Source organism: Paracoccus sp. P2, assembly GCF_046335115.1.
GTDB lineage: Bacteria > Pseudomonadota > Alphaproteobacteria > Rhodobacterales > Rhodobacteraceae > Paracoccus > Paracoccus pantotrophus.
In genome coordinates, this window is the sequence record NZ_JBGOSN010000004.1 from 1 (window position 1) to 55,685 (window position 55,685).

The 55,685-nt window shown below is 65.6% G+C and carries 57 protein-coding genes (1 of these 57 running past the window's edge); 42 read left to right on the forward strand and 15 right to left on the reverse strand.

Annotated elements, in window-relative coordinates:
* Positions 1–80: 80 nt before the first annotated feature.
* Together ACDP63_RS03480 and ACDP63_RS03485 are read right to left on the reverse strand one after the other, a co-directional pair.
* Complete coding sequence (locus ACDP63_RS03480; RefSeq protein ID WP_409927691.1) at positions 81–317, reverse strand: hypothetical protein; 237 nt, start codon at positions 315–317, stop codon at positions 81–83.
* Positions 318–326: 9 nt separating this feature from the next.
* The gene (locus tag ACDP63_RS03485; protein ID WP_255471297.1) at positions 327–1,043 is read right to left on the reverse strand and encodes an SOS response-associated peptidase; all 717 of its coding nucleotides are present in this window, start codon (positions 1,041–1,043) and stop codon (positions 327–329) included.
* 250 nt (positions 1,044–1,293) lie between these two features.
* On the opposite strand from ACDP63_RS03485, the gene ACDP63_RS03490 reads away from it, so the two are divergent.
* Genes ACDP63_RS03490 through ACDP63_RS03500 form a run of 3 tightly spaced genes read left to right on the forward strand, consistent with a single transcriptional unit; the run spans position 1,294 to position 6,624 of the window.
* Positions 1,294–1,917 (forward strand): ImuA family protein, encoded by a 624-nt coding sequence (locus ACDP63_RS03490; RefSeq protein WP_409927692.1) that lies wholly within the window; start codon positions 1,294–1,296, stop codon positions 1,915–1,917.
* A complete protein-coding gene (locus ACDP63_RS03495) occupies positions 1,832–3,355 on the forward strand; it encodes a Y-family DNA polymerase (RefSeq protein ID WP_143794789.1) in 1,524 nt (507 codons plus the stop codon). Before ACDP63_RS03490 ends, ACDP63_RS03495 begins: the two co-directional genes overlap by 86 nt.
* Positions 3,352–6,624 (forward strand): error-prone DNA polymerase, encoded by a 3,273-nt coding sequence (locus tag ACDP63_RS03500; RefSeq protein ID WP_409927693.1) that lies wholly within the window; start codon positions 3,352–3,354, stop codon positions 6,622–6,624. The genes ACDP63_RS03495 and ACDP63_RS03500 overlap by 4 nt, the downstream gene beginning before the upstream one ends.
* Before the next feature lie 163 nt (positions 6,625–6,787).
* Here the strand turns inward: ACDP63_RS03500 and ACDP63_RS03505 are convergent, their stop codons facing one another.
* On the reverse strand, positions 6,788–10,090 hold the full coding sequence (locus tag ACDP63_RS03505) for a DEAD/DEAH box helicase (protein WP_152367883.1): 3,303 nt from the start codon (positions 10,088–10,090) through the stop codon (positions 6,788–6,790).
* Positions 10,075–10,989 carry a hypothetical protein gene (locus ACDP63_RS03510; RefSeq protein WP_058098282.1) on the reverse strand — a complete coding sequence of 305 codons (915 nt, stop codon included), beginning with the start codon at positions 10,987–10,989 and terminating at the stop codon, positions 10,075–10,077. The genes ACDP63_RS03505 and ACDP63_RS03510 overlap by 16 nt, the downstream gene beginning before the upstream one ends.
* A 480-nt stretch (positions 10,990–11,469) precedes the next feature.
* Between ACDP63_RS03510 and ACDP63_RS03515 the strand changes: the two genes are divergently transcribed.
* From ACDP63_RS03515 to ACDP63_RS03575, 13 genes are all read left to right on the forward strand, one after another.
* Positions 11,470–12,426 carry an ArdC family protein gene (locus tag ACDP63_RS03515; protein ID WP_152367882.1) on the forward strand — a complete coding sequence of 319 codons (957 nt, stop codon included), beginning with the start codon at positions 11,470–11,472 and terminating at the stop codon, positions 12,424–12,426.
* Positions 12,423–12,818 carry a DUF2958 domain-containing protein gene (locus tag ACDP63_RS03520; protein ID WP_039194750.1) on the forward strand — a complete coding sequence of 132 codons (396 nt, stop codon included), beginning with the start codon at positions 12,423–12,425 and terminating at the stop codon, positions 12,816–12,818. Before ACDP63_RS03515 ends, ACDP63_RS03520 begins: the two co-directional genes overlap by 4 nt.
* A gap of 123 nt (positions 12,819–12,941) precedes the next feature.
* On the forward strand, positions 12,942–15,092 hold the full coding sequence (locus tag ACDP63_RS03525; protein WP_409927694.1) for a chromosome partitioning protein ParB: 2,151 nt from the start codon (positions 12,942–12,944) through the stop codon (positions 15,090–15,092).
* 98 nt (positions 15,093–15,190) lie between these two features.
* Positions 15,191–15,667: a hypothetical protein gene (locus tag ACDP63_RS03530; RefSeq protein ID WP_012092595.1), complete on the forward strand. Its 477-nt coding sequence runs from the start codon at positions 15,191–15,193 to the stop codon at positions 15,665–15,667.
* A gap of 71 nt (positions 15,668–15,738) precedes the next feature.
* A complete protein-coding gene (locus ACDP63_RS03535) occupies positions 15,739–16,005 on the forward strand; it encodes a DUF6117 family protein (protein ID WP_012092596.1) in 267 nt (88 codons plus the stop codon).
* Entirely contained in the window at positions 16,002–16,298 is a 297-nt protein-coding gene (locus ACDP63_RS03540; RefSeq protein ID WP_012092597.1) for a hypothetical protein, read from the forward strand. The genes ACDP63_RS03535 and ACDP63_RS03540 overlap by 4 nt, the downstream gene beginning before the upstream one ends.
* Before the next feature lie 424 nt (positions 16,299–16,722).
* Positions 16,723–16,887, forward strand: coding sequence for a hypothetical protein (locus ACDP63_RS03545; protein ID WP_166507195.1), 165 nt, complete (start codon positions 16,723–16,725; stop codon positions 16,885–16,887).
* Between the two features lie 210 nt (positions 16,888–17,097).
* Entirely contained in the window at positions 17,098–17,586 is a 489-nt protein-coding gene (locus tag ACDP63_RS03550; RefSeq protein WP_012092608.1) for a DUF6878 family protein, read from the forward strand.
* Between the two features lie 10 nt (positions 17,587–17,596).
* Positions 17,597–17,977 carry a DUF6915 family protein gene (locus tag ACDP63_RS03555; protein ID WP_012092609.1) on the forward strand — a complete coding sequence of 127 codons (381 nt, stop codon included), beginning with the start codon at positions 17,597–17,599 and terminating at the stop codon, positions 17,975–17,977.
* 39 nt (positions 17,978–18,016) lie between these two features.
* Positions 18,017–18,385 carry a thermonuclease family protein gene (locus tag ACDP63_RS03560; RefSeq protein ID WP_012092610.1) on the forward strand — a complete coding sequence of 123 codons (369 nt, stop codon included), beginning with the start codon at positions 18,017–18,019 and terminating at the stop codon, positions 18,383–18,385.
* A 131-nt stretch (positions 18,386–18,516) separates the two neighbouring features.
* A complete protein-coding gene (locus ACDP63_RS03565) occupies positions 18,517–19,074 on the forward strand; it encodes a hypothetical protein (protein WP_039194755.1) in 558 nt (185 codons plus the stop codon).
* A 66-nt stretch (positions 19,075–19,140) separates the two neighbouring features.
* Complete coding sequence (locus ACDP63_RS03570) at positions 19,141–19,557, forward strand: hypothetical protein (protein WP_074970577.1); 417 nt, start codon at positions 19,141–19,143, stop codon at positions 19,555–19,557.
* On the forward strand, positions 19,550–20,194 hold the full coding sequence (locus tag ACDP63_RS03575; RefSeq protein ID WP_088233766.1) for an antitoxin of toxin-antitoxin stability system: 645 nt from the start codon (positions 19,550–19,552) through the stop codon (positions 20,192–20,194). The genes ACDP63_RS03570 and ACDP63_RS03575 overlap by 8 nt, the downstream gene beginning before the upstream one ends.
* Before the next feature lie 17 nt (positions 20,195–20,211).
* On the opposite strand, the gene ACDP63_RS03580 is transcribed toward ACDP63_RS03575, so the two are convergent.
* Entirely contained in the window at positions 20,212–20,595 is a 384-nt protein-coding gene (locus tag ACDP63_RS03580) for a type II toxin-antitoxin system VapC family toxin (RefSeq protein ID WP_058098141.1), read from the reverse strand.
* Entirely contained in the window at positions 20,592–20,849 is a 258-nt protein-coding gene (locus ACDP63_RS03585; RefSeq protein WP_058098140.1) for a type II toxin-antitoxin system Phd/YefM family antitoxin, read from the reverse strand. The genes ACDP63_RS03580 and ACDP63_RS03585 overlap by 4 nt, the downstream gene beginning before the upstream one ends.
* A 160-nt stretch (positions 20,850–21,009) precedes the next feature.
* On the opposite strand from ACDP63_RS03585, the gene ACDP63_RS03590 reads away from it, so the two are divergent.
* The 11 genes from ACDP63_RS03590 to ACDP63_RS03640 all read left to right on the forward strand — a co-directional run bounded on the left by ACDP63_RS03590 (position 21,010) and on the right by ACDP63_RS03640 (position 32,200).
* Positions 21,010–21,432 (forward strand): antirestriction protein, encoded by a 423-nt coding sequence (locus ACDP63_RS03590; protein WP_074970573.1) that lies wholly within the window; start codon positions 21,010–21,012, stop codon positions 21,430–21,432.
* Positions 21,433–21,590: 158 nt separating this feature from the next.
* On the forward strand, positions 21,591–25,940 hold the full coding sequence (locus ACDP63_RS03595; RefSeq protein ID WP_409927695.1) for a strawberry notch-like NTP hydrolase domain-containing protein: 4,350 nt from the start codon (positions 21,591–21,593) through the stop codon (positions 25,938–25,940).
* Positions 25,940–26,983 carry a toprim domain-containing protein gene (locus ACDP63_RS03600; RefSeq protein ID WP_058099097.1) on the forward strand — a complete coding sequence of 348 codons (1,044 nt, stop codon included), beginning with the start codon at positions 25,940–25,942 and terminating at the stop codon, positions 26,981–26,983. The genes ACDP63_RS03595 and ACDP63_RS03600 overlap by 1 nt, the downstream gene beginning before the upstream one ends.
* 374 nt (positions 26,984–27,357) lie before the next feature.
* On the forward strand, positions 27,358–28,293 hold the full coding sequence (locus ACDP63_RS03605) for a DUF2493 domain-containing protein (protein ID WP_152367880.1): 936 nt from the start codon (positions 27,358–27,360) through the stop codon (positions 28,291–28,293).
* Between the two features lie 160 nt (positions 28,294–28,453).
* Entirely contained in the window at positions 28,454–28,870 is a 417-nt protein-coding gene (locus ACDP63_RS03610) for a hypothetical protein (protein WP_409927696.1), read from the forward strand.
* Positions 28,871–29,574: 704 nt separating this feature from the next.
* Positions 29,575–29,976 carry a single-stranded DNA-binding protein gene (locus ACDP63_RS03615; protein WP_058099094.1) on the forward strand — a complete coding sequence of 134 codons (402 nt, stop codon included), beginning with the start codon at positions 29,575–29,577 and terminating at the stop codon, positions 29,974–29,976.
* 232 nt (positions 29,977–30,208) lie between these two features.
* Positions 30,209–30,460 carry a hypothetical protein gene (locus tag ACDP63_RS03620; protein ID WP_149766090.1) on the forward strand — a complete coding sequence of 84 codons (252 nt, stop codon included), beginning with the start codon at positions 30,209–30,211 and terminating at the stop codon, positions 30,458–30,460.
* A gap of 93 nt (positions 30,461–30,553) precedes the next feature.
* Complete coding sequence (locus ACDP63_RS03625) at positions 30,554–30,832, forward strand: DNA -binding domain-containing protein (RefSeq protein WP_149766129.1); 279 nt, start codon at positions 30,554–30,556, stop codon at positions 30,830–30,832.
* A 112-nt stretch (positions 30,833–30,944) separates the two neighbouring features.
* Entirely contained in the window at positions 30,945–31,253 is a 309-nt protein-coding gene (locus ACDP63_RS03630; RefSeq protein ID WP_149766091.1) for a transcriptional regulator domain-containing protein, read from the forward strand.
* Positions 31,210–31,716, forward strand: a complete 507-nt coding sequence (locus ACDP63_RS03635; protein WP_409927697.1) for a DUF2285 domain-containing protein — start codon at positions 31,210–31,212, stop codon at positions 31,714–31,716. The genes ACDP63_RS03630 and ACDP63_RS03635 overlap by 44 nt, the downstream gene beginning before the upstream one ends.
* 373 nt (positions 31,717–32,089) lie before the next feature.
* A complete protein-coding gene (locus ACDP63_RS03640) occupies positions 32,090–32,200 on the forward strand; it encodes a DUF6127 family protein (protein WP_223191438.1) in 111 nt (36 codons plus the stop codon).
* Positions 32,201–32,227: 27 nt separating this feature from the next.
* Here ACDP63_RS03640 and cueR read toward each other — a convergent pair whose 3' ends face one another.
* Together cueR and ACDP63_RS03650 are read right to left on the reverse strand one after the other, a co-directional pair.
* Positions 32,228–32,677, reverse strand: a complete 450-nt coding sequence (cueR, locus tag ACDP63_RS03645; protein WP_058099091.1) for a Cu(I)-responsive transcriptional regulator — start codon at positions 32,675–32,677, stop codon at positions 32,228–32,230.
* Between the two features lie 155 nt (positions 32,678–32,832).
* Complete coding sequence (locus ACDP63_RS03650; protein WP_082658172.1) at positions 32,833–35,394, reverse strand: heavy metal translocating P-type ATPase; 2,562 nt, start codon at positions 35,392–35,394, stop codon at positions 32,833–32,835.
* Between the two features lie 160 nt (positions 35,395–35,554).
* On the opposite strand from ACDP63_RS03650, the gene ACDP63_RS03655 reads away from it, so the two are divergent.
* Together ACDP63_RS03655 and ACDP63_RS03660 are read left to right on the forward strand one after the other, a co-directional pair.
* On the forward strand, positions 35,555–35,761 hold the full coding sequence (locus ACDP63_RS03655) for a heavy-metal-associated domain-containing protein (protein WP_058099090.1): 207 nt from the start codon (positions 35,555–35,557) through the stop codon (positions 35,759–35,761).
* Complete coding sequence (locus ACDP63_RS03660; protein WP_058099089.1) at positions 35,761–36,165, forward strand: DUF305 domain-containing protein; 405 nt, start codon at positions 35,761–35,763, stop codon at positions 36,163–36,165. The genes ACDP63_RS03655 and ACDP63_RS03660 overlap by 1 nt, the downstream gene beginning before the upstream one ends.
* Positions 36,166–36,291: 126 nt before the next feature.
* On the opposite strand, the gene ACDP63_RS03665 is transcribed toward ACDP63_RS03660, so the two are convergent.
* The 7 genes from ACDP63_RS03665 to ACDP63_RS03695 all read right to left on the reverse strand — a co-directional run bounded on the left by ACDP63_RS03665 (position 36,292) and on the right by ACDP63_RS03695 (position 44,650).
* On the reverse strand, positions 36,292–37,839 hold the full coding sequence (locus ACDP63_RS03665) for a DUF305 domain-containing protein (RefSeq protein WP_058099088.1): 1,548 nt from the start codon (positions 37,837–37,839) through the stop codon (positions 36,292–36,294).
* 131 nt (positions 37,840–37,970) lie between these two features.
* Complete coding sequence (locus ACDP63_RS03670) at positions 37,971–38,381, reverse strand: hypothetical protein (protein ID WP_058099087.1); 411 nt, start codon at positions 38,379–38,381, stop codon at positions 37,971–37,973.
* 164 nt (positions 38,382–38,545) lie between these two features.
* On the reverse strand, positions 38,546–39,031 hold the full coding sequence (locus tag ACDP63_RS03675; RefSeq protein ID WP_058099086.1) for a DUF411 domain-containing protein: 486 nt from the start codon (positions 39,029–39,031) through the stop codon (positions 38,546–38,548).
* Between the two features lie 120 nt (positions 39,032–39,151).
* On the reverse strand, positions 39,152–41,557 hold the full coding sequence (locus tag ACDP63_RS03680) for a heavy metal translocating P-type ATPase (RefSeq protein ID WP_088233771.1): 2,406 nt from the start codon (positions 41,555–41,557) through the stop codon (positions 39,152–39,154).
* 101 nt (positions 41,558–41,658) lie between these two features.
* Positions 41,659–42,630, reverse strand: a complete 972-nt coding sequence (locus ACDP63_RS03685; protein ID WP_088233772.1) for a cation diffusion facilitator family transporter — start codon at positions 42,628–42,630, stop codon at positions 41,659–41,661.
* Between the two features lie 57 nt (positions 42,631–42,687).
* On the reverse strand, positions 42,688–44,196 hold the full coding sequence (locus ACDP63_RS03690; RefSeq protein ID WP_058099084.1) for a multicopper oxidase family protein: 1,509 nt from the start codon (positions 44,194–44,196) through the stop codon (positions 42,688–42,690).
* A gap of 73 nt (positions 44,197–44,269) precedes the next feature.
* Entirely contained in the window at positions 44,270–44,650 is a 381-nt protein-coding gene (locus ACDP63_RS03695) for a hypothetical protein (protein ID WP_233141200.1), read from the reverse strand.
* Between the two features lie 94 nt (positions 44,651–44,744).
* On the opposite strand from ACDP63_RS03695, the gene ACDP63_RS03700 reads away from it, so the two are divergent.
* The 13 genes from ACDP63_RS03700 to ACDP63_RS03760 all read left to right on the forward strand — a co-directional run.
* Positions 44,745–45,206, forward strand: coding sequence for a c-type cytochrome (locus tag ACDP63_RS03700; protein ID WP_082658174.1), 462 nt, complete (start codon positions 44,745–44,747; stop codon positions 45,204–45,206).
* A 206-nt stretch (positions 45,207–45,412) separates the two neighbouring features.
* Positions 45,413–46,690 carry a hypothetical protein gene (locus ACDP63_RS03705; protein ID WP_152367869.1) on the forward strand — a complete coding sequence of 426 codons (1,278 nt, stop codon included), beginning with the start codon at positions 45,413–45,415 and terminating at the stop codon, positions 46,688–46,690.
* A gap of 538 nt (positions 46,691–47,228) precedes the next feature.
* The gene (locus tag ACDP63_RS03710; protein WP_012092626.1) at positions 47,229–47,510 is read left to right on the forward strand and encodes a helix-turn-helix transcriptional regulator; all 282 of its coding nucleotides are present in this window, start codon (positions 47,229–47,231) and stop codon (positions 47,508–47,510) included.
* An 18-nt stretch (positions 47,511–47,528) separates the two neighbouring features.
* Positions 47,529–48,704, forward strand: coding sequence for a replication initiator protein A (locus tag ACDP63_RS03715; protein ID WP_152367868.1), 1,176 nt, complete (start codon positions 47,529–47,531; stop codon positions 48,702–48,704).
* Complete coding sequence (gene parA / locus ACDP63_RS03720; protein WP_058096760.1) at positions 48,701–49,354, forward strand: ParA family partition ATPase; 654 nt, start codon at positions 48,701–48,703, stop codon at positions 49,352–49,354. The genes ACDP63_RS03715 and parA overlap by 4 nt, the downstream gene beginning before the upstream one ends.
* Complete coding sequence (locus ACDP63_RS03725) at positions 49,351–50,094, forward strand: DNA-methyltransferase (RefSeq protein WP_058096761.1); 744 nt, start codon at positions 49,351–49,353, stop codon at positions 50,092–50,094. Before parA ends, ACDP63_RS03725 begins: the two co-directional genes overlap by 4 nt.
* Positions 50,091–50,345 (forward strand): hypothetical protein, encoded by a 255-nt coding sequence (locus ACDP63_RS03730; protein WP_152367867.1) that lies wholly within the window; start codon positions 50,091–50,093, stop codon positions 50,343–50,345. The genes ACDP63_RS03725 and ACDP63_RS03730 overlap by 4 nt, the downstream gene beginning before the upstream one ends.
* On the forward strand, positions 50,342–50,827 hold the full coding sequence (locus ACDP63_RS03735; RefSeq protein WP_152367866.1) for a DUF2840 domain-containing protein: 486 nt from the start codon (positions 50,342–50,344) through the stop codon (positions 50,825–50,827). The genes ACDP63_RS03730 and ACDP63_RS03735 overlap by 4 nt, the downstream gene beginning before the upstream one ends.
* A complete protein-coding gene (locus tag ACDP63_RS03740) occupies positions 50,824–51,369 on the forward strand; it encodes a S26 family signal peptidase (protein ID WP_058096764.1) in 546 nt (181 codons plus the stop codon). Before ACDP63_RS03735 ends, ACDP63_RS03740 begins: the two co-directional genes overlap by 4 nt.
* A gap of 67 nt (positions 51,370–51,436) precedes the next feature.
* Entirely contained in the window at positions 51,437–51,772 is a 336-nt protein-coding gene (locus tag ACDP63_RS03745) for a DUF736 domain-containing protein (protein ID WP_058096765.1), read from the forward strand.
* Between the two features lie 2 nt (positions 51,773–51,774).
* The gene (locus ACDP63_RS03750; protein WP_088233775.1) at positions 51,775–52,539 is read left to right on the forward strand and encodes a lytic transglycosylase domain-containing protein; all 765 of its coding nucleotides are present in this window, start codon (positions 51,775–51,777) and stop codon (positions 52,537–52,539) included.
* Between the two features lie 243 nt (positions 52,540–52,782).
* Entirely contained in the window at positions 52,783–54,537 is a 1,755-nt protein-coding gene (locus ACDP63_RS03755) for a relaxase/mobilization nuclease domain-containing protein (RefSeq protein ID WP_058099078.1), read from the forward strand.
* A 25-nt stretch (positions 54,538–54,562) separates the two neighbouring features.
* A protein-coding gene (locus tag ACDP63_RS03760) for a conjugal transfer protein TraG (protein WP_152367865.1) crosses the window boundary here: on the forward strand, positions 54,563–55,685 show its 5' portion. 863 nt of this gene lie beyond the right edge of the window; 1,123 of the gene's 1,986 nt are visible here — the first part of the coding sequence; its start codon is at positions 54,563–54,565; the stop codon falls past the right edge of the window.

The window sequence follows — 55,685 nt, forward strand, 5'->3', positions numbered from 1 at the left end:
GCGCTGTATGGAGGCTACACCGCATCGGGCCAGCTACCCGTGCTGACCAAGCGGGGTCATTATTGGGCGCCGAAAGGGGGTCAAAGTTGCGTGCCGATTGACAGGTCGCGCAACTTCGAGAGGGCACGTACCGCCGCTTGACATCTCGAACTCGACCGAAGCTGCGCTAGGTTAGGAGCGACCGGCTTGCCCCGCAACTCCGGCTTGTCGCGCTGCTCGGCCGAGGCATAGAACGCATCCATATCCACATGGATGATCTTGCCGATATTCCTGTCTGGCTCGGCGGCCTCCCCGATCTGTTCTCCCGATCCCGACATGCTTCGTCGTCAACCTGTCGGAGTTGCCGGTTTTTCGATACCTTCCAGCCGATCGGCGGGCAAAGGTCGTTGCAGGGCCTTCGCCTCGCGCCAGTCGGCCGTCAGCCAGACCTCCACCTCGTCGGAATTGGTCAGGATCACTGGCATTGCCTTGGGATGGATCGGCTTCACCACTTCGTTGGCATCAGTGGTGAGGAAAGCGAAGAGTTCATGTTCGCCCGGTCTCGGCGTGCGGTTCGATCCGCGCGTCCCTTCCCATCGGGTCCAGATCCCGGCGAAGAAGAACAGGGGCTGCGCCTGGTCGAGCGCGAACCAGTAGAGTGGTTTGCGCTTCGTCACCGGATCAGGCACCTGCCCGTATTCCGAGAACGCCGTCGCCGGGACGACGCAACGGTGCTCAACCCCGAGCCACTGTTGCCAGTGCCGTATCCAGGTCTTGCGAACATTGGTGACGCCGGTGTCAGGCGCGTCCGGGGTCTTCAGATGCTCGACCGGCGTGGGCATTCCCCATGTAAGGCGAGCAAGCTCCAGCCCGCCATCGGTTTTGCGCACGACCGGCGCGGGCCGGTCGGGATAGACGTCGAGGATCGGTTCCAGATTGCCGATACTGTCGTGGGTGAGCGCCACGAAATCCCGGATCGCCTGCTGGTTGGTGGTCAGATTGTAGAGATTGCACAAACCCGCTTCTCCGATTTTGCGGCCATCATACGCCAGAAGTTCCGGCAAGGCTTCCGATCACATCTTACGAGACTCAGATTGACTCCCGCCGCGCACTAGAACAAACAAAGAACATAACGACAGGATTTGCCCTTGAGAAGATCCGGAGCCTGCCTTCCAGATGCACGAGCTCGCCATCAGTCCAGCCATTGCGGCCCTTCGTGTGCGAATCGCGCAGCTTGAAGGTGATGGCGCTCGCGCGCGGGAAGTGCTGCCCTTCGGCGTTCCGTCTCTGGACCGCAAACTGCCCGGTGGTGGGTTGGCTCTTGGCTGTCTGCATGAGGTTGCGGGCGGCGGCAACGGCGCCGTGGACGGCGCGGCGGCGGCCTGTTTCGTGGCCGGGATCGCCGCGCGGACCCAAGGCAAGGTGCTGTGGTGCGTCGCCCAGCAGGATCTGTTCGCGCCGGGCCTGGAACAGGCCGGCCTGCCGCCCGATCGCGTCATCCATGTCGAGGCCGGCGATGACAAGTCGGTCCTGGCCTGCATGGAGGAAGGCCTGCGGCACGGTGGGCTGGGCGCGGTGGTCGCCGATATTGCCCGGCTGCCGATGACCGCCTCGCGGCGGCTGCACCTGGCCGCCAAGGAAAGCGGCACCATCGGCCTCGCCCTGCGCCGCTGGCGGCGGCAGGCCGAGGCCAGCGATTTCGGCCAGCCGACGGCGGCGATGACCCGCTGGCGGATCTCGGTGCTGCCGTCCCGGCCTTTGCCCGTGCCCGGCGTCGGTCGCGCGCGCTGGCTGATCGAACTGATCCGGGCGCGGGCGGGAGAATCCCTCGATATCGAACTGGAGGCGTGCGATGGCTCGGGTCATCTCGGTCTTCCTGCCAACATGGCCGACAGACCGGCTGCGGCGGAAGGCCGGCGACACAGCGCCGCCAGTTGAGGTGCCGCTCATCATTGCAGGACGTGATCGTAACCGCCGTATCGTGACGGCGGTCGACGCGACCGCGCAGGCGCTCGGCCTGCGGGTCGGCATGCCCGTCACCAAGGCGCAGGCGCTGGTGCCGGGACTGGTGATTGAACCCGCCGACCCAAAAGCCGATGCCGAAAGCTTGGAGCGCCTCGCGCTCTGGGTGTTGCAACGGATCGCGCCGATTGTGGCGGTCGATCCGCCGGACGGGATCGTGATCGACTCTACCGGCGCGGATCATCTGCATGGCGGCGATGCGGCGATGCTCGATGCGCTGATCGGGCGGCTCACCTTGTCGGGTGTGTCTGCACGGGCCGCCATTGCCGACACCTGGGGCGCGGCCCATGCGCTGGCGCGCTATGGGTCCAATCCGGTGCTGATCGCCATGCCGGGGGCCAGCATCGACATGCTCGCGCCGCTGCCGCTGGAGGCTCTACGGCTGTCGCCCGCGATCCCGGCTGGCCTGCGCGATCTGGGGTTTTCCCGGATCGGCGATCTGATCGGCCAGCCCCGCGCGCCCCTGACGCTGCGCTTCGGGCCGGAACTGTCCCGTCGGCTGGATCAGGCCCTGGGCAACAGCGCCGAACCCATCGAGCCGCTGCGCCCCGAGGACATGATCGAGGCGCGGCGCAGCTTTGCCGAACCCATCGCCGCCGCTGAGACCATCGCCCGCTATATTGGAAAGCTGGTCGCAACGCTCTGCGAGGCGCTGGAGACCCGCGGCCTCGGCGTGCGCCGCCTCGACCTGCTCTGCCACCGGATAGACAGCCGTGTCGAGACCGTCCGCATCGGCCTCGCGCGGCCGGTGCGCGACCCTCAGCGCCTGACCCGGCTGCTCTGCGACAAGATCGAGACCATCGACCCCGGCCTCGGCATCGAGATCATGACGCTGACGGCCACGCTGGCGGAACCCATGACCGAGCGCCAGGCCGTGAGCCACCTGATCGAGGCGCCCGAGCCTGACCTGTCAGGCCTGATCGACACGCTCGCCAACCGGGTCGGCGCCCGCGCGATTTATCGCTTCGCGCCGGTGGCCAGCGATGTGCCCGAGCGATCCGTCTGCCGCATTCCGGCCCTGGCGGAAGAGACCGGCGCGGGCTGGCCCGATCACTGGCCGCGCCCCTCGCGGCTGTTGCCCCGTCCCGAGCCGATCGAGACCATGGCGCTGCTGCCCGACCATCCGCCGAACTGGATCTCGTGGCGCGGCGTGCGGCGGCGGGTGCGCCGGGCCGATGGCCCCGAGCGGGTCTTCGGGGAATGGTGGAAGCGCGATGCCGAGCTGGTCGCGGTGCGGGATTATTTCCGCATCGAGGATGACGCTGGCGAACGCTTCTGGATCTTCCGCGCCGGTGACGGCGAGGATGTCGCCACCGGATCGCATCGCTGGTTCCTGCACGGGGTTTTCGGATGAATGCGCCCCGCTATGCCGAATTGCAGGTCACCACGCAGTTTTCCTTTCTGCGCGGGGCCTCTTCGGCCGAGGAATTGTTCGCGACGGCGGCGGCGATGGGGATCGAGGCGCTGGCGGTGGTGGATCGCAATTCGCTGGCGGGCATCGTTCGCGCCCATGAGGCGGCGAAGGCAACCGGCATCCGGCTGATCGTTGGCTGCCGCCTCGATCTCGCCTGCGGCATGTCGGTGCTGGTCTATCCGACCGACCGAGCGGCCTATGCCCGGCTCTGCCGGCTGCTGACGCTTGGCAAGGGCCGGGCCGGCAAGGGCAAGTGCCACCTGGAATGGGCCGATCTCACCGCCTATGGCGAAGGGCTGATCGCGGTGCTGGTGCCGGATGATGCCGATGAATACTGCGGGTTCCGATTGCGCCGTTTGCGCGATGCCTTCGGCGACCGGGCCTATCTGGCGCTGACCCTGCGCCGCAGGCCCAACGACCAGATGCGGCTCTGGGAGCTTTCGCAACTGGCGCAGCGGATCGGCGTGCCGACCGTCGTGACCAATGACGTGCTGTTCCACGAGCCTGGCCGGAGGATGCTGCAGGATGTGGTCACTGCGATCCGCCACAACACCACCATCGACCAGCTGGGCTTTCGCCGTGAGCGTCATGCCGACCGCTATCTCAAGCCGCCCGCCGAGATGCGCCGGCTCTTCGCCCGCTGGCCCGAGGCGCTGGCCCGCACCATCGAGATCGCCGACCGTTGCCGCTTCAGCCTGGATGAGCTGCGTTATCAATATCCGGAGGAACGCGACGATCCCGCACTGACCCCGCAGGAAACACTGGTGCGGATGACCTGGCAGGGCGCGGCCAACCGCTACCCCGAGGGCGTGCCGGATGAGGTGACGGCGGCGTTGCGCCATGAGCTGACCCTGATCGGCAAGCTCGATTACGCGCCCTATTTCCTGACCGTGAACAGTATCGTCCGCTTTGCCCGGTCGCGCGGCATTCTCTGTCAGGGGCGGGGATCGGCGGCGAACAGCGCCGTCTGCTATGTTCTCGGCATCACCGCCATCGACCCCGGCCGCAACGATCTGCTGTTCGAGCGCTTCGTCTCCGAGGAACGCCGCGAACCGCCGGATATCGACGTCGATTTCGAGCACGAACGCCGTGAGGAAGTCATCCAATGGGTCTATGAGAACTATGGCCGTGACCGGGCCGCGCTGACCGCCACCGTGACCCGCTATCGCTCCAAGGGCGCGCTGCGCGATGTCGGCAAGGCCATGGGGCTGCCCGAGGATCTGATCCAGACACTCTCCGGCCAGCTCTGGGGCTGGTCCGAGACCGGTGTCAACGATCAGCAGCTTCGTGAGTTGAACCTCAACCCGGAGGATCGGCGTTTGCGCCTGACCCTTGATCTGGCCGCCCAGCTTCGCGGGGCGCCGCGGCATTTGTCGCAACATCCCGGCGGCTTTGTCCTGACCCATGACCGGCTGGACGAGTTGGTGCCGATCGAACCCGCCGCCATGGCGGATCGCCAGATCATCGAATGGGACAAGGACGACATCGACGCCTTGCGCTTCATGAAGGTGGATGTGCTGGCGCTGGGGATGCTGACCTGCATGCGCAAGGGGCTGGATCTGATCGTGGAACACAAGGGCATCGCCCTTGATCTGGCGACGATCCCGGCCGAAGATCCGCGCACCTATGCGATGATCCGCAAGGCGGACACGCTGGGAACCTTCCAGATCGAAAGCCGGGCGCAGATGTCCATGCTGCCGCGCCTGAAGCCGCGCACCTATTACGATCTGGTGGTGCAGGTCGCCATCGTCCGGCCTGGCCCGATCCAGGGCGATATGGTCCATCCCTATCTGCGCCGCCGCGAGGGGTTGGAAGAGGTCGATTATCCGACACCCGAACTGGAGAAGGTGCTGGGCAAGACCCTCGGCGTGCCGCTGTTTCAGGAACAGGCGATGCGCGTCGCCATTGAATGCGCGGGCTTCACCCCCGGTGAGGCCGATATGCTAAGGAAGAGCATGGCCACATTCAAGCACACCGGCGGCGTCTCGAAATTCCGCGACAAGCTGATCTCGGGCATGGTTGCCAAGGGCTATGAACAGGACTTTGCCGAACGCACCTTCCGGCAGTTGGAGGGCTTCGGCTCCTACGGCTTTCCCGAAAGCCATGCGGCAAGTTTCGCGCTGATCGCCTATGCCTCGGCCTGGCTGAAATGCTGGCATCCCGATGCCTTCTGCGCCGCGCTACTGAACAGCCAGCCGATGGGATTCTATGCCCCGGCCCAGATCGTGCGCGATGCGCGCGACCATGGCGTCGAGTTGCGCCCGATCTGCGCCAATGCCTCCCGCTGGGATTGCACGCTGGAGCCGACCGGCAACGAGGCGCGCTTTGCGGTTCGGCTTGGCCTGCGCATGGTCAAGGGGCTTGCCAATGCCCATGCGGCGGCGATTGTCGCCGCCCGTGCCGATCAGCCATTTGCCTCGGTCGAGGATCTCTGGCGGCGGGCCGGGGTTCCGGTCGCCGCATTGGTCCACATTGCCGAGGCCGACGGTTTCCGCCCGCCCTTCGGCCTCGCGCGCTGCGAAGCGCTTTGGGCGATCAAGGGGTTGCGCGACGAGGAACTGCCGCTGTTTGCGGCAGCCTCGGCACGCGAGGGCCTGACGGTTTCAGAGATATCGGAGCCGTCCATCGCCCTGCGGCCGATGGCGGCTGGCGGCGAGGTGGTCGCGGATTACAGCCATACCGGCCTGTCGCTGCGCCGCCATCCGGTTGCCTTCCTGCGCGAGGCTCTGCGCAAGCGCCGCATGGTCTCCTGCGCCGAGGCGATGGGCGCGCGCGACTGCCGCTGGCTGGAGACGGCGGGGATCGTCCTCGTCCGCCAGCGGCCTGGTTCGGCCAAGGGCGTCATGTTCATCACGATCGAGGACGAGACCGGCATCACCAATCTCGTGGTCTGGCAGAAAGTGTTCGAGTGCTATCGGCGGGCCATTCTCTCATCGAGCATGATTGCCGTCAGGGGGCGCGTTCAGCGCGAGGGCGAGGTCGTGCATCTCGTTGTCCATCGGATCGTCGATCTGTCGCGGGATTTGGCCAGCGTTGGGCAACGCGACGTGGCGGCCCTCCTGCCGGATGGCAGAGGAAGCGAACTCCACCAAGAATCTCCGACGCCTGATCTGCGCGGTCAGCCACCGAAGGGGCTGCGGGCGTGCAGTATGGCTGTGCCCGACCCGCACGTCGACGCGATCAGGGTAAAGACGCGGGATTTTCGGTAATGGTCGGAACCTTTACGACACCCAGCAACCTCGCATTGACCGCAGTTGCAGAAAACGAAATCGGCTCTTTGCGGCCGCACGACCGCACAGAGGCTAACTTCTGCTTTCCTTAGCCAGATTGATCGTACGGCAACAGGGATGCTTGAAAACTTGCCTGCTACACTCAGTCGTCGACCAGCAGCAGATACATCCGCATGCGATCCACCACCGCAGGGTACTCTTCCATGTTTGAGATCTCTGGCTCACGCTCGATAGTGGCGGAATAGGCCTGATGCGTCTGAACGCGGCTCAGAAAGCCGCGCTTGATGTCGCTAAAAGCGAGCTTGTTCGGGGTGTCGAAGCCGCGTCTGATCCCGGCTGCAAGGCAGTCAATGACAGAGACCGGCGTAGCCGTTCCGTCGGCGACGGCAGGTATCTCGCTTGCCGTGCGCGCGGCTAGACCGGCAGCGAAGGAAAGGCTGAGAGGCACTAGCTGAGAGACTAGCTCACGGGCACGCGGGCAAATCGCTTTTTCAGCGGGGTCGCCGCCGAGTTGTCTTTCGATTTCGCGCAAGGGTTCGCCGCATAGCCAGGCCAGAATGCCGGGTTCGAGGTTTCTTACGGCGTCGGCCGTCAGCGGTCCGTCCTTCTTGTTTCCGGTAGCGCCGAGAATTGCTCTACCATCACGGATCAGAATAGCATCGCGCGCATCCTGATCCTCTGCAAGCCAGTTGATGATCCAGGACGTCCAGTCCGGTATTGTCTGGGGTAGCCGTTCAATCTGATCCTCGATCCTTTGCCGCAGCGATTTGAGGATGCCGAGCGGCGCGCCGCTCTGGGTGGCAAGCTCCGCCAGGACCTGATCATCGGCCTCCTTCGCTCTCTCGCCGATAAGCTCGTTCAGTCGCGCGACTTTCGCATCGAACCCCGCTTTCTGATTGATCCTTATGGCCGTGAAGGCAGCCAGTGATCGTCCTATCGAAAAGCGCGTCGTTGCTTCGGTTTCTGCGCCTTCAGGCGCGACCGCAGTGGCTAGGCGGTTCAGGGCATACTCGACGTCGGGATCGGCAGCAGCCGCCACATTGATGCGATCAAGAATTGTCTGCAGGGGATCGCTCAGGGACAGGCAGCGGTCGTCCTCTGGCAGTACCGACTTCAGCTTGTCGAGCACCCCTTTTGGGAAGGCCCTACCTTGCCTGAATTGAAGCACGACTTCAGGGATCAGGAGCACGATGCCGTTGGCGAGGTGACCGGCGCGCCCTGCACGGGCCGCAGCATTCAGTATCTCGTGCGCCTCCAGGTCTTCACGCCCTCCTTCGTCCGGGTCGCTGCGCTTGTCCCCGGCAAGAATGGCAATATGAGCTGGAAGGTTCAGACCCTGCGCCAGCGTCGGTGTAGCAACGATGACTTTTGCCCCGTCGGCACGGCGGAACAAGCGTTCTGCCAGATCGCGCTCCAGCCTGAGCATCAGCGCATTGTGGGGCACGGCGGCAGCGGGACCGGCCAAGATCGCATGTTCCAGCCCGCCAAGCTCGATCTCCAGCGCCTTCCATCGCTCTTCTTCATCTTGCGTTTGCTCTGGCGGGTCGCCCAGCAGCGCCGAGATTTCACGCGCAGTGGACGCGGCAGTATCCTTGCGGTTGACGAAGACGATACCTTTCAGGCCGTTGCGCGCCGCAGCAGCCGCAACTTGCGCGGCGACCTTGTTTACATTCGGCGTCAGATAGATCGAACCATCCCGGTTGAGCTTACCGGTTAACGGGACCGGCGCATCGGAAATGGCCGCCAGGGTGCAGCTTGGCGCTGCACCGGCCAGCCAGTTGTGCTGAAGCCCGAAGAGAGCATGCGGCGGGCATTGCAGCGCTTCGGCAGCTGGTTTGCGCAGATGCTTTGCGCGCTTTTTCTTTCGGGCATCCTCCGCGCGCTGAACGGCGATCGCGTTGCGTCTCATCTGCACGATGGCGGCACTCTCATACAGCAGGACGCCGCGCGCCTGTCGGCTCGGCTTCCAAAGCGGATCGGCAAAAACACAGGTCCGACCGGTGAGCTCTTCAATCCACTCTGCGAATGCCGCGCCATTATCAAGCATCGCTGAAAGAAAAAGGAAATCGGCTTCCGGCGCGATGCTGTTGAAGGCAAGGACGCAGAACATTCCGTCCAACGCCCGGCGGAGATTCGATACGGGGCTGAGGAGATGACATTCGTCAAAGACCAGCAGCCCTACGTTTTCAAAAGCCTCGGGCGAATATGACAGAAGTGCAAGACAGCGCTCCGGCGTCATGACCTCGATGCTTTCGAAGTTGGTACCGGGAGCGAACAAGCGATCGAAATCGCTCGAAACAACCGAACCTTCCAGCGATTCCGGGAAGACCTTCTGCAGATCGTCGGTGAGTTGATCCACAAGCGCGTGAGTTGGAGCCAAGAACACAACCGACTTGCCGCTTGCCAGTACAGCAGCAATCTTCAGGCAAGAGACCGTCGTTTTTCCCGCGCCGGTCGGCAGAACGAGCACGGCGGACTTGCCGCTCTCGTGGAATCCTTTCGCTATGGCCTCCCTATGATTGGGCCAAGCGAAAGGTGCGGCATTCGCACGATGCCTCAGCCAGCTTCGCCAATAATCCCGATCTGAACCATTGGGCGGCTGCAGGCGTGTAACCGCCGCGCCCGCAATGGAGTCGTAGGCTGCCAGCAGCAGTGATGCGAGGTGACGTGGTCCCGGATAGGTGGTCTGAAAATTCTGGGACAAATCGCCGAGGCGCCCGTGCTCCAGCGAAGAGAGGGCCAACACGCGGGCGAACGCCGCCCTTGCGCCGTCGAACCGCCCTGCCGCCTTCTCGGGCATATCTTCTGCCAGAACTTCCGCAGCAAACAACTCGACACCGACGACAAGGCTCTCGAAGAGCGCCGTTGTCCCCCGCTGTTCAAGCAGTCCGCCGGAGAAGAACCCCTCCGGACGGCGCTGCGCGCGGTCAAGAATGCTCTGGAAATTGCCGCGCGCCAGGTCACGGATATCTTCGGCCAGAATGGTGCAGACATAGTCCTGCCCTCCATCTTCCGGCCTGATAAAGCGCGCGGCTTCGTGGGCGTCCGCATACTGCTCGGCCACCAGAAAAAGCACCGCCGCCGCGATCGCCGGATGGATGCGATCCCGATCCATGATGGCAACAGACCCGGCAGCATCGGTCTGCGCGAGGTCCTGCGCCAGAATTTGATGCGCCGTGCCGGCAACGAATGCCGCCGCTCTGCGGTGGTCGGCATCACGCCGGACGGACACAACGATCTCATAGGCGTCGGCAATACGGGCGAGAGGCCATTCGCCGTCAGCAGCGCCGTCACCCGCCGCCTCTTCAGCGCCATCGACGCGCCTCATTCTGCGGGCAGCCAGTTCTGCATACTGCGCTGTAAGCAATTGCGGCAGCTCGGCAGGATTCAGGCCTGGCAAGGCTGGCGCAGTACGCATGATTTCCGCTGTCACCGGATCGAACATTGGTGATCGTCCTCCCCGAGCACGTCAATGAAGGCGATCGCCCGACCGGCAATCTCGTCAAACCAGGTGCGCAGTTCCGAAGGCGGCAGGAATGTCGCCCCGATGCGCTGCGCCCCGGTGATCTTTTCAAGCCCCTCATATCCTTTGAACAAAGCTGTGCGTCCCGCCTCCGAGTCGTGGTCAGGGTTGATCGTCAATCCGGCGCGGTAGGCCCTGAATGCCATATCCAGTACGCGCCCTGCAGCCTCCATGACCGCTTCGTCGGGAATCCTGCCGTCAAGCAGCGAAGATGTTGCCGCCACCAGCTCCGAAGCCCTTTTGCCCGCATGGTAGTTTCGGAAGGCAGGCAGAACTTCGTCTCTGAATTTTCGCCGGGGGTCGTTCGAACATTTGTCTTCGAGAATTGTCGCGCGGACGACCGTTTCACCTTTTTCGTCCAGTTCGATCATGAGCCCGTCAAGACCCTGTGTCGTCGCGCTGATGTGCGGGTCTCTCATGAGCACGTTGGCGGCAGCACCCTGTCGGGCGGCGATCCAGGAGATCGCCTCGAAGATCAGACCGTCGCGATGCCATCGGTGAGCGTCCTGCTTTTCCGGCGTGTCTCCGGTCACGGTCAGACGCTGTTTCGCGTCGGAACGGAGCACGTCGATTGTCAAGGCCGGAACCGCTGGCTGCAGGTCCGCGATAATTCGCGCCGCGTGCTTCGCCTGTCCCATCGCGATGATCGCTATGAGCCGCGCTAGTAACTTGACATCACCGACCGTCCAGTGATCGCCGACACAGTGCTCGTTGACCTTGCACGCTGCCGTCGAAATCGCCGTTGGGGACGCAACTCCGGCCTCCGGCCCGGCCGAAACGGTTATCTTGTCGGGGCTGTCTATCTCATGGGCCTTGTTCATCTGGTTAAGACTCTCTTAGCAGCGGCGGCTGCATGCGCGTTCTTTTCAATGACAGTGCTGCGGATGTGCGACAACAACTACATGACTTTATTTGGTTTTACGTGAGAAACGTACTTCAAGTCGAGCAATCTGTTCTGTGAAGTGGCTCGAGGGGTAGCTCGCGATCGGGAACATCGGGAAGTTTGTGGTCATTCGCGCTCACGGCAACGAACGTCCGTTCTCCGCCCCTTCAATCGCTCAAGCCTCTGTTCGGACTGTCACACTATGCAGGCGCAGTGAACGACTACAAGGTTCATCATGGCTGAGATTCTCAGGTGGCAGGGAAAAGCCTTCCCCCTGGTCGGCACTGCGTTGCCGACGCACCCCCATCAGCGGGGAGACCCCGCAACGCCCCCTGAGAGTTCGAGTGCGGGCGGGTTTTCCGTGACGGGTTAAGGACTGGAGGAGTGGCCTCCGGCGCCCGTCGCGGAGATCATCCCGATGGCCAGACAGGACCGCGCCCGTGAAGGCGGCGCCCGCAGCAATCTTTACGACGACATCACCGGCAAGATCATCGCCGAGCTGGAGGAAGGACGGCTTCCCTGGGTCCAGCCTTGGGGGACTGCGGCGAAAGCGCCGCTTGCCATGCCGCGAAACGCCGCGACCTCGCGGCAGTATTCCGGGATCAATGTGCTGATCCTCTGGGGTGCCGTGGTCCAGAACGGCTATCCGACCCAGCATTGGCTCACCTATCGCCAGGCGGCAGCCCTCGGCGGCAATGTCCGTAAGGGCGAGCACGGCACGACGGTCGTCTATGCCGACCGCTTCACCCCGGAAGACGAGAAGCGCCGAGCCCGCGAGACCGGTGAAGAACCGGGACGCGTCCCGTTCCTGAAGCGCTTCACCGTTTTCAACACCGCGCAATGCGAGGGCCTGCCAGAAGATATTGCCGTGGAGGCGCCACCACCGCCGCCCGGTATGATCGAGCCGAAGGTCGAGGCACTGATCCGCGCGACCGGGATCGATTTCCGCATCGGCGGAGATCGCGCCTTCTATGTGCCGGCACTCGATTATGTGCAGGTGCCGCCGCCGGCCGCCTATTTCGAGCCGATTAACTGGCACCGGACGGCGCTGCACGAGATGGGGCACGCCACCGGCCATGCCTCGCGCCTGGGGCGGGATTTCTCGGGCAGCTTCGGCACGAAGAAATACGCCTTCGAGGAGCTGGTCGCCGAGATGAACGCGGCCTTCTGCTGCGCCTCGCTCGGCATCGTGCCGACCGTGCGCCACGCCGACTATATCGGCTCCTGGCTGGAGGTGCTGCGCGAGGATAACCGCGCCATCGTCCGCGCCGCTTCGCAGGCGAGCAAGGCGGCCGACTGGCTGCTGTCGCATCTGCCCGACGAGGACGGCGCTGAATCGGTTGCGGCCTCGACCGAGCGGAGGGTGGCGGCATGATCCTCCTGACCCGTACCCAGCGTGCGCAGCTCCTCGCCAATGGCCGGCAGCGCGGCGCCGATCACGTCCCCGTCGTCAAATTCTTCAATCCCTTCGGCGCGGGCGTCTGGCTCGCCACCGAGCTGGATCAGGGCGGCGACATCATGTTCGGCCTGGCCGATATCGGCTACCCCGAACTCGGCTCGTGGAGCCTGGAAGAGCTGCGTGGGGTCCGGTTGCCCTTCGGCATGGGGATCGAGCGGGATCTGCTCTTCACCGGGGATTTCCCGATCTCGGTCTGGGCGGAGGCTGCGTGGGAAACCGGCAGCATCCAGGCGGCGGAACGAGCCCTCTACCGCGCCGGTGCGGCATTCACCCGCACATCCACAGATACGGAAAGCCGGGAATCCTGATTTCCGGTTGCCGGCTTTGTGGCCTGGCGTCGCACTCTTCAGAGGAAGAGGGCGGCGCTTCGCTTCGTGACGGGTTGGAGGTCGAGAGAGTGGCTCCCGGCCGCCCGTCGCGGAGAAATCACCATGGCCAAAGCTGCCAGGAAGAAGCCCGTCGCCCCGATGATCGTCTTTTCACGGGCGCGCGACATTCCGTTCAACCGCATCAGGCTGTCGGACAGCAATGTCCGCGAGACCGATGTCGAGGCGGGTCTGGACGAACTTACCCATGACATCGACCGGCGCGAGGATCTCGTGCAGGGTCTCAATGTCCGCGCCATCCTCGACGAGGACGGCAATGAGACCGGCGAGTTCGAAACCCCGGCCGGCGGCCGCCGCTACAGGTCCATCGCGCGCCTTGTCGAAGCCGGTCGCTTCCCGGCCGAAGGGCTCGTGCCCTGCATCGTCAAGAAGGCCGATGCCAAGACCTCGGCAGTCGACGACTCGCTGGCCGAGAACCTGCTGCGCCTCGCCCTGCATCCGCTCGACCAGTTCAAGGCGTTCAAGCGGATGTTCGACATGGGCATGTCGAAGGAGGAGATCGCCGACGCCTGGCGGACCACGCCGCGCTACATCATGCAGCGCCTTCGTCTCGCGACGGTCGCGCCGGCGCTGCACGACGCCTATGCGCGGAATGAGATGACGCTGGCGATGCTGGAAGCCTTCACCGTCAATCCCGACCACGAGCGCCAGCAGCAGGTCTGGGAGCGGATCAGCACGTCGTGGCAGAAAGAGCCCTGGCACATCCGCAGCCTGCTGACCGAGACCACGGTTCCGGCTGCCGACAAGCGCGCCCGCTTCATCGGGATCGACGCCTATGAGGCGGCGGGCGGCCCGGTGCTGCGCGATCTCTTCTCCGACGAGAACGGCGGTTGGTTGCAGGACGTCACGCTGCTCGACCGCCTGGTTGACGAGAAGCTGCGCACTGTCGCCGACGAGATCGCCGGACAGGGCTGGAAGTGGATCGACGCGGCAGTCGAACTTCCCTACGGCTACGCCAACGGCCTGCGCAGGCTGGTCGGTGTGACCCAGGAGCTGACCGACGAGGAGCGCACCGCCCGCGAGGCGCTGCGCGACGAGTATGACGAACTCGAAGCGCAGTATGCAGAAGCCGACGACCTGCCCGATGAGATCGACCAGCGGCTCGGGGAGATCGAAGCCGAGTTGGAAGGCTTCGAGAACCGGCCCGTCACCTTCGCGCCGGAAGACATCGCTCGTGCCGGTGTTTTCGTCAGCATCGACCGCGATGGCGAGTTGATCGTCAGTCCCGGTTATGTCCGCCCCGAGGACGAACAACCCGAGAGCGTCGATGGTGAGGATGCGGGCGAAGGTGCCGACCCGTCCGATCCCGATGCGGTGCAGCGCGCGGTTATCACCGTCGGCGGCGAGCCGGTCCCGGACGGCGATGAAGAGGAGGACGATGCCGTCAAGCCGCTGCCCGAGCGGCTGGTGACCGACCTGACCGCCTGGCGGACGCTGGCGTTGCGCAATGCGCTTGCCGAGAATCCGCGCGTCGCCATGACGGCGCTGCTGCACAAGCTGGTTCTCGATACTTTCGAGCGCACCGCCACCTCGGGAACCAGCCTCTATGCCGCCGTGCGTCACATCTATCTTCCCACGGATGCGACCGGGCTCGCTGACAGCGCCGCCGCGAAGATGATCGACGAGCGCGCGGACGCCTGGCGGGGCGACATCCCCGCTGGCGATGACGACCGGCTCTGGGACTGGATCGACGGTCTCGACGATGCCAGCCGCCTGGCGCTGCTCGCCCATTGCGTCAGTTTCGGGGTCAACGCGCTTTACGAGCGGCCCAACCCCTATTCGGGGAATGGCATCTCGCAGCACGGTCTCGACCGCCGCATGGCCGAGGCCGAACGGCTGGCACAGGCCACCGGCCTCGATCTCGTCGAAGCGGGCTGGAGGCCCACGGTCGAGAACTACCTGGGTCGCGTGACCAAGACCCGCATCATCGAGGCGGTGCGCGAGGGCGCCGGCGATCGCGCGGCCGATCTCATCGCGCATCTCAAGAAGGGCGATATGGCGAAGGAGGCCGAACGGCTCCTGGCCGATACCGGCTGGCTGCCGGAGCCGCTGCGCCCCGCCATCGAGGCGCAGGCCGTGGATGGCGCGACCGATCAGGACGAGGACAGCGTGGCGCTGCCCGACTTCCTCGCCGGTGGCCATGAGGACACGGCCGAGGCCGCCGACGATCCGGAGGCCCTCGTCGCCGCCGAGTGACGCGCAGCAGCGGGGCGGCCTCCGCCGCCCCGCATTCCATCCCTTCCATCTCAAGGCCCGGCATCTCGCCGGGCCGCTTTCGTTTCAGGAGCAAGATCATGTCCGCTTCCCTCATTTTCGACATTGCGCCTCTCGGCTCGCTCGTGGCCTATAGCGACGGCCAGCCGAAACCGCCCGCACGTTTCACCAAGAAGCTCGCCGCGTGGAAATCCCGCAACGGGGCCGGTCGCCTCGTGCGCAAGGAACCGGGCCGCGAGCGCCCGACCTACACGACGCCGCCGTCCTTCACCCTGCATGAGGGTGATTTCGGCGAAGGCGGCATCATCCTCATCACCATCATGCGCAGCTACGGCATCGACAGCGATCTGAGCTTCCGGGTTGTCGAACGCCCGAAGATCGGTCAGGTCCGTGTTGTGCAGGATGTCGGAGAGAACGTCGAATTGCTGCACCTCGCGGAGAACCACGAGGCGGCCGAACTCTGGCTAGCCAGGAACGGCTACAGCCGCGCGCGCCTCGAGGAGATCACCGCCGACGAGGCAGGCGCCGATGCCGTCGAGGGTCGAGCTGCCGCGTGACCATCGCCGATCCCGTTCATCCGGCCCGCTTGTCCCGTGACGGCGGGCCTTCTTCGTTTCAGGAGAACACAATGGCCATTCCCGATCCCGTTCGAACGAACTTCGACACTCTGCTTCGTGCTGCCGATGACGGCAATCTCGCCCTTATGGAATGCCTCGACGCCGCGACCCGTGAGACACGCTATGTCCTGTGCGCGGTCGGCCGCGACGGGGGTGATTACGTCTTCACGCCGTTCGGCCATCTCGCAAGCGGCAACCCCTATGACGCCTATCTGCCGCCGGATCCCGACGATCCTGCCGGCTTTGTCGAGAAGGCCGAAGATGGGGGCGCATCATGATGACGGTCGATGAAATCTTCGCCGATGACCGCCGCAATCCGCCATCGGAGCGCTCGCTTCCTTGGGAGGAAACCCGCAACGGCGTCACCGTCATCGTGGAACCGAAACCGCATTGGGCCGAGGACATGCGCGCCTTCCGGCTCGATGCCCGCGAATACTGCCGCTATGCCGACTGGACGGCCCATGGCGCCCGGACGCGCTTTTTCGGTCATATCGACACCTCCGGCGACGATGTGATGATGAAGGCCCGCGCCATGATCGCCCGCGAAATCGCCGATGGGTTCTGGGACTGACCGGCCCTGAAAGCCGAACCTTGCACACGGGGCTATCGGGTATCGCTGCACAAGCAGCGATGGATCGAGTTCGAGCTTCACCATTGCGCCAACTCCTTGGTGTTGTGGGGGCAACGGGTTCCGTCCCCGGCCTGAAACACACCCTGAATATCCGCCGGCAACGAGGCTGGCGCAGCAAAGCATCTGCGACGGGTTTCCGGCACCGGCTCGACGCAAAGCACCATCCCCCGCTTCCATTCGCTAACCTTGGTCCGACCGTCTCTTTGCATTCAACCCCGGTGGGGTCGGCTTACGCGCGCGTGCCGCCCTCGGGGATTCGGAAAGAATCCGAACGCCCGAGGGTGATTGCAGATCCGGTCAGACACTTCGGGCGCCTGTCGCGCGGGGGATGGTCCCCCGCCTCCAAAGACAGGAGCCGGAACCCATGTCCTACGCAGATGCCACCGCTTTCGCCGCCAGCCTCGCCACCACGCTGATGGTCGTGATCGTCGTGTTCCAGGCCGGGGACGGCACCCACGGCGCCATGCCCGCCGACGAGTTCGACGGCGACGAAGAGATGGTGAAGCTCGAACTCGATCCCTTCGGCTGAGGCGCGAAAGCGCCTCCGCCCGACGGCCCGGCCCGCGTCAGGCGCAGCCGGGCCTTGTGCCATGCGCAGGCTGCGCATCGCCAGCGGCGGTGCCGAGGCCTCGCCTCGGCTGTGGAAAGGGAGAGTTGGGCCGGGATCGGGGCGAGCCTGGCGGAAGGAGAGGAGAGCGCCGCCGGGCCATATCATCCCGCTCTCCTGGAGGATCATCCAATGACCGATACCGACAAACCAGCCACGCCGGAATTCGACATGGCCGCCAGCGTCGCGCGCTTCTTCGCCGAGCGCGATGAGCGCAACCGTCGCGCTGAAGCGGTCCGTCCCGACAACAAGACGGCGCTGTTCGATGCGCTGGCCGCCGCAGGCATCACTCTCGTGACCGTCACCTTCGACGGTTCTGGCGACAGCGGCCAGATCGAGGACATCACCGCGCAATCGGACGACCGGACCGTGGACCTGCCGCAGGGCGAGATCACCATTGCCACGGTGGCATGGGGAACCGACAAGGTGACCGCAATCTCAATGGGCGTTGAGGCGGCCATCGAACAGCTCGCCTATGACTTCCTCTCGGAAACCCATGGCGGCTGGGAGAACAATGATGGCGCCTATGGCGAGTTCAGCTTCGATGTGGCGGCGCGCACCATCACGCTCGACTACAACGAGCGCTACACCGCCACCGAATTCTACAGTCACGAGTTCTGAGGGGGCGGAAATGGCACATCCCTATCATCATGCGCTCTCGTCGGTGAAGAAATGGGGCGGCACGGTCGAGGATTACTTGCCCATCCATAGCTGGTTCGATGCCAGCAAGGAGATCCTGGCCGATTTTCGTCATCGCGCGCTTCGCCACCATGCCGAGGGCATCTTCATGGCCGAGACCATTTTCGGGGCGACGATCACCCTGTCCACCGGCAGGGTGATCCCGGCCCGATGGGTCGGGGAGCAGCATGTCCGCGAGGATCTGGGCCGTATCCCGTCCTTCGCCGATTGGGCGCGGGCAATCCACCCGGCGCCTTGGATGGGGCGGACGCAGCGGATCGAGGCGGAGGTCGATCCGCATTGCGTCAATGGCCGACTTCAGGAAGAAGTCTGAGCAGTCGCGTCAGCCTCCCCCTTATGAAAGCCTCTTGCCATGCTCAGCCATATCGTCATCTCCGTCCTGCTCTGCACGGCTTCCTGCGAACCGGCGGAAATCCGCGTCTGGGACGGTGACTCGATCCGGCTGGGTATGGGACAGCAGTCCGAAGCTGTTCGGATATTCAACATCGACGCTCCCGAAATGGAGGGCCGCTGCATCCATGAAACCGACCTTGCCCGGCAAGCGAAGATCAGGCTGGCGGAAATCCTGCAAGGTCGGCGGGTCGAAATCCTGCGTCAGGGGACCGACCGCTATGGCCGGACCCTGGCGGCGATACGCGTCGAAGGCCGCGATGTCGGCGATATTCTCGTCGATGAAGGGCTGGCGAGAACCTGGGCCGGGCGGCGTGAGCCCTGGTGCTGATCGCCGGATCGTCCCGCCGAGGTGCGGGACGATCCACCGTCGGGACGGGAGAGTAAGAGTGCGGGCCGGTTGGCCGTGACGGATTGTGAGGCGGGAGAGGGGCTTCCGCCGTCCGTCGCGGAGCATTCCCCATGAGCCTTTCCCACCACACCACTTTCGCCTCGATCGGCGAAATTGTCGCGCGACAGATCCTGCCTCGGCTGCGTCATGCCCAGAAGCTGCCGCTGCGCATCTCCTGCATCGGTATCGCCAGCGATGACGAAAGCGATGACGTCGGCGGCTTCGACCGCACGCTCGTCATCGGCCAGTGCCAATCCCCCGAAGAGGCGCTGATCATCGCCAGCCAGCGCGTTGCGCGCGGTGATTTCCGCGTTGGACAGGGCGATGCGCTGCGCTTTCGCCCCCGCGTCATGGTCATTCAGGACAACGAACTGGGCCTTGTCCTTGCCGGTGAGGTCCGGGCCGGGATCGTGCTCTGGCAGCATCCGGTCGCCTCCGACGCCGAGGCTCGCCGCACCGTCACGGAGGCCAGCCGTCTGCGGGGCATGGCCTTCACGGCATCCGGGCGCGGCGATGCGGTATCGGCTCGTGATCTCCGCCACCGCGCCAGCCTGCTCGAGGCGCGGCTGGTCGATCCCTTCTGGCGCGAGACGACTGCCGATCTGCTGCGGCTGCCACAAGCTGCCTGACCTGTCGCCCCTTTCCATCCACTAGGCCCGGCCCCGCGCCGGGCCTTCTCGTTTCAGGAGCCTGACATGGCCGACTACTTCACCCATTTCTCCTGCCTGCTCGACGTGGGCAGCCCCGAGAACGCCGCCCGCGCGCTTGATCTCTACAACGCGCTGGCGCACGAAAACGCCGCCGAAGATCCGCCCTCGGACGGCTTCATGCTTTCGATCCAGCCCGAACATGGCGGCACCCAGCTCTGGATGCGCGATGACGGCACCGGCGATCCCGAGCATGTCATCCAGTTCGTCAAACGCTGTGCCGCCGCGTTCGGCCTGACCGGGCTATGGGGGATGCAATACGCCAATACCTGCTCACGTCCGAGAATCGACGGGTTCGGGGGCGGCGCGCATGTCCTCGACCTCGCCACCGGCGAGACGGTGGACTGGATCTACACCGACGGTTGGCTTTCCACCGTTCTGGACGGGGGCGACCCCAATGCCTGACGTCATCGAAACCACGGTCTATCGGCTCGACGAGCTTTCCGAAGCCGCGAAAGACAATGCCCGCGCCTGGTATCGCGAGGGCGGCTTCGACTACGATTGGTACGATGCCGTCTATGAGGATTTCCGGCGGATCGCGGACATCCTCGGCATCCGCATCAAGACCCGCACCGTCCGCCTCATGGGCGGCGGCGTGCGACAAGAGCCTTGCATCTGGTTTACGGGCTTCTGGTCGCAGGGCGATGGCGCCGCGTTCGAAGGCCACTATTCCTATCGCAAAGGCACGGCGGCGGAAATCCGTGCCTATGCGCCGAAGGATGCGGAGCTGCACCGCATCGCGGATGCCCTACATCAGGCGCAACGCCGCAACTTCTACCAGTTGACGGCCGAGACGACCCATCGGGGGCGATACTATCACGAATACTGCATGGCGATCTCGGTCACCCGCGACAGCCCGACAGGGCAGGGCATGACCGCCGATGCCGAGGAGACCGTCATCGAGGCATTGCGCGATCTCGCGCGTTGGCTCTATCGCCAGCTTGAGCGCGACTACGATGACCTGACTTCGGATGAGGCGGTCGATGAGGCCATCGGTGCCAACGAATACAGCTTCACAGTTGATGGGAATCGCTTCGGCTAAAGCCCGGCTTTCCGGGGTTACAGTACCGACCGCAGGTCCGTCCGTGAGAAATCATCGCCGACAAAGAGCAACGGACAGCCGCGCTCGCTCGCGACCTCATAGGCGAAGCAATCGCCGTAGTTGAGACCGGCGGGATGAACGCCCTTGCCCCAGCGGGCATAGGCTTCGGAGATCCTGCGTGCCGAAGCCTCCGTGACGGAGACGACCTCGAACCCAAGGCCCTCGATCAGGGCGGCAATCTCTTCCCCAACATTGCGGCGCCCGGCCACGATCAGCGTCTCGGCCACGGTTCCGGCCGAGATCAGCAATCCGTCCGCCGCCTCGATCGCCGCCATGCAGGTCTCGGCCTGCGGCTCGTCCAGCACGATCGCCATCAGCGCCGAGGTGTCGACGACGATCACGCCGGCATCCCGTCATCACCATAGAGGAAGTCCTGACTGCGCGCGGCATCGGCGCCGGGCAGTGCCTTGCCCCGCGCCGTGGCCCGGACCCGCTCCATCAGCGCACGCCGGCCTTTCGGGGTCGCTGCGACAGCAACCCGCACGAGGCGGGCGACCTCATGGCCCCGCCGGGTCAGGATCACCTCGTCGCCGGCCTCGGCGCGTTTCACCAGTTCGGTGAGCTGCCCTTTCGCCTCGGTGACAGAAACCCTCATCGCACATCGCTCCAGATGTTCTCCGCTATCCTGCCAAGATGGTCCATAGAATGGTCCATTTCAAGCCCCCAGAGCGAGAGGAGGGCCGGGAGAGGGTGCCTCCGGACGGGTTGAGAGAGGGTCGTCCGGCTGCCGTCCCTTTCCCTCCAGGAGACCGATCATGGCTTTGCCCGAACTTGCTTCTCAATCCGCAACCCGTGTCCCCGACGCGCGCCGCATGGAGTTCCTGCCGCGCCTTTTCGGCCGGCGCCTGCTCATCATCGGCGAGCATGCCGTCTTCCGATTCATGGAGATCCTCAGCCCCGCCGATTACGGCGGCGGGCTCTGGGATTTCTACGAACGCGCCGGCCAGCCGCTCTATCTCGCGCCGACATCAAAGCCCCGTTACCTCCTGTTCTGCGAAGGCAACGGTTTCGAGGGCGAGGTCTCATGCGATGCGGCTGGGATCATCGCCACGCTCTTCGCCTTCTCGCATCTTTCCTTCCGCTACGATGACGACGAACTCGCCGAGGGCTATGGCCGTCTCTACGAACATGCCGCCAATCACCCGGAGGCGGCGGCGATCTTCCAGGCCATCGACTGAAACCCACAAGCGCCCAGCCTGACGGTCGGGCGCTTGTTTCATGCCTGCTTTCGCCACGGCTTCAGAGCGAGAGATGGGCCGGAAGGGGTTTGAGCCGGTGCGGTCGAGAGAGAGCGCTGCCCGGCTTGATCCTGACTTGCTCTCCCGAGGAATCCCCGATGAACATGATTTCCGCATCCGCGGCGGCATCCGCCACCGCGCCGCTTCCGCGCGACCACGACGCCGAGACCGCAGCCCGCATATTCACCGCTGCCGGCCTACTGCTGCCGCATCTGGAGCGCGGTCAGCGCGTCGATGCCGCCACGCTGCGCGGCGCGATGGAAGCGGGTTTCGGCGCTTCCGATGCCACCGGCGCCTGGACCTGGAAGCTGGCCTATGATGCCTGCGAGGCTGCGACCGTCCTCTTCCTGCGCAAATACGGCAATGTGCTTTTCCGTAAAGCCGCCTCGAAGTCGGCGATCCTGCCGCAGCTCGGCAAGATCTCCGGGCTTCTGCCGACGCATACGCGCCGCTCGGAAGAAGCGCAGACCTTCCAGCAGTTCTCCACCCCGATCCCGCTCGGTTTCGCGGCGGTCACGGCGGCGGCGATCACGCCTGCCGACCGTGTGCTGGAGCCCTCGGCCGGCACCGGGCTCCTCGCCATCCTGGCCGAGATCGCCGGCGGCACGCTTCTCGTAAATGAACTGGCCGAGATGCGCGCCGGCCTGCTTTCCTCTCTCTTTCCGGCCCTTTCCGTTACCCGCTTCGACGCGGCCCAGATCGATGACCATCTCGATCCCTGCCTTGTCCCGACCGTCGTGCTGATGAATCCACCGTTCTCGGTCATGGCCAATGTCGAGGGGCGCATGCGTGACGCCGCCTTTCGCCATGTCGCTTCGGCGCTGGCGCGTCTTGCGCCCGGCGGACGGCTCGTGACCATCACCGGCGCGAGCTTCGCCCCCGATAATCCGGCGTGGACCGCCTCCTGGACCCGGCTGCAGGAACGCGGTCGCGTCACCTTTTCCGCCGCCATCGACGGCTCGGTCTATGCCAAGCAAGGCACCACTGTCCCGACCCGGCTCACGGTCATCGACAAGCTGCCGGCCGAAGATGCGGCGGTGTTTCCGGCAGCGCCTGGTGTCGCGCCGGACGTGGCCACGCTGATCGCCTGGCTAGCCGACCTGCTTCCCACGCGGCTGCCGGTCGATCCCGGCCTGACGGTGCCGGTCGCACGACCCACCGCGCCCCGCACCGTGCGCGGCTACGTCAACCGCGCCGCGCGATCCGCGCCCGCCGCGCCCCTTGCGGAACCGGAGGCCGTGCCGGTCGCCTACGAGACCGTGGATTGGGAACCGGCCGAGGGCGGCGGCCTCTCCGACGCGATCTACGAGGAATACGGGCTTCAGACCATCCGCATCGACGGGGCGCAGGCGCATCCTACCCAGCTCGTGCAGTCGGCCTCGATGGCGAGCATCGCGCCGCCGAAGCCCAGCTATCGGCCGACGCTTCCCAACGACATTCTCGGCAAGCTGTCCGAGGCGCAGCTGGAGACCGTGATTTATGCGGGCGAGGCCCATGGGGGCTTCCTCGCCGGGGGCTGGACGATCGATGACACGCTCGACAATCTCGCCGCCGCGCCGGAGGATGCCGAGGGAGCAATCCGTTTCCGTCAGGGCTTCATGATCGGCGACGGCACCGGCGTCGGCAAGGGTCGGGAATCCGCCGCCATCATCCTCGACAACTGGATGCAGGGGCGGCGTAAGGCGATCTGGATCTCGAAATCCGACAAGCTGTTGGAGGACGCGCAACGTGACTGGTCGGCGCTCGGCATGGAGCGGCTGCTGGTCACGCCGCTGTCGCGATTCCCGCAAGGCAAGCCCATCACGCTGAACGAAGGCATCCTGTTTCTAACCTATGCCACGCTGCGCTCCGACGACCGGGGGACAAGGGTTTCCAGGGTCAAACAGATCGTCGAATGGTTGGGCACAGACTTCGATGGGGTGGTGATTTTCGACGAGGCGCATGCCATGGCCAATGCCGCAGGAGGCAGGGGAGAACGCGGCGATGTCGCCGCCTCGCAGCAGGGCCGTGCCGGGCTGCGCATCCAGCATGCGCTTCCCGATGCCCGAGTCGTCTATGTCTCGGCCACCGGCGCCACCACCGTCCACAATCTCGCCTATGCGCAGCGGCTCGGTCTCTGGGGCGGCGAGGATTTCCCCTTCTCGACCAGGGCGGAGTTCGTCGAGGCGATCGAGGCCGGCGGCGTCGCGGCGATGGAGGTGCTGGCCCGCGACCTGCGGGCGCTTGGCCTCTACACCGCCCGCTCGCTGTCCTTCAAAGGCGTGGAATACGAGTTGCTCGACCACGAACTGACCCCTGAACAGGTCCGCATCTACGACAGCTATGCCGATGCCTTCGCCATCATCCATAACAATCTCGATGCGGCGATGCAGGCCGCCAACATCACCGGCGGCGAGGGCGGGTCCGGCACGCTGAACCGGCAGGCCAAGTCCGCCGCCCGCTCGGCCTTTGAGAGCGCCAAGCAGAGGTTCTTCGGGCACCTGTTGACGTCGATGAAAACCCCGACGCTGATCCGGTCCATCACGGCCGATCTGGAAGCGGGACATTCTTCCGTCATCCAGATCGTCTCGACCGGCGAGGCGCTGATGGAACGGCGGCTGGCAGAGATCCCCACCGAGGAATGGGGCGATCTGAAAATGGACCTGTCGCCGCGCGAATATGTCCTAGATTACCTTGCCCATTCCTTCCCGGTCCAACTCTACGAGCCGTTCACCGACAGCGAGGGCAATCTGTCCTCGCGCCCGGTCTATCGTGATGGCCAGCCGGTCGAGAGCCGCGAGGCCGCGGCCCGGCGCGACGAGATGATCGCAAGCCTCGCCAGCCTGCCGCCGGTTCCCGGCGCGCTCGACCAGATCATCCAGTATTTCGGGACCGACACGGTGGCCGAGGTCACGGGTCGTTCGCGCCGTATCGTCCGCAAACGCAGCGTCACCATCGACTGGCTCGTCGTGGAAAGCCGCGCCGGTTCGGCCAACCTGGCCGAGACGCAAGCCTTCATGGACGATCAGAAGCGCGTGCTGGTCTTTTCCGATGCGGGCGGCACGGGCCGGTCGTATCACGCCGAACTGTCGGCGAAGAATACCCGGCTGCGTGTCCACTATCTCCTCGAAGCCGGGTGGAAGGCGGACGCCGCCATCCAGGGCCTCGGCCGCACGCATCGCACCAACCAGGCACAGCCGCCACTGTTCCGACCGATCTCGACCAATGTGAAGGCCGAGAAGCGCTTCCTCTCGACCATCGCCCGCCGTCTTGACACGCTGGGCGCGATTACGCGCGGCCAGCGCCAGACCGGTGGTCAGGGCCTGTTCCGCCCGGAAGATAACCTGGAATCGCATTACGCCCGTGACGCGCTGCGCCAGCTTTATCTCCTGCTGGTGCGCGGCAAGGTCGACGGCTGCTCACTGGAGCGGTTCGAGGCTGCCACCGGGTTGAAGCTGATGGATGCGAACGGCATCAAGGACAATTTGCCGGCCATCACCACCTTCCTCAACCGGCTGCTGGCGCTGACCATCGAGCTTCAGGGCATCCTCTTCACCGCCTTCGAACAACTTCTGACCGCCCGCATCGAGGGCGCCATCGCCTCCGGCACCTATGACGCCGGGCTGGAGACCCTGCGCGCCGAGAGCTTCGTAGTGACGGATCGGCAGGTGATCTACACGCACCCGCGCACCGGGGCCGAGACCAGCCTGCTGACCATCACCGAACGCAGGCGCAACCGCCCGGTGACGCTCGACGCCGCGCTGGCGGAACTCGACGATCCCCGCGCCAGGCTGCTGATCAACGAGCGCTCAGGCCGGGCAGCGGTGCAGATCCCCACCACCAGCGTGATGTTGGACGATGGCGAGATCGAGCGCCGCGTCCGGCTGATCCGGCCGATGGAAGCGCAGAACGTCCAGGTCAGGATGATGCGCGAGACCCATTGGGTCGAAGCCGACAGGGATGCCTTCGCATCGGCCTGGGAAGCCGAAGTCGCGGAGGTGCCGGAGTTCGCCGAGTCCACCTTGCACATGGTGACGGGCCTGCTGCTACCGATCTGGAAGCGGCTGCCGAACGACTCCACTCGCGTCTATCGGCTTCAGTCTGACGCCGGCGAGCGCATCATCGGCCGCAAGGTCTCCCCGGCTTGGGCGGCCAATGCGACCGAGACCGGCATCACCTCGGTCTCGCCGGACGATGCCTTCGCGGCGCTGCTGGAAAGTCGGACCATCCTCGATCTCGCTGAGGGCCTCCAGCTTCGCCGGGTCCGGGTCATGGGGGCAAACCGGATCGAGCTGTCGGGTTTCACCGACACCATGCGCCAGCGCCTCACGGCCTATGGGCTGTTCCACGAGATCATCTCCTGGAAGCTGCGCATGTTCGTGCCGGTCGATGCCAGCGGTCCGGCGATCCTCGGGAAGCTCTTCGACCGCTGGCCGGTCGAGCGCATCGGCGAGCGGGAGGCAGCCTGATGCCCAGGCACGACGCATCCGAACTGGCGATCCGCCTTGGCCGAGAGGCCGAGGCGGTCTGCCGCCACTACCTGTCGTCCGGCCACCGCGCCGGGCGATACTGGCTGGTCGGTGACGTGCAGAACACCCCAGGACGCTCCATGTTCGTGCGACTGACCGGCCCGGAATCCGGCAAGGGTGCGGCGGGCAAGTGGAGTGACATGGCGACGGGAGAGCATGGCGACCTTCTCGACGTCATCCGCGAGGCGCTCGGCCTCGCCGATTTCAAGGACGTGGCTGAGGAAGCGCGCCGCTTCCTCGCCCTCCCGCATCCCGAACCGGCAAAGACGAGAGCGCCGACCGACAGCACATCCGGCGCGGCACCCGGTTCGCCTGAAGCGTCGCGGCGGCTCTTCGCCATGGCGCAGCCGATCCACGGCACCCTTGCTGCGATCTACCTCAACCGGCGAGCGATCACCACGCTCGAAGGCACCACCGCGCTGCGCTACCATCCCCGGTGCTATTACAGGCCCAACGAGCATGCGCCCACCGAGATCAGGCCGGCGGTGGTCGCCGCCGTCACCGATCTCACCGGCCACCAGACCGGCGCGCATCGCACATGGCTCGCCCCGGACGGTTCCGGCAAGGCGCCTGTCGAGACACCGCGGCGGGCGATGGGCGACCTTCTCGGCCACGCGGTCCGCTTCGGCATCGCCGATGAGGTGCTCGCCGCCGGCGAGGGCATCGAGACCGTGCTGTCGCCGCGCCAGGTCCTGCCCCGCATGCCGATGCTGGCGGCGCTTTCGGCCGCTCACCTCGCCGCCATCCTGTTCCCGCCGTCGCTGCGCAGGCTCTATGTCCTGCGCGATCGCGACCCGGCCGGGGACGGTGCAAGAGACCGACTGGCCGCCAGAGCAGCCGATCTCGGGATCGAGGCGGTCTCGCTCATGCCGCGCGAGGGCGATTTCAACGATGATCTGCGACGCCATGGCGCCGATGCCCTCGGGGCGGCCTTGAAGGATCAGCTTCATCCCGAAGACGTCCGCCGTTTCATGGAAGGGTGAGGGTGTGATCGGCCCCGGAGGCTCGGTCCGGCTCGGCCTCTGCCGGTTTCGTTCGCTTGCCATCGGCAGGTGCATCCACCGCCGGAGAGTCCCGCACCCACGGCCTGTCTCGAGAGGGCGATCGGCGCACAAACGGGACGGGCAGGCAATGGCCGGGAGCGACTAATTTCCGTCGGCGGGGAGCCACCCCACGCGACAGGTCGCGTGGGGACCCCGTCTCTGGCCCCGCCTTTGCATCGCGAAAGGCAAATTAGCCGCACCCGGCCATCAAGGCCCTCGCCGAGCGGGCGAGGGCTGTCAACCCGTCCCGCCCGTGCGCTTCGACGCCTGCGAAGGCCGCGATGGGCGCGGTCTCCAGACGAAGGACGCAACCGATGACGTTTGATCCCGAATATGCAGGGGCCGAGCCGGTCCACACCTCCTCCCAGACCGATCACGCCCTCACCGAACTCCAGCTCTACGGCTGGCGCCCGTTCCAGGACGAACCTGATCCCCGGCCGCTCCCCGAGGGCAATACCGTCGCTGTAGCCGTCACAGACATCTTCGACGCCCTTGTGGCGACGCTCAGTGACACCCGTCTCGAACCCGATCTCGAAGAGCTGCTCTGGGGGGCCGCCAATCTCTTCCACCGCGCCACCAGCCGGGTCGAACGCGATCTAGACGCCAACGAGCAGGCGCAGCGCCGGATGCAGCGGGAACAGGACGGCAGCGAGGTGAAGTCGGTCGAACTCGAACGCCTTACGGCCGAGGGGCAGACCCTGATCGAACGGCGCGCCAGCATGGAACTCTTCCGCGACCTCGCGGCCGAGGCTTTCGAGCACCACACCGGCAGTGCCTGGCGGCCGCGCAGCGGCTCGATGGTCAACCATCGCAACCTGACCGCCGCGATGATCGACAGCCGCGACTTCCTTGCCGCGAAGCGCCGGGCCGAGACCGAGGTGATGCTGCCCGCCGGCCCGAAGGTTGCCGTGACTGGCGGCGCGGACTTCAACGATCACCGCCTGATCTGGGCGAAGCTCGATCAGGTCCATGCCAAGCACCCCGAGATGGTGCTGCTGCACGGCGGGTCGCCCAAGGGAGCCGAACTGATCGCTTCCCGTTGGGCAGATCACCGCAAGGTGCCCCAGGTCGCCTTCCGGCCCGACTGGACCAAGCACGCCAAGGCGGCGCCGTTCAAGCGAAACGATGCCATGCTGGACGTGCTGCCGGTCGGCGTCCTCGTCTTCCCCGGTACCGGGATTCAGGAGAATCTCGCCGACAAGGCCCGCAAGCTCGGCATCCCGGTCATGAAGTTCGACGGCGGGGCGTAAGTCCCGCCGCCTGGCGGCTTTAAGCCGCCGAACCTTGACAGAAAACGCCGCCGCGCCTTTGATGGAACATCCTTGCAGAACCGGCGAAGCAGCATAGTCGCAGGCGGAGCGTATCTCCCGGCAGCCTGTCGTGATCCCCAACCGTTCTCTGGAGGTTTCCATGACGCTGATCCTGCTCGCCATCTCGCTCAGCATCGCGGCCTGTGTGATCGCCTACAATCTGGCGATCTATGCCTTGCCCGTCATGGCGGCGATCACGACCGCGCAATATGCCTGGGGCGCGGGGGCCGGTGTCGTGATGTCTGGCCTCATGGCCATCGGTGCCGCTTTGCTCTCGATCGCCCTTGTGATCCTGGTTCTTGGCTTCGCGAGGAACCCGGCCCTGCGGCTCATTGCGCTCGCTCTCTTCGCCGTGCCCGCCGTCATCGCCGGCTATGCCCTTGTCTATGGCATCACCAAGAACGCCATCGACTCGGGGCTGGTTCTCAACCTGCTCGGCGGCATGGGCGGCCTTGTCATCGGCATCTCGGCCATCGTCAATCTGAACGCCCTCGGCGAGTCGTTGTTCTCGCGCTGAAACGGCGGACGCGATCAGCCACTTCTGAGGAAGACTGGCAGCTTGCGCCATCGGGCGACGGTCGTTCCATCAAAGACGGAAAGTCGGTCCGACGCAGCATGTCACCATCGCACCCGGTCTGCTTCGCCCGGCTCTGGAAATGGGACATCGGTGCGTACCCGCAGTCCCGTGCGGTCGATGCCCCGCTGCATCGGTCCACGTCGTTTCGTGGGGCCTCCGCGAACACCTTCCTTGCCCCTTCACGATGCTGTGGGACCGAGCCTTTGGCCGATGAAGCAGGACGGTGTCATAGCGGGCATGAGAACCCGATAGCCTGTTCGATCACATCGCGGATGACAGGGCCTTCCGGCGGCGGACACGACGTTGACCGGCAAAGACGGTTGAACGAGTGCCATGCCGGTGGTCTCGGTTCGCAGGGGGCCTGCCTGGCCGCTGTCGCCAGCAAGGACGATGGTTCTGCTGTGCGTCCCCGATCTGCTTTCGAAAGCACCATCCCTCCGCCTGACTGATCCCCTAAGTCCGTTCGGCTTCCACCAGCAACCCCCGCGGCTCCCAGCCGTGTTGCCGCGCAAGCGCGGCTGCCCGCCCCACCTGGGGCCTTGGGGGCAAGCTGCAGCAAGGGCGGCAGTTGCAGGAGTCTTCCGACGGCCTTGGCCGGGTCTCGTCGGAGGGACGGTCCCTCCGAGGAGCAACGGAGACCTACAATGCAGAACATCGTCATCCTCGCCGGCAACATCGGCCAGGCCCCCGAAACCCGCACCACCCAGGGCGGCACCGGCATCACCCACTTCACCCTGGCCACCTCGCGCCCCCGCTATTCGGAAGGCCGCGTCCTGCGCGACGAGAACGGCTATCGGGTCCAGGACACCGAATGGCACCGCATCACCTGCTTCAACGGCCTCGGCAAGACGGTCCAGCAGCATTGCGACAAGGGCATGAAGGTTCTGGTTCGCGGCCGCATCCACTACACGAAATGGACCGACGCCGCCGGGGTCGATCGTTACGGCTGCGAGATCATCGCCGAGACGGTCGATTTCCTGAGCCGCGCGAAGCAGACCGAGAACGACGACGGCAAGTTCATCGACGACGATGACATTCCGTTCTGATCGGGAACCCGAGGCCCGGCGGCGCAAGCCGCCGGGTTTCTCCCCTGCTTCACCGGATCGCGCCCGCCGATTCTGGCAAGGACCAGCGACCGAATCAGACGGGCATGGACGGGAGAGTCGCCTAGCTATCCTTGATAATTGCACCTGAATTTCGGCTGGCATCCGAAGCAAGAACGACTATTATAGCCGTAGTTCTGGAGTGCGTGCATATCCCGGTGGGAGGTGATCATGTATGATCACCGCTCGCCAATCACGGGCTGCGCGTGCGTTACTGGGATGGACACAGGAGACGCTCGCCGACAAGGCCCAGGTCGCATTGACCGCACTCAAACGTCTCGAATCCCAAAACGGGCTCGAGGTGTTCGAGTCCACCCGCGATCAGGTGCGCCGCGCTCTCGAAGCGGCGGGGATCGTTTTCCTGTCGACGGACAAGGGCGAGGGCGTGTTGTTGCAGCACGATGGGACCAACACCGCCAAACGGTGAAATAGCGGCCCGCGTGATGTCAGGTTCTCGTCAAAAGGAATGGCTATCTTCCGCCGAAGATGGTTAACAAATACGTTACCCGAACGTGAGCGAATGATGGCCCGCGCGACACAGACATATCTCGACAAACCGCCGTCCAGCCAGACGCTGACATCTTATGATCGCGAGCACATGAAACTCTACATGCGCCTGCTCGATGCCGAGCGTGATGGCGCCGATTGGCGCGAAGCCGTGCAGGTTCTTTTTGGCCTCGATCCCGAACACGACCCCGAGCATTGCCGAGCCGTCCATGAAGCTCATCTCGCCCGCGCGCACTGGATGACCGAACAGGGCTACCGGGAGCTGGTCCGCGAAAGCCAGCGCAAGACCTGACCCGTGATGCGTGCCGCGCATCACCTGTTGACCAGCGCCTGACTTCCGAAACGCAACCCGTGCGGGAATCCTGAGCCTTCCCTATTCGTTTGAGTGGATTCGGGAGGCCGCGATGACCCCTGACGCATCGACCTGGCGTTCTTCGGCGCAATACGACCATCTGGATGAACTGACCGCATCCGATCTGGCCTGGGAATGGCTGCGCCGCAACGATGATTATGACGCAGATTTTGAAGCCTCGATTGCCGACCATGGAGACCCCCAGCCGCTGACCGAACGGATCCGGCAGCGCTGGGGGTTGCGATTTCCCCGTCGATCCGCTGATCCCGCCGCCCGATGCGCCAGTTTTCTGGCTTCCGGCCGAGGACACAAGTGTCGTGGTGCTGACCGAGGCCCCTTCGGGTCTCGGCGGCAGCATTGATGACGCTCCGCCGACCTGGCGCCTCGACTTCTCGGTCAAGAACCCCGGTATGGAGTTCCGATTCCCGCTCGGCAACGGGCAGCATCTGCAGGTTCTCGACGGCGCCCTCAAGGGCGATGCGATCGCGGTCGCCGTCGTCCCTCTCAGTCTCGCCGGTTTCGACCGGATCGAAGCCGTTCAACGCTTCCTTTCCGCCCTGCATGGACGCGCGATTCCCCCGGATACGCGCCTGACACGCCAGCAAAGGGAGCGACTCCGACGGATGCTGCGGGCTTTCGATGGCCATCGGGCCGGCACCACGCAGCAGGAGATCGCGCGTGTCCTCCTGAACACCGGCCGTCTCGACCGGGACGAATGGCAGGCATCCTCCGCCCGTCATGCCATCAAGGCACTCCTGCGTGACGCCCGTTCCATGGTCGCCGGCGGTTATCGGAAACTCCTTCGTCATCGCCGCCCACGATAGCGCGGGTTTGCGCCGGCAACAGCCACTTCGTTGCGCCCGTCGCGGGCGCGTGGCTCTTCGGTGCCACGCTGCTATACAAGATCAACTCCAGCACCAATGCGCGTATGCGCGGGCGGCTGGTGCTGAACGGATCGACCGAAATCCGAGATCAAAGGGCGAGATTTCAGGGGCGCACGCCTCCGAGGCGACGGCGCTCTGGCTGCAGACCATGGCGCCGCTCGCGCAGGGCGACACCGTCGAGTTGCAGGGCACCTTTCGCGCGGCGGATGGGTATTTCGCGGCCGATCACACGTCGTTCTGGGGCTGCAAGGTCGGTTGAGCGGCGGAAGGGAGAAGTGATGACACCACCCGTTCCGATCAGGGCTTTGTCCGCATGCCGGACGCCGAGTTCGAGGCGATCCTGACGCGCACGGCGGAAGAAGGCGCAAAACGCGCACTGGCGGATATCGGCCTCGACGGCGAAGAGGCCGCGCCGCCGGATTAAGCGGCGATGGCCGACAATGCCCCGCAGTCAGACGGAGGGGCGGCTGCCTGGCAGGGGTGCCCTCGCGGGTGCCGGCCGATGCTCCGGGGCCGCTTGCTCGAAGTCGCAGAGGATCGGGCAGTCGGGCCGGTGGTCGCCCGCGCAGGCGTCCGCCAGCGTCGTGAGCGTGGTGACCATGTCCTCCATCTCGGCGATCCGATGCCGCAGCTCCTCGATGTGCTGAAGAGCGACGCGCTTGACATCGCCGCTCTGCCGGCTGCCGTCACGCCAGAGGTTCAGGAGCTTCTGGATCTCGGGCACCGAGAAGCCCAGATCGCGCGCGCGACGGATGAAGCGCAGCATGTGGACGTCGGTGTCCGAATAGTCGCGATAGCCCGATTGGGTCCGGTTGGCGGGAGGGATGAGGCCGGTCTGTTCGTAGTAGCGGATCATCTTGGCGGAGACTCCCGAGGCGTGGGCTGCTTGTCCGATGTTCATGGGTGGCTCCTTTGGTTGGTGGTGAAGATGAGCGGAACGGCCGCTGGCGGAAAGATGACGTCGTGCGTGACGTGCGTGATATTGGTCATGACGGTCTTCCAGGCTAGGGGAATGACCGGGACGCACTCTGGCGCCCCGGTCGGCGCGGGTGGCGATCACTCGGCAGGTGCAAGCCGGCCGGACATGGCGGGGCTGGCGGTCGCTGGGGCCGTCGGATCGGTCCCCATCGGCGGCGTGAAGCGGCGCAGGCGGAGCGCGTTGCCGAGCACGAAGACCGAGGACAGCGCCATCGCCCCGGCGGCGAAGACCGGCGACAGCAGAACCCCGTAGGCCGGGTAGAGCACGCCCGCCGCGACCGGGATCAGCGCGGTGTTGTAGGCGAAGGCCCAGAACAGGTTCTGCCGGATATTGCCGATCGTCGCGCGCGACAACGCGATGGCGTTGGGCACGCCCTTGAGGCTGCCCGACATCAGCACCACGTCGGCGGCCTCGATCGCCACATCCGTTCCGGTGCCGATGGCAAGGCCCACATCCGCCTCGGCCAGCGCCGGGGCGTCGTTGATGCCGTCACCGACATAGGCCAGCGTCCCATGACTGGTCTTGAGACGGCGCACGGCCTCGACCTTGCCTTCGGGCAGTACCTCGGCCACGACCTCGTCGATGCCTAGCCGCCGGGCGATGGCTTCGGCCGTGCGGCGGTTGTCGCCGGTGATCATCGCAACCTTCAGGCCGAGGTCGTGCAACGCCGCGATCGCGGCCGGCGTCGTCTCCTTGATCGGGTCGGCCACGGCGATGATCGCCGCCAGCTTGCCGTCGATCGCGGCGTAGAGGGGCGACTTGCCCTCGTTGCCGAGACGCTCGGCGATCTTGGCGAAACCGGCCACGTCATGGCCAAGCTCGGCCATGTAGCGGTCTGCGCCGATCTCGACGGGCTTGCCGCCGGCCACGGCCCTGACGCCGAACCCTGTCACCGACTCGAAGTTCGAGACGGCGGGCAGCGTAAGGCCTTCCCCGGCGGCCGCGTCCACGATCGCACGGGCGATCGGGTGCTCCGACTTCTCCTCGACCGCGGCGACGAGGCTCAGGACCTCGGCCCGCTCGAACCCGGCGGCCAGTTCCAGATCGGTCAGCGCGGGGGCGCCTTCCGTCAGCGTGCCAGTCTTGTCCACCGCCACGACCCTGGCATCCTTCAGCAGCTGGAGCGCTTCGCCCTTGCGGAACAGCACGCCCATCTCGGCGCCGCGCCCGGTGCCCACCATGATCGAGGTCGGCGTGGCGAGGCCCATCGCACAGGGGCAGGCGATGATCAGGACCGCGACGGCGTTCACCAGCGCGAAGGTCAGCGCCGGGTCGGGACCGAAGAAGAACCAGATGCCGAAGGTCAGCGCCGCCACCGCCATGACGGCCGGGACGAACCACATGGTGACGCGGTCCACCAGCGCCTGGATTGGCAGTTTCGAGCCCTGCGCCTCCTCGACCAGGCGGATGATCTGCGCCAGCACCGTGTCCCCGCCGACCGCAGTGGCGCGAAAGGCGAAGGCGCCTTTCTGGTTCACGGTGCCGCCGGTCACGGCAGCGCCCGCCTGCTTCTGGACGGGGATGGGCTCGCCGGTGATCATCGATTCATCCACCCAGCTCTCGCCCTCGACCACCTCGCCGTCCACGGGGACGCGCTCGCCCGGACGGACCTCGACGAGATCGCCGGGAGCCACGTTGGCCACCGCGATGTCCTCGACGCGGCCGCCCCGGCGCACGCGCGCGGTCTTGGGCTGCAGGCCAACAAGGCGGGTGATCGCCTCGGAGGTGCGGCCCTTGGCGCGCGCCTCGAGATAGCGGCCGAGCAGGATCAGCGTCACGATAACGGCTGCCGCCTCGTAATAGACGTTGACGGTGCCCGCCGGCAGCAGGCCGGGGGCGAAGGTGGCGACAAGTGAATAACCGAAAGCCGCCAGCGTGCCGACCGCGACAAGGCTGTTCATGTCAGGCGCGCCACGGAACAGGGCGGGAAGGCCCTTCTGGTAGAAGCGGATGCCGGGGATGGCGAGGACCAGCAGCGTCAGCGCGAACTGGATATACCAACTGGCCTGCATGCCGATGGTGCCCGCGACGAGGTCATGGACGGCGGGAATGAGGTGGCTGCCCATCTCGAGGACGAAGACCGGCAGGGTCAGCGCCGCCGCCAGGATCAGGTCGCGCCGCAGCGTCTCGCGCTCGGCCTCCTTGCGGGCGTTGGCCTGCGCCTCATCGGCCCCGCCGCCGTCGATCAGCCGCGCCTCGTAGCCGGTTTCGGTGATGGCCCGCAGCAACGCGCCGGCATCGGCCGGGCCCGTGACGGTCGCGCGCTCGGTGGCGAGGTTGACGGTCGCCGAAGCAACGCCGGGCACCGCCTGCAGCGCCCTTTCGACCCGGCCCACGCAAGAGGCGCAGGTCATCCCCTCGATGGCGATCTCGACCGCACCCTGGGGCTTGGGCACGTCATAGCCCGCGCTTTCCACCGCACCCACCAGCGCGGCACGCTCGACCGGCGCGCTGAGACGGATGTCGGCGCGCTCGGTGGCCAGGTTGACATTTGCCGAGGCGACGCCGGGCACGGCCCGCAGCGCCTTCTCGACCCGGCCCACGCATGAGGCACAGGTCATGCCCTCGATGGACAGGCTGATCGGGGGCAGATTGATGCTGCCGGCTCCGGGCTCGCGATCTCGCGCTGGGGCGGTCATGAAGGGGGTCTCCTTGAAGCTATTCCATCATCCGCCAAGGGAAATAAGGGTTCCCATCGCTGGAAGGTCAAGACCTGTCAGGATCGATTCTTTCCTCTTGACCTTCCAACGATGGGAAACCCTATCTCACCTTGCATGAGACGAACCACAGGAGGCACTCATGCAGTTCCACATTGAAAATATGACCTGCGGCGGCTGCGCGTGCGGCGTGACCAGGGCGATTCACACGGTTGATCCCGCAGCGAACGTCGAGGCCGATCCCCCGAAGCGCAAGGTCGTCGTCACCTCCGGGCAGCCCCGCGCCGCCTTCGAGGCCGCGCTGGCCGAGGCGGGCTTTCCCGTCGCGCCGGTGGGGACGGTCGCCTGATGAACAAGCTGTCCGTTCTGTTCATGGCGACCGCGCTTGCCGCCGCGGGCGGACTGGCCGTTGCGCAATCGCAGATCGTGGATGAAGGCGTTACGATCACGGATCGTTCGGACATGGGTCATGGCGCGCATGGTGCGGCTGCCTCCGACAGCCCGGCAGTTCAGGCCTACATGGCCGCAAACGACCGCATGCATGCCGGGATGGCCGTCGAGTTCAGTGGCGACGCCGACGTGGATTTCATGCGCAGCATGATCCCGCACCATCAGGGCGCCATCGACATGGCGCGCGTCGTGTTGGGACACGGCGAGGACCCGCAGATCCGTGCCCTCGCCGAAGACGTGATCGCGGCGCAGGAGGGCGAGATCGCCATGATGCGCGAGTGGCTGGCCGCCCGCGGTCAGTAACAGGCTCGCGCCCCCCAAGGGATAGCGAGGGCCCGCCAATGAGACGGCGGGCCCTATTGTTCTGACCGACCGCGGCTCGGTGCCTGGCCGGTAGCTGGCGCCGGAGCGAACTCCGGCGCCGATCGCTCAGCGCGCCGGGCCGCCGTAGACGATGCCGTTCGGGCGATCGCCAACCGGCACTGTCTTGACCACTTCCTGGCTCCCCACGTCGATGATCGACACGGTATCGTCGGCGATGTTGGTCACGAACACATAGACCCCGTCCGCCGATGCCGATACTCCATGGGCGCCGCGGCCGGTGGTGATGGTCTTCACCACCTGACCGATTGCGGTGTCGATCACGGATACGGTGTCGTTCGGCTCGGCCTCGGTGCCCTGATTGGCGACATAGACGAATTTCCCATCCTGCGTCGCGATGAGCTGGATCGGGTTCGGCCCGACGTCGATCCTGTTCGTCACCTCGCGGGTTGAAGTGTCGATCACGGCGACGCGGTTCTCGTCGCGCAGCGAGACATAGACCTGATCGCCCGAGGGCGTGAACCCGACCTGAACCGGCGCGGTCCCGATCGGAATGCGCGCGACCTCGGACAGCGCCTGGGTGTCGATGACGGACACGGACCCGTCCTCGACATTGGCCACGTAAAGCTGGGTCTCATCCGGGCTGAGCCGTAGGCCGTGCGGATAGTCCCCCGTCGCGATACGCCCGATGACTTCGGCCCGTGCGAGATCGACGACCGCGATCTCGTCTCCGCCGGCCAAGGAGACATAGGCGCGCCCCTGCCGGTCAGCGACCACATGGGCCGGGTGCGAGCCTACCGCGACGGTCGCCTTGGGCGCCGAGAGGTTCTGCGGATCGAGAATGACCAACAGACCCTCGGCCGCACCGTCCCCGCCGTGCCCATGCCCGTCCGACCCGTGATCCCCTTCGACGGCAGGATCGCCAACGGCCAACAGCAGCTTGCCGTCAGGCGTCAGGTCGACGTTGTGGGGCGCGATCGGGATCAAAACCGTGTCGACCGCTCCGGTGGCGAGATTGATGGCGCTGATGGAATTGCCGCCTTCATTGGCGGACCAGACAGTCCCGCCGGTCTGACCAAAGGGCGCAGGTGCCTCGCCGGCCTTCGCCTCCAGCCATGCCTGCATTTCGGCGATCTCGCCTTCCTGCACCGCGATGATCTGCTCCGCCCACTCCCTTGTCTTCGGGTCGTCGCCATACTGCAGGACGATCCGGGCCATATCGATCGCGCCCTGATGATGCGGGATCATGCCCCGGACGAAGGCGACATCCGGATCGTCGGCCATGACGCCGTCCATCATCGGTCCGTGCATTTCATTCATCGATTCGACGTAGGCCCGGGTGAAATCCGGAAGGCTTTCGTTAACCGGGGCCGCCCCGGCGTTCGGCGCGCCCATCATCCCCTGCATCATCCCACCCTGCATCATCTGGCGCATCGCGCCCATGCATTCCGGGGTCATGGCCTGGCACTGCTCGGGCATCATCCCTTGCATGCCGGGCATCTGGCCTGAAGGCGGCGTTGGCGCGGGCGCCTGCTCCGCCTGTGCGGGCGGGGTTCCCGGGTGATGGGTGTCATGTCCGGCCTGCGCGAGAGCAGCGCCTGGCAGGCCTGCCAGCAGGCTGACAGTAAGGGCGATTACGATTGCTGTTCGGTTCATTGGATTTCATCCTCTGGTTCCGGAGCACCGGCCCGGATTTGCGGGCGCGGCTCTCCATCCTGTTCGTTTGTCTTTCGGGTTTGCGCGGAGCGGCCGGAGACGTCTCTCGTCCTCGCGGCGATCCCTGCGCATCACGCAGCGATGAGACGTGGCGGCTTCAGGATGCCTTCGGGTGATCGGTCGTGCGGATCAGTGCGCACAACCGTGAAAACCTCACCGTTCACGGACGGGCCGAACGTCGGCGGCGCGACGAGAACCGCGGCGGCCAGACAGATCTGGCAGCAGTCCGCCGGACCCTGGCCACTGTCCTCGTTCAGGCAGCCTGCCGATTGATCTGCGCCATGCTCGTCCGGCAGGTGAGGCTGGGCGCAGTGGCTTGCCGTGGCGGCGACCTGCTGCTGGTGGATGGCGTGTCCGGCGGGGCCGGCATGTACCGGGACCTGCAGAACCAGGGCGCCGATGGCAAGCAGCAGGATGCAAACCGCAAACTGGCGCAATCGGCCGCATCTCACCCGGAAGGCAGCTCGCACCCGCCCGGTCATGCGCCACTTTCCTTCCCGGCGGCACGCCGGGCCAGTGCGATGTCGCGTTCACGTCTCCCGCCACCCGACGCCGCGAGACCGCCCCGCTGACGGAGGCAAGCCGCCTCGGCCAGGTGCTGTTTCGGATCATTCGCAAGTCGGGCGATCATGTCGGCAGCCCCGTGTCAGATTTCCCGTGGACCGAGAAAGCGCCCGAAGCTCCGGACGGTCGGGCCGAACAGGAACGCTTCATAGGGCTCGGGATCGACGCCCGGAAAATCCATGCCGGGCGAGCCGGCCGGCATGCCGGGAACGGCCAGCCCCGTCGCGTCAGGCCGCTCGGCCAGAAGGCGGCGGATGGCTGCGGCAGGCACATGGCCCTCGACCACGTAGCCGCCCACCTCGGCGGTGTGGCAGGAGGCCAGTTCGGCCGGGACGCCGAGCCGCTGCTTGAGGCTGTCCATATCGGAGGATTCTACCACCTTCACCGGGAAGCCTGCGGCCTCGATATGCGCGACCCAGCCATCGCAGCAGCCGCAGGATGGATCCTTGCTGACGCTCACCAGCGGCAGCGCTTCGGCATGTCCCCGCCTTGGCATGGACATCAGCAGGGGCAGCGCGCCGGCAGCGGCCAGAACGGTGCGCCGGCTGATGGGGTGATCGTTTCTCATCGTCAAACCTCGTTTCATGGATTCATTATCTCGCCGTCACGGTCCGGGCGCGACGCACGAAGGGGTGAGCAGGTGCTTGCATGCTGCGGCATGGTGCCGGCAGAGGCGCGCCAGCGGGCATCACAGTTTCACCCTCCGCAGCCGAGCGGCATTGGTGATCACGCTGACCGAGGACAGCGCCATGGCGGCCGCCGCGATGATCGGCGACAGCAGGATGCCGAAGAACGGATACAGCACCCCGGCCGCGACCGGCACGCCCAGAGCGTTGTAGATGAAGGCGAAGAACAGGTTCTGGCGGATATTGCCCATGACCGCTTCCGACAGCTTGCGGGCGCGGACGATGCCGGTCAGATCGCCCTTGAGCAATGTGACGCCCGCGCTTTCCATCGCCACATCGGTGCCGGTGCCCATGGCGATGCCAACGTCCGCAGCGGCCAGCGCCGGGGCGTCGTTGACGCCGTCGCCGGCCATCGCCACCACCTCGCCCGCCGCCTTGTGCCGCTGCACGACCGCGCTCTTCTGGTCGGGCAGCACCTCCGCCTCGACCTCGTCGATGCCGAGCTGGCGCGCGACGGCCTTCGCCGTGGTCCAGTTGTCGCCGGTGAGCATCACCACGCGGATGCCCTGCTCCTTGAGCGCGGCGAGCGCCTCGGGCGTCGATGGCTTGACCGGATCGGCGATGGCAAAGATGGCCGCAACCTGCCCGTCCACCCCCATGAAGATCGCGGTTGCGCCGTCCTCGCGCAGCCGGTCGGCCTCATCGGCCAGCGGCGCGACATCGACGCCCTGCTCGGCGAGGAACTTGGCATTGCCAAGGGGAATGCGCTTGCCCTCGACCACTCCGAGCGCGCCCTTGCCGGTGGGTGAGTCGAAATCCGCGACCGGTGCGAGTTCAAGGCCGCGCTCCTCGGCCGCCCGCACGATGGCCAGCGCCAACGGATGCTCGCTGGCGCGTTCGACACTGGCGGCAAGGCGCAAGGCTTCTTCCTCGGTAAAGCCAGCAGCCGGAACGATGGCGGTGACGGCGGGCCGGCCCTCGGTCAGGGTGCCGGTCTTGTCGACGATGATGGTGTCGACCTTCTCCATATGCTCCAGCGCCTCGGCGTTCTTGATCAGCACGCCCGCCTGCGCGCCGCGCCCGACGCCGACCATGATCGACATCGGCGTCGCCAGCCCCAGCGCACAGGGGCAGGCGATGATCAGAACCGAGACCGCCGCGATGAGACCGAACGAGAAGCGCGGCTCGGGACCCCAGATCGACCAGGCGATGAAGGCGAGCACCGCGACCACGATCACCGCCGGGACGAACCAGCCGGAGACCTGATCGGCCAGCCGCTGGATCGGCGCGCGGCTCCGCTGCGCCTCGGCGACAAGCTGGACGATCTGCGACAGCATGGTGTCGCGGCCGACCTTCTTCGCCTCGATCACCAGCGCGCCGGACTGGTTCATGGTGCCGCCGATGGCGGTGGCGCCGACCTCCTTGGTCACCGGCATCGACTCGCCGGTCACCATCGATTCATCGACGGCGCTGCGACCCTCGAGCACCTCGCCATCGACCGGAACCTTCTCGCCGGGCCGCACCCGCAGGCGGTCGCCGACATGAACGGTGTCGAGCTGAACCTCCTCCTCGGTGCCGTCGTCGCGGATGATCCGGGCGGTCTTGGGGGCAAGGTCGAGCAGCGCGCGGATCGCGCCGCTGGTGCTCTCTCTCGCGCGCAACTCCAGCACCTGCCCGAGCAGCACGAGCACGGTAATGACCGCCGCCGCCTCGAAATAGACCGCGACCGAGCCGTCGGGCTGGCGGAACTGGTCAGGAAAAATGCCCGGCGCCAGCGTCGCCACGACGCTGTAGATCCAGGCCGTGCCGGTGCCCATGGCGATCAGGGTGAACATGTTGAGGCTGCGGTTGACCAGCGACTGCCAGCCGCGCTGGAAGAATGGCCAGCCCGCCCAGAGAACGACTGGCGTGGCGAGGAGCAGTTGCAGCCAGTTCGAGGCCTGCTGACCGATGGCGTGGGTCAGCCCGAAAAGATGCCCGCCCATCTCGAGGACGAACACCGGGATCGTCAGAGCAAGGCCGATCCAGAACCGGCGCGTCATGTCGATCAGTTCTACATTCGGCTCTGCCTCTAGGCTGACCAGAACCGGCTCCAGCCCCATGCCGCAGATCGGGCATGATCCGGGCCCGACCTGCCGGATCTCCGGGTGCATCGGGCAGGTGTAGATCGTCCCTTCGGGAACCGGCTCTGCCTTGGCCGCCGCGGCGGCCGGATCGAGATAGCGTTCCGGCTCGGCCAAGAACTTCGCCCGGCACCCGGCCGAGCAGAAGTAATATGGCCGACCGGCATGCTCGGCCTTGTGCTGGGTCGTGTGGGGATCGACCATCATTCCGCAGACCGGGTCCTTGACCTTGTGCGTGTCGTCCTGCGCGGCGGCTGCGTGGTCATGCGCGTGATCATGCACATGTCCGTGGGCCGAATGGGCGTGAGTCTGGTTCTGGTGATCGTGTTCCGTCTTGCTGGTCATGTTCACGCCTCCTCGGCGTTTCCTGAGCTTGCGTTTCGTCTGTTCTGCGCCTTCCAATCGCTGGAAGGTCAAGAGGTGATTGGATTCCGGAGTTCCTGCCGTCAGTGACTACCGTGGACCTTTCCGACGCTGGCCCGTCCTGACCCGGCATGTGACCGCGTGATGTCGATGTCGGCCGCGGTCTCCTCACCATCGAGACAGTATTCCTCGATCTGCAACGTCGAGAAGTAGATGTTGAACTGCTGGCGCAGAAGATTGTTCGCCTGCCGCAGCACCCGCTCGCCGTCCTGCCAGTTCCGAACGCAGATATGGCTCGAGAAGACATTGCGCCCGGATGTCAGGCTCCAGGCATGGACGTGATGCACGTCCGTCACCCCCTCCAATTGCCGGATGGCCTCGATGGCGGCTTCCAGGTCGAGGTCTTCCGGCGTGCCTTGCAGCAGGATGTGCAATGCCTCGCGCAGAATGCCCCAGGAGGCCCAGAGCAGCACCAGTCCGAAGGCCATGCCAAGCAGAGGATCGATGGCCATAAAGCCCGTGAACCGGATCACCAGCGCAGAGATGATGATCAGGAAGCTGCCGACGAAGGTCTGCAGGATGTGCCAGTAGGCGCCGCGCATGTTCAGGTTGCCCTTCTGGCGCTCGTACAGCAGCCAGAGCGCGACAAGCTCGGTGGCGATCCCGCCCGCAGCGGCAAACAGCATCGGCGTCGTGGCCAGCTCGATCGGCTCCATGAGGCGCATCGCGCCCATCCACAGCACCAAAAGCGCCATCGCGACGAGAAACAGGCCGTTGAAAAGGGCGCCGAGGATCTCGGCCCGGACATAACCGAAGGTGCGCGCCGGGCTGGATTTCCGCTCGGTCAAGCGTAGCGCGACCAGCGCGATGAGCACGCCGCCCACGGCCGAGAAGGTGTGAAAGGCATCGGAGATGACGGCGACCGAGCCCGTCCAGATGCCGATTCCCAGCTCGATGACAAAGTAAAGGCCGGTGAGCCAGCCCGAGATGACAAGCGCCTTGCGATCGCCGCCCACGGGCATGTGACCGGCATGGCCGCCGTGAGACATCGACATGAGTCCGCCTCCTTGTTGCTGAGGGAGAACGTCGGGATCCGGCGTTCTCGGTTTGGCCTATGCGCTGACCGCGAATTCGGTCATCATGCCGGTTTCGAGATGCGGCATGTGGTGGCAATGCAACATCCAGCGCGCCGCCTCACCGGCGTCGAGCGCCACATCGACCATCGACATCGGCGGCACATAGACCGTGTCGCGCAACGCGCCCGCGACCGCACGTCCGTTCAGCCTGACGACCTGGAAGACATGCCCGTGCAGATGCATCGGGTGACCCATCATCGACATGTTGTGAAAGGACAGCACTACCCGCTCACCACTGCGCGCGGCTATCGGGCGATGCTGTCCCCAGACGGCTCCGTCGATCGTCCAGACATAGGGCTGCATCGAGCCGCCCAGCATCACCATATGGCTGCGGTCCACCGGCCGATCCGGCAGCGCCTCCGCCGCGAGCAGACGCGACTCCTGCGCCAGATCGGTGTCGAAGGCGGGGGCTTCCGATTCAGCCACGGCATCGATGCGCCGGATTTCGGCACCCTGCGTGGCAAGGATCAGGCCGGTGCGCTCACGCGCGCCTTCCCGCAGCGCGAGGATCGGCCAAGCGCCGCCCTCGTTCGGCAGGTCGATCTCCAGATCGAGCCGCTGGCCCATGGCCAGGCCGAAGCGCGTGCCAGAAACCGGCTGAACCGCATGTCCGTCCACCGCAACAAGCCGCGCCTGCGCCTCGCCGGTCTCGATCCAGAACACTGTCGCCGCGGCGGCGTTGATCACACGCAGGCGGACGCGCCCGCCGCGCTCGATCTGCACCACCTCGGGGTCCGACAGCGTGCGGTCATTGGCAAGATAGGCGTCCCAGTCGTAGTCATTGAGGTCCATCGCCATGGCGTCCATGGCACCCATCCCCATCATGCCGCCCATGGCGCCGTGATCCATGCCTTCCATCGGCATGTTCCCCATGGCACCATGATCCATACCCGCCATGCCGCCCATGCCCGCGCCGTGGCCGCCTCCATGGCCGTCTGCCGTCCCATGGCCGTCGAGGATCTCGGCCATCACTTCCTCGGGCGCCTTGAACGAGAAGTCATGCAGGAAAAGCACTACTTCCTGACGGTCGGCGCTGATATCCTCGGCGCTGCGCACGATCAGCGGTGCTGCCAGAAGGCGCATTTCGTGCAGCGGCACATGCGCGTGCATCCAGTAGGTGCCGGGCAGCGGCGCGAAGTCATAGGCGCGTGTCTCGCCGGGGGCGAGCATCGGCAAAGGCATGTCGGGCACGCCATCCTGCGCGTTGGGCGGGATCTGGCCGTGCCAGTGGATCAGCGTGTCAACATCGAGATCGTTGCGCAGATCCACCCGGAAGCGCGCGCCGGGGTTGAGTGTCAGGCCCTGTCCGGTGGGTCCGGAAAGACCCCAGACGGTGGCGGCGCGACCGTCGATGTCCAGCGTCCGGCTAGCGGCGTGCAATGATAGCGGGGCGGCGCCCTGCGCGGCCGCGATCCGGGGCAGATGCGCATAGGCCAGCACGGCTGCGCCAGCGGCAAGAAAGCCGCGTCGTGAAAGGGTATTCATGGTCGTCTCCTCGGGACAGCCTGTCCCGTTCATCAAAACCGACAGAACGCCGCGGGCTCCAGCCCGGACGCAATCAGAGGAGACGGAGCTTGGGAGGTCGTTCGTTCAGCCCAGGTGCCCGACTGGCAAGCACTGCACCGGTCGGCAGGTCATGGCTGGCAGGCGCGTAATCGCTGCCAGAGCCTTCGCTCGGCGAGGTCAGGAAGACCGAAAAACCTACGCAAAGCAACTCACAGGCTTCGGCATCGCCTGAGCCACAGTGCTGGTCGCCATCACAGGGATTTTCGCTGCCGGCCGCAACCTGCATCATCTCGCCGACATGCACCGAGTGATCCGGTTCTGCGCTCAAGCGCGCCGCGTGCGCGGACGTCGCCGTCGTCATGACGGCGATCGCGAGGACGGCAAGCATGGTGACGAGGCGCGCGAACATGCCGGAAAGATAGGCGCTGGTCACGGGAATGTCCATTGCCCCCGGCGTCGCGCCTCTGGCAGTAATTCAATTTCGGCATGTAGCCGATTGAAATTCTTCACCAGCAGTCATGCAACTCATGCGCAATGAACTCCGTAATATCTTGTGGCTCGGGTTGCTCCTCGGCGGCCTGATCCTGGCGATCCTCGTTGGGTGGCATCAGGTCCGCACGGTATCCCCCGCCGCGGCATCCGCAGAAGTCATCGAACAGGGCCGGCAGGTCTATGCGGACCAATGTGCGTCCTGCCACGGTGCGCAGCTCGAGGGGCAGCCGGACTGGAAGACGCCCCTTCCATCCGGACGTCTCCCGGCGCCACCGCACGATGCCGGCGGCCACACGTGGCACCATCCCGATGACATCCTGTTCCGCATCGTCAGGGAAGGCACGGCCGCCATCGTCGGGGGCGGCTATGAGAGCGACATGCCGGGGTTTGCCGATCTTCTCAGCGACGCCGAGATCCGGGCTGTCCTCGCCTATATCAAGAGCACCTGGCCAGAGCGCGAGCGGACCTACCAGGAGAATGTGTCGCAACCACACTGATGGCACCTTCGGGATGGAGCTGCCCGTGCGACCGGCAGTGCAATTTCCCGAGGCCCACCGGTCACAGTTGAGGCCGCCGAACAGAAGCGGCATATTTGGATCGACCTGATGGCGAAACCTTTGGGAGGGATGTTCGTGGGATTATTCATGGCTTACTTGGCATTTGAAGCGCGCTCGATCTTGGCGCCGCCTCGGGTTTTCCCTCGATGAACAATCCCGGCTCCAGTTCATCGAAGCGGGTTCATGACCGCACGGAGCGGCTCAACAAGAGCTGCTTTTGCGTTACAATGGACCTTCCATCGCTGCGCGAAGCGATGGAGCGCGAGGCCGGTGATCCGGCGTTCTTCGAGACGTTCATCCGCCCCAAGGCCCATCTGTTCTCGCACGTGCCGGTGTTCCTTTCGGCCACCGCCGTCAATGAGATGCGCGCGATCGCAGTGGCTGTGGAGACCACCGCCCAACTCGCGGCATACAAGGCCGCAGTCCTCTCTTGGGTGCCGGAAATCGCGCGGGCGGATCATGGCCCGCTCGGGGCATTGATGGGCTACGACTTCCATCTTGGCGAAGACGGCCCCCGCTTGATCGAAATCAATACCAACGCCGGCGGGGCGTTTCTCAATGCCTTTCTTGCGAGGGCGCAGCGCGCGTGTTGCACCGAAATGGATATCCCCCCGACGCTGCCATCGTTCGAGGACGCGGCGTTTCGCATGTTCCAGAACGAATGGATTCGGCAGCGGGGAACGGGCGCGCCACAACGCATCGCCATCGTCGATGACAGTCCGCCGGAACAGTATCTCTACCCCGAGTTCGTGCTCGCGGGGCAAGTTTTCGCGGCACGAGGGGTAGACGCGATCATCGCCGACGCCAGTCACCTTCGCTACGACGATGGTCGGCTCAGCGCCGATGGAAAGACAATCGACCTCGTTTACAACCGGGTCACCGATTTCGCCTTCGATCAGCCCGAGCACAAGGCATTGCAGGAAGCCTACCGGGATGGCGCGGTGGTCGTGACGCCGAATCCGCACAATCACGCGCTCCTTGCAGACAAGCGCAACCTTTCGCTTCTTTCGAATTCCGCGACGCTGGAGGCCTGGGGCGTGGAACCGAGACTTCGCGCCCTGCTTGATGCCGTTCCACGCACCGTGCTGGTCAGTCCTGACAACGCTGACGCACTTTGGAAATCCCGCAGGGACCTGTTCTTCAAGCCGACCGGCGGACATGGCGGCAAGGCGGTATATCGTGGCGACAAGCTGACGAAAGGGGTCTGGGCGGAGATCGCGGAGGGCGGATACGTTGCTCAGACGCTGGTCCGCCCCAGCGAGCGCATGATCAGGATCGACGAGATACCCCAGACGCGCAAAATGGACGTGCGTCTGTATACATATGATGGCCAGGTGCTTCTGGTGGCCGCGCGCCTCTATCAAGGTCAGACCACGAACTTCAGGACGCCAGGGGGCGGCTTCGCGCCCGTGTTCGTGATCTGAAGCGTGAGCTGGCGGGGTTTGGCTTTAATATATCAATGCATTAATTTGGGGAGCATTCAACATCAGGCGCATCCCCTCCGGCACTTGCCCTCGCGAAAGCGTTCTCCCGATCCGGTTGCGGCCGGATTTTTTCGTTGTTTTCGAGGGCTATTCGGGCGGCTGAACACTGACCCCGCTGCCATGAGGTCCGGAAGCGGTTTCTCCGGACCGATACTCTCCTGACCTGATGACTGTGCCGGTTGGTGAATTTCTTACAGCAAGCTGAAATTGTGTGCTTTTCGGCTTTTCGGGATCGCCGGCCCGAATACTTCGATGCCGGTGGCGTTCGTGAGGGGGAGAATAAATCGAGCTATCGCCCTCAGAATAGTTCCGTGCTGCTCTCGTCGCGGATACGGAGGGGGTATCTTTCGCCCCTGATGGTGGGCGATTTCGATACCCCCCAACTTCGCCCTGCACCTCGCCGGTCTTCCTTCGCCACCGTGGTCATTGCCCGCCGCTGATCCGCAGTGGCCGTTTGCAACACCACGGAGGCCCGATCATGCCACATGAACCCGTCGTCCTGCCGCCGCGTTTTCTACGGACCAAAGAGGCCGCGACCTTTCTCAGCCTCTCGGCCCGGACGCTCGAAAAACACCGCACCTACGGAACCGGGCCAGCCTATCGCAAGCTTGGCGGCCGTGTGGTCTATGCCATCGACGATCTTGAGGCCTGGACCGAGCGCGGCGCGGTGACCTCCACCTCCGATCCGCGCGGCTCCGTGCTGCCCGCCAAGCGTCATGCGTTTCCGTCCGGCCCGCAGGCTGGTCGTTACGCCCGCTGACCGCTCGCGGTTTTCTTCATGACGGTGCGACGTCGATCCCTTTCCGAGCGCGGGCAACTCGACCTGTTCAGGGCGCTCCCCGGCGATTTCGCGCCACGAGACGCGCAGGATCTCATGGCCTATCCCTTCTTCTCCCTCGCCAAGTCGAAGCGCATCGCGCCCATCGACTTCGCCGCCGGCAATGTCTCCATCCGGGTCGAGGCTGTTCCCGATCACGGCATGGCCACGATCTGGGACGCCGATATTCTGATCTGGGCGGCGAGCCAGATCGTCGAAGCCCGCGACAGCGGCCTTCGCACCTCCCGGCTGATGGCCGCCACGCCCTACGAGATTCTCACCTATGTCGGGCGCGGCACCGGCTTGCGCGACTATCAGCGCCTGAAGGCGGCGCTCGACCGGCTGCAATCGACCACGATTTCCACCTCGATCCGCCAGCCGGTCGAAGGGCGCCGGCATCGCTTCTCCTGGATCAACGAATGGCAGGAACGCACCGACCATAGCGGCAGACCCGATGGCATCGAGATGATCGTGCCGGACTGGTTCTACCAGGCCGTCCTCGACGATGCGCTCGTGCTGACCATCGACCGGACCTATTTCGACCTAACCGGCGGCCTTGACCGCTGGCTCTATCGCCTGGTGCGCAAGCACGGCGGCCGCCAGCGCGATGGCTGGCGGTTCGATTTCCGTCACCTTCACCAGAAATCCGGCAGCCTGTCGCCGTTCAAGCGCTTCGCCTTCGAGCTGCGCGACATCATCCGGCGCCAGCCTCTGCCGGGCTATTCGCTGTTTCTCGAAGCTGAGGTTGGCGGGCGGATGCTGCTGGCCTTCGAGCCGGTCGCGCCCTGTGGAAAACCTGTGGATGGCCTCGTGCTATCAGGAACCCGGACTATCGTGCTATCGGGAACCGGAGGCTCGTGCTATCAGGAACCGAAACCGGGCTTAACACCCGGAACCCATTCAGGAAATCGCGCCCTTAACTTAGAGTCTAACAAAGAGTCTAACTTTGAAGAGCGCGCGCGCGATGTGGAAAACCTCATCCGCGACACCGCCAGAAACCTCGGTAGAGCCGCGAAGGAGAGGGCCTCATGTGCCCTGACACCGCCTCGACCGGCATGTGATCGAGGCGCGGCAGAAGCTCCTGAATCTGCCGACACACCCCGCCTGCCTCTCGATCTGCCGGGGGGGTGCGAATGATCATCGCGCTCCTCAACCAGAAGGGCGGCGTCGGGAAGACGACGCTGGCGCTGCATCTTGCCGGAGAATTGGCGCAGGGTGGCAAGCGCGTCACCCTGATCGACGCCGATCCGCAAGGTTCCGCCCTCGACTGGTCGCAACAACGCGCGCGTGAGGGCCTGCCCCGTGCCTTCGGCACACTCGGCCTGGCGCGCGATACGCTGCACCGTGAGGCGCCAGAGCTTGCCCGCGATGTCGATCATATCGTCATAGACGGGCCGCCGCGCGTCGCCGGCCTCATGCGCTCGGCGCTGCTCGCCGCCGATCTCGTGCTGATCCCGGTGCAGCCATCGCCGTTCGACGGCTGGGCCTCGGCCGAGATGCTCGCCCTCCTGACGGAAGCGAGCATCTATCGCCCGCAGCTCGTCGCGCGCTTCGTGCTCAACCGCTGCGGCTCGCGCACCGTCATTGCCCGCGAAACGGCCGAGACGCTGGCGGACCACGACCCCCCGCTACTCGCCAGCGCCATCGGCCAGCGCGTCGTCTTCGCCGACGCCGCGCAGACCGGGCGGCTCGCCAGTGAGATCGACGCCCGATCACCTGCGGCGCGCGAGATCGCAGCACTGGCTACCGAGGTCGAACGGCTGGGCATCGGGAGGGCGTCGGCATGACGATTCTCACCGGCGATTGCCGCGAACAGATGCCCTGGCACGCACCCTACGACATGATCCTCGCTGATCCGCCCTATGGCGGCACCTCGCTCGCCTGGGATCGGCGTGTCGAGGGCTGGGTCGGGCTGGCGCGCGCCGCGCTTACGCCGACCGGCTCGCTCTGGGTCTTCGGTTCGCTGCGCAGCTTCATGGCGACAGCGGACCGCTTCACTGATGCGGGCCTGCGGATCGCGCAGGAGGTGGTTTGGGAGAAGCAGAACGGCACCGGCTTTCATGCCGACCGCTTCAAGCGCGTGCATGAACTGGCGGTGCAGTTCTATCCCGCCGAGACGACATGGCGCGACATCTACAACGACGTCCAGACCACGCCCGACGCAACAGCCCGCACCGTCCGGCGCAAGCGGCGCCCACCCCATACCGGCAAGATCGACGCCGGCCATTACGTCAGCCATGACGGCGGGCCGCGCCTCATGCGCTCGGTCATCTACCTGCGCAACTGTCATGGCCGCGCCATCCATCCGACCGAGAAACCTGCGGCGCTCCTGGAAATTCTGATCCGCACGAGCTGCCCGGAAGGTGGCCTGGTCGGCGACTGGTTCGCCGGTTCCGGCGCGGCCGGGGAAGCCTGCCGGCTTTCCGGCCGGCGCTATATCGGCTGCGAGATCGACCCCGACATGGCCGAGCGCGCGCGGGCGCGCATCGCCACCGTGCTGCCGTTTCATGACGGAGGCCCGTCATGACGGCCCGCGCCGACAAGCGCGGCTTCGCCGCCCGCCCGGCCGATCCCGAAGGCTGGATCAGGGCCGGCGATGCGCGACCAGCGCGAGATGGCGCCGTAACCGCCCATTCCGCCCGGCTGACGATTGACATCACGCCCGAGCTTCGCGGGCGGATCAAGATCGCCGCGATCAGACGCGGCATCACCGTCGCCGACATGCTGCGCGACCTGCTGGCGCGCGAGTTTCCCGACATATCGGGAGACCGCCCATGAACGGCATCGACGCCCATGACGACAATCTGACCCGCGTGGAACTGACCTGGGTGGAAGGCAGGACCGAATACTGGATCAGGTTCGGCCATGAGGCGGGAACGCAGCTCCTCGACCGCAACCGCCGTATCGTCTCTTTCGGTCCTGGCGCGGTGTTCGCGTTCGTCCGCTGGGCGGCGAACGACCACGGCACGATCATTTCGCGCCTCGACATCCTGCGCGCGGTTGCGCCGGGCGAGTCCTATCAGACGCTGCCCTTCGCCCGTCCGGGCGGCGAAATCCTGCTGAAGATCGAAGGCTGGCCGAAGGTCGAGGCCGTCCTCCGCCATGTCGACGGGATCGAGGCCATTGGCGTCGATCCCGCCCAGGTCGATCCCGATCACTGGCGGCACGTTGCCCATTGGATGAACGCGGGCGAAGCGCCGCGACCCTACACCGCCGAGCGCCATCAGGCATGGCTCCGGCGCCGGGAGATCGCCCCATGACGCGCTTTCGCTATGTCATGGCGACAACGGCTGCCACGCTCGGGATCGCCATTACCGGATTCGTTCCGACCGCGCCAAGGCTGGTCTGGAACGCATCGGCCAGCGTGCCCATCGGCTTCTACACCGTCACGCCCACTCAGCGGATCGAGGTGCCCGATCTGGTCGCCGTCATCCCACCCGAACCCATCGCTTCGTTCATGGTCAAGCGCGGCTATGTCGCCCGCGACGTGCCGCTTCTGAAGCATGTCCTCGGCTTGCCCGGACAGCGCGTATGTCGCGCTGGCCGCGCCATCTCCGTCAACGGCGTTCCGCTCGGCGAGGCGCGCGACCACGACAGCCTCGGCCGAGACCTGCCGGTCTGGCTGGGCTGCCGCGTCATCGCCGAGGGCGAGGTTTTCCTGATGAACCCGGACGTCGGCGACAGCCTCGACGGCCGCTATTTCGGCCCGCTCCCCGCCTCCGCGGTGATCGGCCACGCGATCCCGCTTTTCACCGACGAAGACGGCGATGGCCGCTTTGTCTGGCGCGCGCCGATGCGGTGACGGCGCGTCCAGTGCGGGGCGTGCGAGCGCCCCGCGTCTTCTCTACCGCATAGGAAAGGAGCCTTCCATGGCACAGATCGGCCAGTTTACCCGCACCCCGTCCGGCTATTTCGGGCAGCTTCGCACCCTCTCGCTCGACCTTGAGCTGACCTTTGTTCCGATCGATGATGTCGAGTCAGAGAACGCGCCCGCCTATCGAATTCGGCTTGGGGATGAAGACGGGCCGGAAGTCGGCGCAGGCTGGAAACATTCTGGCGAGCGCGCAGGACCGTTCGTCTCCGTCCTTCTCGACGATCCCGTCTTTCAGCAGCCGATCCGCGCCCGGCTGTTCCAGTCGGACGAAGATGGCCGCGAGTGGGGTCTGCACTGGACCCGTCCGAAGAAGCGCGACGAACAGGGGTGATCATGGTCACGTCCTGCACTCGTCCCGCTTCGGGGAGATGCGGTGTCCGCCGCCGCATCATCCTCCTTCTTTTTTCCGGCCTGTTCGTCTCCACCATCGCCCCGCTGTCCGGTCTGGCGCAAACCACCGTGCCGGATCGCACGGTCGCTGCGCATCCGCACGGCGCGCATATCGAGGAGGCTTCGCAGCGTTTCGGCATCCCGCCGTCATGGATCATCGCCGTGATGCAGGTCGAAAGCGCGGGCGATATGCGCGCCATATCCACCGCCGGGGCGATGGGGCTGATGCAGGTCATGCCCTCGACTTGGGCGGAGCTGCGCATCCGCCATGCTCTCGGCCGCGACCCCTTCGAGCCGCGCGACAACATCCTCGCGGGCACCGCCTACCTACGCGAGATGTGGGATCGCTACGGCAATGTCGCCGCGATGCTCGCGGCCTACAATGCCGGTCCCGGTCGCTACGATGAATACCGCGCGACGGCTCGTCCGCTGCCTGCCGAGACGCGCGCCTATGTCGCTGCTTTGACGCCGATCCTGCTCGGCGAGCGGCCTTCCGGCAGCGGCTCGACGGTCGCTCCGCCGCCCGACTGGCGCGAGGCGGCGCTCTTCGTCGCGCGTGAAATAGGCGCTTCCGCTGCCGATCCCGCGTCCCCCGACCGCACGCCGGACGATGCCCCTTCGCTCGTCCCGGCGGCACCGGACGCACTCACCGCCTTGCAGTCGGAGGGGCTGTTCGTCGCCCGCGATGCCGGTGGGGACCGGCCATGAGCAGCGGCACCGCAATTCGCATCCCATCGGGCGCTGGCGTGTCATGGAGGGCGCAGAGGGTGGCGGCAGGCACCACGACCGAAAGATGGCAGGATAAAAGCGCGCACGGTGCGGCTCAGGCGGGCGGTTGTTTTTGTTCATGTTTTCGGCGCGTTTCGCACCGTGCTGCTTTTTCGCGCGCCGTGTGCTTCGCGCCCATCTTCCTGATTTTCTTTTCTGTTTTGCACCGTGCGGGGATGTGCCATGTCCGATGAGCACGAGTTTCGCATCCGTCCGGGGCGCATCCGCTCGACCCGTGCGCAGCAAACCCGGCCCTTCATCGCGCAGGCACTTGCCGCCGCGAAGAAGGCCGGAGGCGGCGTCTCGCGATCCGGTCTCGTCACCTCCAGTAATCGCTCCCGTTTCGGGCGCGGCCAGCGCGCCAGCGTTCAGGCCAACCGCCTCATCACCTCCCGCACACGGGGCGCCGTCGTCAAGGCGCGCGTCGTTCGCCACATGGCGTCGTCGGCGCCGCTTGGGGCGCATCTTGATTATCTGCGCCGTGACGGCGTGACCCGAGACGGAGAGAAGGCAAGGCTGTTCGGGCCGGGAACCGAGGACGCCGATGGTCGCGCTTTCGCGGAGCGCTGCGGTGATGACCGACATCATTTCCGGTTCATCGTCTCGCCTGACGACGCGCTGGATATGTCCGACCTCCGATCCTTCACCGACGATCTTGTCGGTCAGATGGAAAAGGATCTCGGAACGCGCCTCGACTGGGTGGCGGTCGATCACTGGAACACGGCGCATCCGCATGTCCATCTGCTCGTGCGCGGCACCCGCGATGACGGGCAGGATCTCGTGATTTCCCGCGACTACATCAAGGAGGGGATGCGGGACCGGGCGCGCGATCTCATCACCCTGGAGCTGGGGCCGCGCACCGATCTCGATATCCGCCGCAGCCTTGAGGCCCAGATCGAGGCGGAACGCTGGACACAGCTCGACCGGCAGCTTGTCCGTGACGCCGGCAAATCCGGTATCGTCGATCTCGCCCCGCTCGCTGATCACCCGCAGGACGAGTTCCACACGCTGAAGGTCGGTCGGCTGCGCACCCTCGAAATCCTCGGGGTGGCCGACCAGATCGGCCATTCGCAATGGTTCATCAAGCCCGAGGCCGAGACGGTGCTGCGCGAACTCGGCGAGCGCGGCGACATTATCAAGCGCATGCACCGTGCCCTGACCGAACGCGGCATCGAGCGCGGTTCGGCCAGCTATGTGCTGGCCGGCGAAAGCCTCGATGTTCCCGTCATCGGCCGCCTGGTCGAGCGCGGCCTCGATGATGAGTTGAAGGGCACCGCCTATGCCGTGGTCGACGGCGTCGACGGCCGCAGCCATCATATCAAGCTGCCGCATCTGGATGCCGCCGGCGACAGCCCACCCGGCTCGATTGTCGAGCTGCGCGCTTATGAGGATGCGCAAGGTGCGCGCCGTGTCGCGCTTGCCGTCCGCTCCGATCTCGATCTCGGCGCTCAGGTCGGCGCGTCGGGTGCGACCTGGCTCGACCGGCAGGCCATCGCCCGAGATCCGATTGCGCTTTCCGACAGCGGCTTCGGCGCCGAGGTCCGTCAGGCTCTGGATGACCGCGCGGAACATCTGATCGGCGAGGGCTATGCCGAACGACAGGGCGGACGCGTGGTCTTTGCGCGCCGGCTGCTCAGCACGCTGCGCAGGCGCGAACTCGACAGCCTTGCCGAGAAGCTCGCAGCTGAGACCGGCATGTCCTTCGAGCGCGCCGCCAGCGGCGAATATGTCGCCGGTTCCTATCGCCAGCGCTTCGCGCTCGCCTCCGGCCGTTTCGCCATGATCGAGGGTCCCGGACCCGACGGGGGCCTCGGCTTCCAGCTCGTGCCCTGGTCGCCCTCTTTGGAAAAGCAGATCGGCCGTCACGTCTCCGGCGTCGCCCGCGACGATGGCGGCATCGATTGGGACTTCGGGCGAAAGCGCAGCCTCGGCCTCTGACCTCAACCGGAAAGGATCTCCGCCCATGTCCGCCACCAAAATTCTCTGGGGACAGATCAGCATCGTCTTCCTCATCATCCTCGCCACCACCTGGGGCGCGACGCAATATGTCGCCTGGAGTCTCGGCTATCAGGCGCAACTCGGCCCGCCCTGGTTTGAGCTGTTCGGGACGCCGATCTACTACCCGCCGGCGATCTTCTGGTGGTGGTATTTCTATGAAGCCTATGCGCCACCGATCTTTGCCAAGGGTGGGATCATCGCAGCCTCGGGCGGCTTCATCGCTATCGCGGTCGCCATCGGCATGTCGGTCTGGCGGGCGCGCGAGGCGAAGGGCGTCGCCACCTATGGCTCGGCGCGATGGGCCTCAAAGCCCGAGGTGAAGGCTGCGGGCCTGCTCGATCCCGATGGCGTCATCCTCGGCCGATATGAGCGCGAGTATCTGCGGCACGACGGTCCCGAGCATGTGCTGTGTTTCGCGCCAACCCGATCGGGCAAGGGCGTCGGCCTGGTGGTGCCGACGCTGCTGACCTGGCCGGGTTCGGCTGTTGTCCACGACATCAAGGGCGAGAACTGGCAGCTCACCTCCGGTTTCCGGGCACGTCATGGTCGCGTGCTGCTCTTCGATCCGACCAACCCGAAATCATCCGCCTATAATCCACTGCTCGAAGTGCGTCGCGGCGAGTGGGAGGTGAGGGACGTGCAGAATATCGCCGATATCCTCGTCGATCCTGAAGGCAGCCTCGACAAGCGCAACCATTGGGAAAAGACCTCCCATTCGCTCCTCGTCGGCGCGATCCTGCATGTTCTCTATGCCGAGCCCGACAAGACGCTGGCTGGTGTGGCCAGGTTCCTGTCCGATCCCAAGCGTCCAGTGGACTCCACCCTGCGCGCCATGATGACAACCGCGCATCTGGGTGAGGCGGGGCCGCATCCGGTCGTGGCCAGTGCGGCGCGCGAGCTGCGCAATAAATCCGAGAACGAGAGGAGCGGCGTCCTGTCGACGGCGATGTCGTTTCTGGGCCTCTATCGCGATCCCGTCGTGGCCGAGGTCACGCGCCGCTCCGACTGGCGGATCAGCGATATTGTGGCCGGCGATCAGCCAACCACGCTCTACCTCGTGGTGCCACCATCCGACATCAACCGAACCA

What these genes read in the sequence shown, in the direction of transcription:
- ACDP63_RS03480 (WP_409927691.1), bottom strand. Translation starts at nt 317, where the DNA reads ATGTCGGGATCGGGAGAACAGATCGGGGAGGCCGCCGAGCCAGACAGG.
- ACDP63_RS03495 (WP_143794789.1), top strand. Translation starts at nt 1,832, where the DNA reads ATGGCTCGGGTCATCTCGGTCTTCCTGCCAACATGGCCGACAGACCGG.
- ACDP63_RS03500 (WP_409927693.1), top strand. Translation starts at nt 3,352, where the DNA reads ATGAATGCGCCCCGCTATGCCGAATTGCAGGTCACCACGCAGTTTTCC.
- ACDP63_RS03505 (WP_152367883.1), bottom strand. Translation starts at nt 10,090, where the DNA reads ATGTTCGATCCGGTGACAGCGGAAATCATGCGTACTGCGCCAGCCTTG.
- ACDP63_RS03510 (WP_058098282.1), bottom strand. Translation starts at nt 10,989, where the DNA reads ATGAACAAGGCCCATGAGATAGACAGCCCCGACAAGATAACCGTTTCG.
- ACDP63_RS03515 (WP_152367882.1), top strand. Translation starts at nt 11,470, where the DNA reads ATGGCCAGACAGGACCGCGCCCGTGAAGGCGGCGCCCGCAGCAATCTT.
- ACDP63_RS03520 (WP_039194750.1), top strand. Translation starts at nt 12,423, where the DNA reads ATGATCCTCCTGACCCGTACCCAGCGTGCGCAGCTCCTCGCCAATGGC.
- ACDP63_RS03525 (WP_409927694.1), top strand. Translation starts at nt 12,942, where the DNA reads ATGGCCAAAGCTGCCAGGAAGAAGCCCGTCGCCCCGATGATCGTCTTT.
- ACDP63_RS03530 (WP_012092595.1), top strand. Translation starts at nt 15,191, where the DNA reads ATGTCCGCTTCCCTCATTTTCGACATTGCGCCTCTCGGCTCGCTCGTG.
- ACDP63_RS03535 (WP_012092596.1), top strand. Translation starts at nt 15,739, where the DNA reads ATGGCCATTCCCGATCCCGTTCGAACGAACTTCGACACTCTGCTTCGT.
- ACDP63_RS03540 (WP_012092597.1), top strand. Translation starts at nt 16,002, where the DNA reads ATGATGACGGTCGATGAAATCTTCGCCGATGACCGCCGCAATCCGCCA.
- ACDP63_RS03545 (WP_166507195.1), top strand. Translation starts at nt 16,723, where the DNA reads ATGTCCTACGCAGATGCCACCGCTTTCGCCGCCAGCCTCGCCACCACG.
- ACDP63_RS03550 (WP_012092608.1), top strand. Translation starts at nt 17,098, where the DNA reads ATGACCGATACCGACAAACCAGCCACGCCGGAATTCGACATGGCCGCC.
- ACDP63_RS03555 (WP_012092609.1), top strand. Translation starts at nt 17,597, where the DNA reads ATGGCACATCCCTATCATCATGCGCTCTCGTCGGTGAAGAAATGGGGC.
- ACDP63_RS03560 (WP_012092610.1), top strand. Translation starts at nt 18,017, where the DNA reads ATGCTCAGCCATATCGTCATCTCCGTCCTGCTCTGCACGGCTTCCTGC.
- ACDP63_RS03565 (WP_039194755.1), top strand. Translation starts at nt 18,517, where the DNA reads ATGAGCCTTTCCCACCACACCACTTTCGCCTCGATCGGCGAAATTGTC.
- ACDP63_RS03570 (WP_074970577.1), top strand. Translation starts at nt 19,141, where the DNA reads ATGGCCGACTACTTCACCCATTTCTCCTGCCTGCTCGACGTGGGCAGC.
- ACDP63_RS03575 (WP_088233766.1), top strand. Translation starts at nt 19,550, where the DNA reads ATGCCTGACGTCATCGAAACCACGGTCTATCGGCTCGACGAGCTTTCC.
- ACDP63_RS03585 (WP_058098140.1), bottom strand. Translation starts at nt 20,849, where the DNA reads ATGAGGGTTTCTGTCACCGAGGCGAAAGGGCAGCTCACCGAACTGGTG.
- ACDP63_RS03590 (WP_074970573.1), top strand. Translation starts at nt 21,010, where the DNA reads ATGGCTTTGCCCGAACTTGCTTCTCAATCCGCAACCCGTGTCCCCGAC.
- ACDP63_RS03595 (WP_409927695.1), top strand. Translation starts at nt 21,591, where the DNA reads ATGAACATGATTTCCGCATCCGCGGCGGCATCCGCCACCGCGCCGCTT.
- ACDP63_RS03600 (WP_058099097.1), top strand. Translation starts at nt 25,940, where the DNA reads ATGCCCAGGCACGACGCATCCGAACTGGCGATCCGCCTTGGCCGAGAG.
- ACDP63_RS03605 (WP_152367880.1), top strand. Translation starts at nt 27,358, where the DNA reads ATGACGTTTGATCCCGAATATGCAGGGGCCGAGCCGGTCCACACCTCC.
- ACDP63_RS03610 (WP_409927696.1), top strand. Translation starts at nt 28,454, where the DNA reads ATGACGCTGATCCTGCTCGCCATCTCGCTCAGCATCGCGGCCTGTGTG.
- ACDP63_RS03615 (WP_058099094.1), top strand. Translation starts at nt 29,575, where the DNA reads ATGCAGAACATCGTCATCCTCGCCGGCAACATCGGCCAGGCCCCCGAA.
- ACDP63_RS03620 (WP_149766090.1), top strand. Translation starts at nt 30,209, where the DNA reads ATGATCACCGCTCGCCAATCACGGGCTGCGCGTGCGTTACTGGGATGG.
- ACDP63_RS03625 (WP_149766129.1), top strand. Translation starts at nt 30,554, where the DNA reads ATGATGGCCCGCGCGACACAGACATATCTCGACAAACCGCCGTCCAGC.
- ACDP63_RS03630 (WP_149766091.1), top strand. Translation starts at nt 30,945, where the DNA reads ATGACCCCTGACGCATCGACCTGGCGTTCTTCGGCGCAATACGACCAT.
- ACDP63_RS03640 (WP_223191438.1), top strand. Translation starts at nt 32,090, where the DNA reads ATGCCGGACGCCGAGTTCGAGGCGATCCTGACGCGCACGGCGGAAGAA.
- cueR (WP_058099091.1), bottom strand. Translation starts at nt 32,677, where the DNA reads ATGAACATCGGACAAGCAGCCCACGCCTCGGGAGTCTCCGCCAAGATG.
- ACDP63_RS03650 (WP_082658172.1), bottom strand. Translation starts at nt 35,394, where the DNA reads ATGACCGCCCCAGCGCGAGATCGCGAGCCCGGAGCCGGCAGCATCAAT.
- ACDP63_RS03655 (WP_058099090.1), top strand. Translation starts at nt 35,555, where the DNA reads ATGCAGTTCCACATTGAAAATATGACCTGCGGCGGCTGCGCGTGCGGC.
- ACDP63_RS03660 (WP_058099089.1), top strand. Translation starts at nt 35,761, where the DNA reads ATGAACAAGCTGTCCGTTCTGTTCATGGCGACCGCGCTTGCCGCCGCG.
- ACDP63_RS03665 (WP_058099088.1), bottom strand. Translation starts at nt 37,839, where the DNA reads ATGAACCGAACAGCAATCGTAATCGCCCTTACTGTCAGCCTGCTGGCA.
- ACDP63_RS03670 (WP_058099087.1), bottom strand. Translation starts at nt 38,381, where the DNA reads ATGACCGGGCGGGTGCGAGCTGCCTTCCGGGTGAGATGCGGCCGATTG.
- ACDP63_RS03675 (WP_058099086.1), bottom strand. Translation starts at nt 39,031, where the DNA reads ATGAGAAACGATCACCCCATCAGCCGGCGCACCGTTCTGGCCGCTGCC.
- ACDP63_RS03680 (WP_088233771.1), bottom strand. Translation starts at nt 41,557, where the DNA reads ATGACCAGCAAGACGGAACACGATCACCAGAACCAGACTCACGCCCAT.
- ACDP63_RS03685 (WP_088233772.1), bottom strand. Translation starts at nt 42,630, where the DNA reads ATGTCGATGTCTCACGGCGGCCATGCCGGTCACATGCCCGTGGGCGGC.
- ACDP63_RS03690 (WP_058099084.1), bottom strand. Translation starts at nt 44,196, where the DNA reads ATGAATACCCTTTCACGACGCGGCTTTCTTGCCGCTGGCGCAGCCGTG.
- ACDP63_RS03700 (WP_082658174.1), top strand. Translation starts at nt 44,745, where the DNA reads ATGCGCAATGAACTCCGTAATATCTTGTGGCTCGGGTTGCTCCTCGGC.
- ACDP63_RS03705 (WP_152367869.1), top strand. Translation starts at nt 45,413, where the DNA reads ATGAACAATCCCGGCTCCAGTTCATCGAAGCGGGTTCATGACCGCACG.
- ACDP63_RS03710 (WP_012092626.1), top strand. Translation starts at nt 47,229, where the DNA reads ATGCCACATGAACCCGTCGTCCTGCCGCCGCGTTTTCTACGGACCAAA.
- ACDP63_RS03715 (WP_152367868.1), top strand. Translation starts at nt 47,529, where the DNA reads ATGACGGTGCGACGTCGATCCCTTTCCGAGCGCGGGCAACTCGACCTG.
- parA (WP_058096760.1), top strand. Translation starts at nt 48,701, where the DNA reads ATGATCATCGCGCTCCTCAACCAGAAGGGCGGCGTCGGGAAGACGACG.
- ACDP63_RS03725 (WP_058096761.1), top strand. Translation starts at nt 49,351, where the DNA reads ATGACGATTCTCACCGGCGATTGCCGCGAACAGATGCCCTGGCACGCA.
- ACDP63_RS03730 (WP_152367867.1), top strand. Translation starts at nt 50,091, where the DNA reads ATGACGGCCCGCGCCGACAAGCGCGGCTTCGCCGCCCGCCCGGCCGAT.
- ACDP63_RS03735 (WP_152367866.1), top strand. Translation starts at nt 50,342, where the DNA reads ATGAACGGCATCGACGCCCATGACGACAATCTGACCCGCGTGGAACTG.
- ACDP63_RS03740 (WP_058096764.1), top strand. Translation starts at nt 50,824, where the DNA reads ATGACGCGCTTTCGCTATGTCATGGCGACAACGGCTGCCACGCTCGGG.
- ACDP63_RS03745 (WP_058096765.1), top strand. Translation starts at nt 51,437, where the DNA reads ATGGCACAGATCGGCCAGTTTACCCGCACCCCGTCCGGCTATTTCGGG.
- ACDP63_RS03750 (WP_088233775.1), top strand. Translation starts at nt 51,775, where the DNA reads ATGGTCACGTCCTGCACTCGTCCCGCTTCGGGGAGATGCGGTGTCCGC.
- ACDP63_RS03755 (WP_058099078.1), top strand. Translation starts at nt 52,783, where the DNA reads ATGTCCGATGAGCACGAGTTTCGCATCCGTCCGGGGCGCATCCGCTCG.